Genomic DNA, 55867 nt, shown 5'->3' with positions numbered 1-55867 from the left:
TACCGGTCGAGAACGCGGTGATCGAGGTGCCGAGCTAGGCGCTGGGCGGCGGGCAGCCCCGATTTCCGGCCGCTGCGGCCGGTTCGGCTTGCGCTGGGCGGCTGAAAGCTTAAATTGGGGGCTCAAATCACCCCTGACCGCAAGATTTCCCGATGAGCTACGTCGACGCCGCCGATACCTCCCAGCGCAAGACCGGGCAGATCAAGCTGCACGGCCCCGGCGCCTTTGCCGGCATGCGCAAGGCCGGAGCGCTGACATCGCTGTGCCTCGACGAACTGACCGATCTGGTCAAACCGGGCGTCCTGACGTCGACGATCGACGATTTCGTCCGCAATTTCGGCTTCGCCCACGGCGCCTTCCCGGCCACCCTGATGTATCGCGGCTATCGCTATGCGAGCTGCATCTCGATCAACCACGTGGTCTGCCACGGCATGCCCGGCGACCGCGCGCTGAAGGAAGGCGATATCGTCAACATCGACGTCACTTTGATCGTCGATGGCTGGTACGGCGACTCCAGCCGGATGTACGCCGTCGGACCGCTCGCGCGGAAGGCCGAGCGTCTGATCGACGTCACCTATGAATCCCTGATGCGCGGCATTGCGGTGGTGAAGCCCGGCAACACCACCGGCGACATCGGCCACGCCATCCAGAGCTTCGTCGAGCCGCAACAAATGAGTGTGGTCCGCGATTTCTGCGGCCACGGCGTTGGCCGGCTGTTCCACGACGAGCCGAACATCATCCATGTCGGCCGCCCCGGCGAGGGCGTGCCGCTGCGGCCCGGCATGATCTTCACCATCGAACCAATGATCAACCTCGGCAAGCCGCACGTGAAAGTGCTGTCCGACGGCTGGACCGCCGTGACCCGCGACCGCTCGCTGTCGGCGCAGTTCGAGCACACCGTCGGCGTCACAGCCACCGGCGTCGAGATCTTCACGCTGTCGAAGCTGCACAACGAAAAGCCGCCGACCGCGGCCTGATCGCTCTTCCTCATCCCGAGGAGCGCGCCCTTGCGCGCGTCTCGAGGGATAAGCGACACATCTCATGGTTCGAGACGGCACCAAGAGCCGCCTCCTCACCATGAGAGAGAACGGCAAGTCCCGGCAATTGGTAGTTGCAAAACCGGCCGGGCACGGCATGCTGATGGACATCGTTCACGGTCCTGATGCATCCATGCCCGCAGATGCCAAGCAGCCCATCGATCCCCCGTCCGGCCTTGAAGAGGCGCCGCATTATCACGGCCATCGCGAACGGCTGCGCGATCGCTTCCGCAGCGCCGGCGCCGATGCGCTGAGCGACTACGAACTGCTCGAAATGGTGCTGTTCCGCGCGCTGCCGCGCCGCGACGTCAAGCCGCTGGCAAAGACGCTGATCGGCAAGTTCGGCTCCTTCGCCGAAACGGTGAACGCGCCGGATGCGCGGTTGCGCGAAGTCGGCGGCCTCGGCGAGGCCGCGATCACCGAGATCAGACTGATCGCCGCCACAGCCTCCCGCATCAGCAAGGGGCAATTGAAGCAGCGCACCGTGCTGTCGTCCTGGGCCACCGTGATCGACTATTGCCGCACCGCGATGGCCTTCGCCGACAAGGAGCAGTTCCGCATCCTTTTCCTCAACAAGCGCAACCAGTTGATCTCCGACGAGGTGCAGCAGGTCGGCACCGTCGACCACACACCTGTCTATCCACGCGAAGTGGTGAAGCGCGCGCTCGAACTATCCGCCACCGCCATCATCATGGTGCACAACCATCCATCCGGCGATCCCACGCCATCTCAAGCCGACGTGCAGATGACCAAGGCGGTCATCGATATCGCCAAGCCACTCGGGATTTCGGTGCACGACCACATCATCGTCGGCAAGAACGGCCACGCGAGCCTGAAAGGGCTGAAGCTGATTTGAGGAGCCACGCTCCAAAAGTTCAGTCGTCATTGCGAGGTCAAGGAAAGGACGGAGCAGTGCGTAGGGTAGGCAAAGGCGCCTGCGCCGTACCCACTATTCACATGGGGAAGCGTGGTGGGTACGCTTCGCATTGCCCACCTACATTCGCTCAGTTATTACGCACCAATATCAGCGGGTCCGCGCTGTCCGGCATGCGCCGCCATTGCGCGTTGTCGTCGGCTTCGAAGTGCCAGATCTCGCCGCGGTCGGAGGTCAGCAGCAATTCGCCGCGCTCCAGCCGCCAGACGGTCGGATTGAAATTAGCCACCAAGGGATCGCAGCGCGGCTTGAGGAACACCGCGAAATTATCCGGTGTGGCTTCGGTGTTGGTCAGCGTCAGCCCGCAGATGTTCCGGCCGTTGCCGCGCATCATCGACCAGTCGCCTATCATCTGGTCCATCGACTTTGCCAGGGAACGCGCCGCCGCGAGATTCTGCAGGATGTAGACGCCCTCGCCGCTGCGCAGGCCCTCGAATATGCCGCTCTCGACTTCGGTGAAGTCTATCACCGACTGCCCGCTGCCGTCCTGCAGCCGGACGATATCGAAACCTCTCACCGACCAGCCGGCAATGTCCTTGGTGAACGGCAGCGCCTTCGGGCAGGCGGGTTCGAGTTCAAGCTTTAGTCCCTGCGCCGTGCCGTCGCCCTTCAGCGTCACGACGCAGGTCTTGCTGCGCTCGGTGGTCGACAGCTCCCACTGCCCGATCATCGATTTCTTCAGTCCCGCCGCATCCTGCGCCATCGCCCCGCTTATCGTGCCGGCGAAAGCCAGCGCGATCCACAGCGAGCGCAGTAACGGCCGGCACATGTCAGCGGCCCTTCACCGGGGTTTCCGCAATCGGCGTCATCGGCGCCTTGCCGGCGAACCAGACCTTGAGATTGTCCACCACGAGCTGGTCCATCGCGTTGCGCGTCACCACCGAGGCCGAGCCGATATGCGGCAGCAGCACGACGTTCTGCATCGCGCGGAGCTCATCCGGCACCTTCGGCTCCTGCGCGAACACGTCGAGACCGGCGGCGAGAATGGTGCCCGACTTCAGCGCTGCGATCAAAGCGGGCTCATCGATCACCGAACCGCGAGCAACGTTGACGATGATGCCGCGCGGGCCGAGCGCGTTCATCACCTCGGCATTGATCATGCCAGCGGTCGACGGACCGCCCGGCGTGATCACGATCAGGGTGTCCACCGCCTTCGCCATCTCGATCAGGTTCGGATAGTGCTGATGCGTGACGCCCGCGGCTGGATTTCGCGAGTGATACACCACCGGCACAAGCGAGGCATCGAGGCGGCGCGCGATCGCCTGGCCGATCCGGCCCATGCCGACCATGCCGACCTTGCGGTCGCGCAGCGAGCCTACGCTGAGCGGATAAGGCTGCGTCTGCCACAGGCCGGAGCGGACATATTTGTCGGCCTTGATGAATTCGCGCGCGGTGGCGATGAACAGGCCGAGCGCGGTATCGGCGACTTCCTCGGTCAGCACGTCCGGCGTGTTGGTGACAATGATGTTGTGCTCGGCGGCATATTTGGCGTCGATATGGTCGTAGCCGACGCCGAAGCTGGAGATGATCTCGAGCTTGGGAAAGCGCGACAGCACCGACGCATTGGTCGGCACCAGCCCGGTGACGGCGATGCCGCGAATGCGGCCGGCGGCATCGGCGGACAACCGCTCCAGATCGGCCAGCGTCTCGAACCTGTGCTGTTCGTACTGATCGGTGAAGCCTCGCTCGATCAGCGGCTTGGTCGGCCCATAGATGAGAAGGTCGATCTTGTCCGATAAAATGGCCGAGGACATCAGTTTTCCTTTCGCAGTGCACTATCGTGCCAGCGCCGCAACATCAGATGCGACAGCAGCGCGAGCAGCATATAGATGACAACCCCCGCGGCCGAGAGCAACAGCAACGCCGCGAACATCCGGGGAATGTTGAGGCGGTAGCTGGATTCCGAAATGCGGTAGGCGATCCCGGAGCCGGCGCCGGCCGAGCCCGCGGCGATCTCCGCAGCCACCGCGCCGATCAGCGACAATCCGCCGGCGATGCGCAACCCGCCGAGGATCTCCGGCAGCGCCGCGGGCAGCTTCAGGTACAGCAGCGTCTGCCTGCGCGATGCGCCGTAAAGCTGGAACAGGCCGGCCAGATTGCGGTCCACGGAATTCAGCCCAAGCGTGGTGTTGGCGAGCACCGGGAAGAACGCCACGATCCAGGCACACACCACCACCGCGGTCTGCTGCGGCAGGTAGATCAGCATCAACGGCGCGATCGCGATCACCGGCGTCACCTGCAGGATCACCGCATAGGGCAGCAGCGAATATTCCAGCCAGCGCGACCGGTTGAACAGCAGCGCCAGTGCGATGCCGCCGATGGCGGCCGCGACAAAACCTTCCAGCGCGGTCAGCAGCGTGACGCCGAGCGACTCCGATAGCACCGTCCAGTCGGTGATCAAGGTGCGCAGGATGAGAAACGGGCCAGGCAACAGATAAGGCGGGATGTCGCCGAAGCGGACGACGGCCTCCCACACGAGGATGCCGACTGCGAACACGGCGACCGGCAACAGCGTGCGCAGCCAGCGCGTATTGCTGCGCGGTTCGCGGGTCGATATCGGCAAGGGTTCGAGTCCGTTCATGCTTCGCTGGCCTGCATCAGCGCGCGCGAGACATCACGGCAATGTTCGGCATAGGCGACCGAGGTGCGGAATTCGTCACTGCGCGGTTCATCTGAAGTGATCAGGTGCTCCGCGCTGATACGACCGGGACGCTGCGTCATCACGATCACGCGCTGCGACAGGTACACCGACTCAAACACCGAATGGGTGACAAAGACCACGGTCTTGCGCAGCCGCCGCCACAGCGCCAGCAGGTCGTTGTTGAGCTTGAAGCGGGTGATTTCGTCGAGCGCCGCAAAAGGCTCGTCCATCAGGAGAATATCCGGATCGGTGACCAGCGCACGCGCCAGCGACACCCGCATCTTCATGCCGCCAGACAATTCGCGCGGATAGGAATTGGCGAATTCGGCGAGGCCTACCTGCGCCAGAGCCTCGGTGACGCGCGCATCCGACTCCGAGGTCGCGACATGCGCCAGCTTGAGCGGCAGCCGCACGTTTTCACGCACGCTGCACCACGGCATCAGGGTCGGTTCCTGAAACACGTAGCCGATGGTGTGGCCGCTGCGCGTGGCAATATCGCTGGTGCCCGCGGTCGGCTTGACCAGCCCGGCGATAATCCGCAGCGCGGTGGACTTGCCGCAACCGGAAGACCCCAGCAGCGACACGAACTCGCCATGCGCGATGGTGAGGTCGAGCGGCCCCAGCGCCACCGTGCCGTTGTCATAGACCTTGGTGACGCCGCGCAACTCGATTGCGGCCTCCATGTCGCCTGCCGACATCGCGGGTACGGCCATCGGCGGTTACTTCTTGGGCCGGAGATCGACGCCGACGCCCTTGTTGACGAATTGCAGCGTGTAGGCGCGGCGGAAATCGATATCCGGCTTGACCACGCCGGCGCGCGACATCTTGCCGAAGAACGAGGCGACGCGCGCCTCGGTCATCGCGCCGATGCCGTCCTTCAGCGTATCGCCGGAATCGACGATGCCGTATTCCTTCATCTTGTCGATGGAATAGGCCAGCAACTCGTCAGTCATTTCCGGGTTGAGCTTCTTGATCACGACGTTGGCGGCCTTGTTGTCACCATACAGATAATTGTACCAGCCGATCATCGAGGCATCGACGAAGCGTTGCACCAGGTCGGGCTTCTTGTCGACCATGTCGCGGCGCGCCTCGATCAAGGTCGAGTAGCCGTCGAAACCATAGTCGGCGAGCAGCATCACGGTCGGCTTGAAGCCGGCCTGCTTCTCCACCACGAAGGGCTCTGAGGTGACATAGCCCTGCATCGCACTGTTCTTGTCGACGATGAAAGGCTGCGCATTATAGGTGTAGGGCTTCACCCGGGACTCGCTGAATCCGTATTCGTTCCTCATCCATTGGAAGTAGCCGGCGACGCCTTCCTTGGAGATCAGGATGGTCATCGGCTTGAGGTCTTCGAGTTTCTTCACCTTGGAATCGGGGTGCGTCAGGAATACCTGCGGATCCTTCTGGAACACCGCGGCGACGGCCACCACCGGCACGTTATTCGCCACCGCGTCGAAGGATTGCAGCGTATTGGCGCTCATGAAGAAATCGAGCTTGCCGGAAATCAGCAGGATGCGGTTGTTCACATTGGGGCCGCCCGGCACGATGGTGACGTCGAGGCCGTATTTCTTGTAGGTGCCGTCGGCGACCGCCTGGAAGAATCCGCCATGCTCGGCCTCGGCGACCCAGTTGGTGCCGAACGAGACCTTGTCGAGCCTCGTCTGGGCACGAGCGGGTGACAGCGCGGTCGCGGTCACTGCGGCTCCCAGGATTAACGCTCGCAGCAGGCAAACCGGGCTCATGTTGGACTCCGTCGGAGGTTTTGACCATGATGGAAACGCGAGAGGGGTGGTACAGGCGTTCGGCCTGACTGGCCACCCGTCGCCGGGGCTGGCGACAAACTACCCTGCAAATTCCGACAAAGAAACGTTGCTGCTATGACTTCTATGATGCCTCCCCGTGACTGGACCGCGATCCATTGGCCCGATATCGCCCGCAATGACGCCTCCGACTGGATCGCCGTGTTGCCGCTGGCTGCCACCGAACAGCACGGCCCGCATCTGCCCCTCGGCACCGACATCATGATCGCCGAGGCCTATCTGGCCGAGGTGCAGAACAATCTCCCGGCCGAAATCCCGGTGACCTTCCTGCCGCTGCAACCGGTAGGCATCTCGACCGAGCACCTGAACTTCCCGGGAACGCTGACACTGCCGACCGACGTCGCCTTGCAGAACTGGATGGCGATCGGCGAGAGCGTGTCGCGCGCCGGCATCCAGAAGCTGGTGATGGTCACCAGCCACGGCGGCAACAGCGCGGCGATGACGCTGGCGGCGCAGGACCTGCGCGCCGAATACGGCATGCTGGTCGTCGCCACCTCGTGGGCGAGGTTCGGCGCGCCGGACGGCCTGTTCACCCCCGACGAACTGCGTCACGGCATTCACGGCGGCGCGGTCGAGACCTCGATCATGCAGGCGCGTTACCCGCAGCACGTGCGCGACAAGGAGATCGCGAATTTCGCCTCCACCGCGCGCGCGATGGACGGCGACTATCGCTGGCTGTCGGCGTCGCGACCGGCGCCGTTCGCCTGGCAGGCCGAAGACCTGCACCGCTCCGGCGCGATCGGCGACGCCACGCAGGCCTCGGCCGCAAAGGGCGAAGCCCTGCTGGCACATGGCGCGCAGGCATTCTGTGAGTTGCTGGAAGACGTTTATCGCTTCGACATGGAAGCGCTCAGCCACGGTCCAAAGAGCGGCTAGCGCGCAGGCCTGTCCTTCGTCGCAACGGCTCCTCGCAAGGACGTGGAGAGGCCGTGAAACCATCCGGAAACCAAATAGCCGGCCATCGCCTCGAACCCCGTCCTTCGACGCCGCGACTACTGGGCATGCGGGCCACAACGGCCGCACATCAAACGGATGGAGTTTCCCATGTCGATCAAGACCAGGATTGCCGCCTTCGCTCTCGTTGCGCTGACCGCCACCAGCACCATCGCTTCCTCGACCCAGCAGGCCCAGGCCAAGGGTCCGGGCATCGGTCTCGGCATCGCCGCCGGTGTGGTCGGCGCCGCCGTGGTCGGCAGCGCGATCGCCGCCAACGAAGGCTATGGTTACGGCTATCGCCGCTGCGGCGTGGTGCGCCAGTACGACGCCTGGGGCAACTATGTCGGCAAGGTCCGGACCTGCAATTACTGATCTCTGACCGCCGCACTGTGGAACCGCGTCCGGCACGGGCGCCTCATCCACTCCCGTGTCGCCCCGACCCGCCCGGCTGTCCCCCGGGCGGGTCACTCGTTATCCGAGCGTCACAATCCGCTGCCACATAGAGCCGGCATGGCCGCGGCCCGCGATTGCGCTTAAATGGCGCCGTTACCGCCGAATCGGCTGATTTTGGATTATCAAGCCATTGACGGCAGGCGTCGGCGAAGGGCCGCAGGGGATAACGACCGAATGAACTGCCCGGCCTCCATGCGAAAACTGCCATGAAGCGCACTTTGGCCGGCCTCGCGCTGGGCGCGCTGACGTGGAACGGCGCTGCGGTCGCAGCGGATCTCCGGCTGAAGGCGCCGCGCGCCCAGCCGGCCTATGACTGGAGCGGTTTCTATCTCGGCGGCCATTTCGGCTATGGCGGCGGCACCTTTGGCCCCGGCACCAACGCGCTGCCGGCGCAAGGCGTGGTGTTGCCGCCGACGCCGACCGGCCTGATCGGCGGCTACCAGATCGGCTATAACTGGCAGCTTGCCAACCGCCTCGTGCTCGGCGTCGAGGCCGACGCCAGCTTCATCAGCCCGGTCGACCAGGCGAAACTGACACCCGCGGCGTTCGACACTACGCTCAATTATTTCGCCACCGCACGCGGCCGCATCGGCTACGCCTTCGGCGCGCTGATGCCCTATGCCACGGGCGGCATGGCGTGGGGACGCAGCAAACTCACGCTCAACGATGCCGACGGCGCTGCGATCTCGTCGGCATCGCGCGATCATCTCGGCTGGACCGCCGGCGCCGGCGTCGAATTCGCCGTCGGCGGCAACTGGACCGCCAAGGTCGAATACGCCTATCTCGATCTGATGCGGCAGGGCTATGACCTCGCCGGCAGCGGCCTGCCGAATGTCGCGGTCGATCCGACGATCCACACGCTCAAGGTCGGGCTGAACTACCGACTTGGCGGCACGCCGCCATGGCTGCCGTCGCAGCCGATCGCGAGGGCGTCGCTGCCGCAATCAACCGACTGGAACATCCACGCCCAGACCACCGCGATCGCCACCGGCTATCCCGGCTTTCGCTCACCGTATCAGGGCACGAACAGCCTGACCGGCGGCGCGCAGGCGCGCGAGACCTTCACGACCACGGCGTTTCTCGGCTTCCGGCTGTGGCAGGGCGGCGAGTTCTATTTCAACCCCGAACTGGCGCAGGGCTTCGGCTTCGACGGCACGCTCGGCCTCGCCGGCTTCCCGAATGGCGAAGCGCAGAAGGCCGGCGGCACCTATCCGAAAATTCGCCCGCAGCGTTATTTCTTCCGCCAGACGCTCGGCTTCGGCGGCGAGCAGGAAGACGTGGCGGACGCCGCCAACCAGCTCGCCGGCAAACGCGACATCGACCGCATCACCCTGACGGTCGGCCGTTTTGCGGTCGGCGATTTCTTCGACAACAATTCCTACGCCAAGGACCCGCGCGCGGATTTCATGAACTGGGCGATGTGGTCATCGGGCGCCTATGATTTCCCGGCCGACCTGCCCGGCTTCACGCGCGGCGCGGTGGTCGAACTGAACCGCAAGGACTGGGCGTTGCGCGCCGGCCTGTTCCAGGTGCCGTCAGCGCCCAACAGCGACATCCTCACCTTCAACACCGGCGGCACCGTGGTCGAGTTCGAGGAGCGGCATCAGATCTTCGACCAGCCCGGCAAGCTACGCCTCGGTCTCTTCGCCAACCGCGGCAATACCGCCAACTATCGCAGCGCGCTGGCGACACTCGCCGCCGATCCCACGCTGGATATCAACCAGATCGTCCCCGGCATCCGCAGCGACAATCTGAAGTACGGTTTCTATCTGAACGGCGAACAGCAGATCGCCACCGATATCGGCCTATTCGGCCGCTATAGCTGGAACGACGGCCAGAACGAGATTTTGTCGTTCACCGACATCGACCGCAGCGTTTCCGCCGGCGTCTCGATCAAGGGCAGCCGATGGGGCCGCACCAACGACACGATCGGCCTTGGCGGCGCGATCAACGGCCTCTCCGCCGCGCATCGCGACTTCCTCGCCGCCGGCGGCAACGGACTTCTGATCGGCGATGGTCGTCTCACTTACGGCACCGAACGGATACTCGAGAGCTATTACGCCTACGCCATCGACAAGAACTTTACGCTGACCGGCGACTACCAACTGATCGTGAACCCCGCTTACAACCGGGACCGCGGACCGGTGTCGGTGTTTTCCGGAAGGTTGCACGGCGAGTTCTAGGCTCACGCAACCATGCCGTCGTCAGCGTCGTAACCGGGGCGCGTCAACAAGGCTCCATAAGGCCGATGCCAACGCGCTGGAATCGCTACATCTCGACAAAGACAACAGCTTCTTCGACGACGACCGGAAAAGTCTCCGCCATCAAATCCCCCTCGACGCGTTCGCCGCAGGCGTCGACGCTTGTCTTGTATGATCTCGTGAACAGCCGGCGGGGATCACAGACTGATTTGCCCGTTTTCAGATCGAATTCCCATCCATGCCAGGGACAACGCAGAACCTCACCGGGCCGCGAAAGTTCGTAGCATCCCGGCGCGCTCGATTCCGGCAGGCCAGTCAGGATACCGCGGCTCAAATTTGCACCTTCGTGCGGGCATCGGTTCGACAGGGCATAGAACTCGCCGCGCACATTGAAGACAGCGACCTCTCGTCCTCGAACGATCACGATTTTATTTGTCCCCGGAGGGATTTCCCCGACCAGGCCAACTCTTTCTCGATGCATATCAGAACCTGTAAAATTGTTCCGCGTTCTCGCGACAAATCTGGCGGCGCTCGTCGGCCGTAAGCGGCATCTTGAATGCGTATAAAGGATCGTCCTGATCCCAATGCGGATAGTCGGTCGAGAACAGCAGCCGGTCCCATCCCACCAGATCGAATGTCAGCCGAAGCTGTTTCGACTGCGGCGGTTCTTCCATCGGCTGGGTCGTGTACCAGAAGTTTCGCTTGATATATTCCGACGGTGGGCGCGTGAGATGCGGCACTTCGCGCTTCATCGTTGACCACAGCCGATCAAGTCGCCACGCGAAGCTCGGGACCCAGGCAAAGCCGATTTCGACGAGCACCACCCTGAGCGCAGGAAATCTTTCGAGTACGCCTTCCATCACCAGACTGCTCATCACAGCCGGACCACCCATCGTCGTGGCGTAGTGCTCTTCCATGTAGAACGAGGGCCACCCTCCTCCCGTCGAGGCATGACCACCGATGCCATAGGAGTGTATGCCGAGCGGCAGATTGAAAGCCTGCGCGGCTTCATAGATCGGCCAGTATCGTTCTCTGCCAAGCGGCTCGCTGCTTCGTGGGGCCAGCATGATCTGAACAAAGCGACCATCCTTCGCGCAGCGCTCTATCTCCTTGACGGCTGACGCGGGATCGTCCTGAGCCACGACAAGCGTCGCGCGCAATCTCGCGTCACGGTCGCACCATTCCGCAATCTGCCAGTCGTTTTGGGCCCGGGCAAGCGCGCGCGCGTAGTCCAGATTTCGTTCACTGGAAACGTTCCCGAACAGCGGGATCAGAATCCCTTTCAGAACCTTAAAAGGATCGAGATGCTGCTCCTGCATGAATTCGAGATCGGACCCTGGAGGACCCCCTCCCGGGGGCCACGCATCTCTGCGGCAGATGAGAGGCGCCGAACGGGGATACTGCGTCGAATTAATGAACGGCTGCCTGAGATGCCCTCCAAACTCCTCGCTGTGTTCCTGCCAGCGCTTCGAAAGAAATGGATTGAGGCTCTTGGCGTTCTTCGGCAGGGGGTGGATGTCGCAATCGATAATGCCGGCATCACTCCTTGCCGGAACACTCTTTTGCCCGCTCTCAATGACACTCATGTCAAACCTCCCGCAATCGAGCGTAGGTGTTCATCGGGTTCTCCGTTCGGAGCCTGTTCATGAGATCCGCACCGAAGCCTTCCGGAGCAAAGTTGGCGCCGTCGAAATGCCAATGGGGATAGTCAGTCGAGAAGAGCAGCATATCTTCGCCGATCTGATCGATCATGTCGCGAACGATCTGCGGATCGTTCGGACCGTCGAAAGGCTGCATCGTCAACCGAACCCGTTGCCTTACGGTCTCGCTCGGCGCGCATTTCAACCAAGGCACCTCCATCCGCAGTCCCCGCCACAACTTGTCAATGCGCCAGAGAAACGAAGGAAGCCACGTCACGCCCGACTCAAGAAGAACGACGTTCAAATTTGGAAATTTCTCAAACACGCCTTCCGAAATCAGACTGAGAAGCTGCGTCTGAAATCCGACGCTTTGTGCGACCTGATCCTCAATGTGGTATGATGGCCAGCCGTTGGTCCAGGGCGCGGAGCGATAGATCGTGCCCGCGTGAATTCCAATGGGAAGACCGTGTTTTTCCGCAGCAGCGTAGATCGGCCACATCTGTCGCTTGCCGAGCGGCATCTCGCCGAGAGCCATCATCAGCACCTGAACGAAGCGCCGATCCGGCGCACGCCGCTCGATTTCCTCCGCCGCAAGTTCGGGGGACTGCCACGGAATCACGATCGATGCGCGGAAGCGATCGTCTTTGTTCAGCCACTCTGCAATCAGCCAGTCATTGGTGGCGCGACAGAGCGCGGCGGCAAGATCCTGGTTGTAGACCGCCTGACTGCCATAAAGACAATTGCAGATGGCGATATCCGTGCCCATCTCATCAAGCGCCTTCGTCTGCACCTGCTCAAGATCGATGGCGCCCCGCCAGTCGGGCCGAACAGCGGCCGGGATGTTCGACAGATCGCTCGTCAATTCAAGCCGGTCGATGCCCCGGGTTGTCACTTGCTCGTGCCAATAACTGTCGAGAAACGGCAGCAGTTTCTGCGTTGTCGGCAAGGTGATATGCAGATCGCAGTCTATCTTCGGCGACTGGCTCAATGGTTGCAGCAACGGGACCGCTCCTTTTCGTTAACGCGATACACAGTCAGTCGACGCTGATTCCAGCAGCACGGATGGTCTTGCCCCACTTGTCGGTCTCGCTGCGTATGAACGCCGCAAATTCCTCGGGGGTTGAACCGATGGGTTCGGCGGCCTGTTTTGCAAATGCCTCCTGCATGTCCGGCGATTTGATCGCCTTCACGATCGAGGCGTTCAGCTTCGCGATGACAGCAGGCGGCGTACCGGCGGGCACGACAATGCCGGTCCAGCCCGTCGCCTCGTATTCAGGCAATCCGCTTTCGGCGAGAGTCGGAATGTTGGGAAGCAGGGGCGACCTCTTTTTGCCTGTTACGGCCAGGGCCCGAACCTTTCCTCCCTCGACCAGCGGCATCGTCGTGATCATCGAATCGAACATCAGCTGTACATGGCCGCCCATGAGGTCGTTCAATGCCGGCGCGCTGCCCTTGTAGGGAATATGCGGCGCATCGATATTGGCCTGCTTGACGAACAGCTCACCCGACAGATGCATCGACGTTCCGTTCCCGCCCGATGCACGGTTCAACTTGCCGGGATTTTTCCTGGCATATTCAATCAGTTCCTTCACGGAATGCACCGGAAGATCCGGATTGACGACAAGCATCAAGGGATACTGAACCACCAGCGAAACCGGCGCGAAATCCTTGATCGGGTCAAAGGGCAGCTTCTTGAAAAGCGTCTGGTTGATCGCATGCGTGCCGGTTGTCGCAAGCAGCAAGGTGTATCCGTCTGGCTCGCTCTTCGCCACATACTCGGCGCCGAGGTTATTGCCTGCGCCCGGACGCGGCTCGACGACCACCGGCTGCCCCAGCGACACCTGCATTTTCTCGGCCAGCAGTTGCGCCGTGATGTGCGTGGGACCTCCCGCCGCAGCGGGAACCACGATCTTGACCTGCCGAGTCGGGAAGTCCTGCGCGAGCGCCACTTCGGCAGCACCGCAAAAAACAGCAGCCATCAGTCCAAAAAATTGGCGCGGTCGCATGGCATTTCCCCCTTGTTCGATTGTCGAACTTATTGTCTATTATCGAACACGCTATCACGGCCGTTTTTAGATTGGCAACCCCATGCTCACGCTCGACGAACAATGGACTGACATAACGCGCTGGCCTTCCGGCAGCGACGAATTCGTCGAATCCTTTGCCAAGGGCCTTCTGGTCATCGCGACATTCAGCCAGGAGCGCACGCTGACGCTCACCGGCGTTTCAAAACGTGCGAACCTGTCTCGCGCAGGCGCCAGGCGGTTGCTTCACACGCTTGTTGAGCTCGGCATGGCCCGACGGGATGGCGACGCCTTCTCGCTCTCGCCGCGCGTGCTTCAGCTCGGCTTTGCCTATCTTTCGTCGCTGTCGTTGAGAGAAGCCGCGCAGCCAATCATCGAGATCCTGTCGCGCGAGGCAAATGAGGTCGTGGCCATTTCCGTGCTCGACGGAATAAATGTGACCTACATCACCCGCGCGGAAGTCACGAGCGTGCTGCGCCACAGCCTGACGATTGGAAGCCGCATTCCTGCTTTCTGCACATCCATGGGCCGGGCCTTGCTGGCAGGACTCCCCCCCGAGGAATGCACGGCCACTTTGGCCGCGTCCGATCGACGCGCATGGACACGTTTGACGGTTACGGACATTTCGGAACTTGAACGCGAAATCGCAACTGTTCGCGAGCAGGGCTGGAGTCTCGTAACCGAAGAGCTCGAGATAGGTGCGTTTGGTATCGCCGCCCCGATCCGCGACGCAGCTGGCAAGACCGTTGCAGCCATCAACCTATCGACAAACCTCGCCCGCCATACGCCGGCTGAACTTGTACAGAGTTTTCTGCCGCAGCTCATCAAGGCTTCCGAGCAGATAGGAAGCCATCTGGTTTGATAGGCCCGTTTCAGAAAGGCCGGACGAGCCTTCGGAGTCGCTAGCTGCTTGACCGCCCTTCGGACCGAAGTGACGGAAGCTACGGAAAAGCTCAAACGTCTATTACGCCACCGCCGGCGCGAACGTATCCGCCCTTGCCATGTCCCAGGGCCCGCGGAAGCGCAGGTCGGAGGTGCCGCTCAACAATTCGCCGGGACGCAGCGACGGATAGAGGTGTGTGAAGGACAGCACCTCGGCACCAGAGACGCGATGCGAGAAGTGGATCGGCCGGATCTGCTGCGGATGGTCGAGACCGGCGGCGGCGATCAACTCGGCCAATGCGTGCAGCGTGGCCTTATGATAATTCGTGACCCGCTCGGCCTTCAACGGCACCACCAACGCGCGGCTGCGGATCGGGTCCTGCGTGGTGACGCCGGTCGGGCAGCGGTCGGTGTGACAGCTCAGCGACTGGATGCAGCCCAGCGAGAACATGAAGCCGCGCGCCGAATTGCACCAGTCCGCGCCCAGCGCCATCGCCCGCGCGATATCGAAGGCGGTCGCGATCTTGCCGGCGGCGCCGATCTTGATGCGGTCGCGAGCGCCGATGCCGACCAGCGCGTTGTGCACGAAGTTGACGCCCTCCCGCATCGGCATGCCCAGATGGTCCATGAACTCCAAGGGGGCAGCACCTGTGCCGCCTTCGTTGCCGTCAACGACGATGAAGTCCGGATAGATCCCGGTCTGCAGCATCGCCTTGCAGATCGCGAGGAATTCCCAGGGGTGGCCGATGCACAGCTTGAACCCGGCCGGCTTGCCGCCGGACAGCCGCCGCATCTCGCCGATGAATTCCATCATCTCGAGTGGTGTCGAGAACGCCTTGTGATAGGCCGGCGAAATGCAGTCCTCGCCCATGCCGACACCGCGAATCCGCGAGATTTCCTCAGACACTTTCGCCGCCGGCAGCACGCCGCCGTGGCCGGGCTTGGCGCCCTGGCTGATCTTCAGCTCGACCATCTTGACCTGGTCGTCGGTAGCGCGGGCTGCGAAATGCTGCGGGTTGAAACTGCCGTCATGGTTGCGGCAGCCGAAATAGCCGGAGCCGATTTCCCAGATCAGGTCGCCGCCATTCTCCTGGTGATAGGGGCTGATGCCGCCTTCGCCGGTGTCATGGGCAAAGCCGCCCTTCTTCGCGCCGATATTGAGCGCGCGCACCGCGTTGGGGCTGAGCGCGCCAAAACTCATTGCGGAGATGTTGAACACCGAGGCTGAATACGGCTTGGTGCAATCCGGCCCACCAATGGTGATGCGGAAGTGCTCTTCGGCCTGCGGCTTCGGCGCCACCGAATGGTGCATCCATTCGTAGCCCTCTTCATAGACATTCTTCTGGGTGCCGAACGGGCGCTTGTCGAGCACCATCTTGGCGCGCTGATAGACCAGCGCGCGGGTGTCGCGGCTGAACGGCATGCCGTCCTTTTCGCTCTCGAAAAAATACTGCCGCATCTCGGGCCGGATCTCTTCCAGCAGGAAACGCATATGCGCCGAGATCGGATAGTTACGCAGCACCGCATGATCTTTTTGCAGGAGATCGTGGATGCCGAGCACGCTGAGCCCACCGAACACCAGGATCGGGATCACCACCACGTTGATCACCCGGTGGTCGGTGATGGCAATGCCGAGCAGCAGCAGCGTGGCGACGCAGCAGATCGTCAGCACGATGAAACGCGGCGAAATGGGCAGCAATAGCGTTTCCATGGGTCCCTGCTCTGAAATGGCTTCAGCGGTAGTTTACACCATTTCCAATAACAGGGGCATCACAACGCGCCGCGCCGGAACGACAAAACCCGCGCCGAAGCGCGGGTTTTGCGATGCGAAACGATCGGGGTGCCGGCGCTTAGCGCTCGACGAAGGCCTTCTCGATGACGAAATGGCCGGGGGTGCTGGTGCTGCCTTCGGTAAACCCCCGGGCTTCGAACAGCACCTTGAGGTCTTCCAGCATATGCGGGCTGCCGCACATCATGATGCGGTCGCCCTCGATGTTCAGCGGCGGCAGGCCGATGTCGTTGAACAGCTGCTCGGATGTGATCAGGTCGGTGATGCGGCCACGGTTGCGGAACGGCTCGCGCGTCACGGTCGGGTAATAGATGAACTTGTCCTTCATCAGTTCGCCGAACAGCTCATCCTTGGTCAGCGTATCGACCAGTTGCTCGCCATAGGCCAGCTCGGACACCTGACGGCAACCATGCACCAGCACGACGTGGTCGTACTTGTCGTAAATCTCGGGATCCTTGATCAGGCTGGCGAACGGCGCGAGGCCGGTGCCGGTCGACAGCAGCAGCAGGCGCTTGCCGGGGATCAGGTTGTCGTTGATCAGCGTGCCGACCGCCTTGCGGCCGACCAGGATAATATCGCCTTCCTTGATCTTCTGCAGGCGCGAGGTCAGCGGACCGTTGGGGACCTTGATACTGAAGAATTCCAGCCCTTCCTCATGGTTGGCGCTAGCCATGCTGTAGGCGCGCAGCAGCGGCTTGCCATCAACCTCGAGCCCGATCATCGCAAACTGGCCGTTCTGAAAACGGAAGCTGGCATCGCGGGTCGCGGTGAAGCTGAAAAGCGTGTCCGTCCAATGCTTGACGGTAAGAACTGTCTCTCGATGGAAGGCGCTCATGAGATCTGATTTTTCCAGTGCGGGCTTCTGTAGAACAATTGCATCGTTCAACGGCATCGCGACGTCGGGAAACCCCTGCATACGTTAGCTATTTCGGATTTCTCGCATCTGCGAGTTGACAAATAATCAAAGAACCCTTGCAGCGCAATTGCGGACTCAGAGAGGCGCCCGATTAATTTCAGAAGCAGGTTACCCATGCGCGGCCCTGCTTACGCCACGGGACATAAAATAACTCTTACGGCAACAAAAATGACCATTCATTGCCCGCCGATGCGATAAACGCCTGGTAGATCGCCCTCGATTGATCCGCTACCCTGCCACGCGCTTACCTGAAGCCGCGGCGAAGCGCCGCCCGTCCATTCGCGCAGATCATAACTCATGCCGACCCTCACCGATTTCCGGGCTGCCCGGCTCCCGTTTTATCCCGACCAGACGATCTATGCGGAATATGCCTGCCACGCGTTCGGGCTGGATTTCACGGAAATGGACGGCGGCACCGGGCTGGCTTTCACGGTCGGCTCGCGCAGCAGAACGGTCGCCTTCGGCGCCGGCCGGGGCTCGTTCTTCCCGCAGAACAACGCCACCGCGGCGACGCTGGCAAACGACAAGTATCTGGCCGATGTGGTGATGATCAAAGCCGGCATCGCGACGCTGGGCGGGCAGTATTTCTTCCTGCACGAGCGCTACCGCGCGCATCGTCCGCCCGGCCATGAGCGCGCCGACGCGCTGGCCTGTTTCCACGAACTGGGAGGCATGGCGTTCGTCAAACCGTTGGCCGGATCGCGCGGCGACTTCGCGCAGACGATCTCCAGCGAGCCTGCGCTCGCGGCCTATCTCGACGAGGTCGCCCGCTACTACGACGCCGTGCTGATGCAGCCGGTGTTCGCGGGAAAGGAATACCGCGTCTTCCTGCTCGACGGCGAGGTCGTATTCTCCGCACGGAAATGGCAACCGGCGCTGCTCGGCGACGGCGTCCGCACCATCCGCGAACTGTACGGTGCCGATGCAAAAGCGCTGGAACTGCGCGGCATCTCATCGGTTCCTTCCGCGATCGGCGGCGATGATCTGCTCGACCACGTGTTGCCGGACGGCGTGCGGTGGACCATATCCGGCCGCATGAATCGGAGCGCCGGTGGCAGCATGCAGTTCGCCGAACCAGACCATGCGCAGGCCGCCTTCACGCTGGCGCAGCGCGCCGCGAGCGCCCTCGGGCTGCGCGCCGCCGCCGTCGACCTGTTTGCGGATATCGCAGACGATCCGAATGATGTGCGCGTGATCGAAGTCAACGCCAATCCCTCAATCCGCTTTCTGGAGGACAGTGGCCGCGACGATTTGATCCTCAAGATATGGCGCCACACGTTGTATTCGATCGGACTGCTCGATGTTTAATCTGCCGAAATACGGCGAAGGCGTTTGCCTGACGCGGCTCGCGGCCCTGCTCGACGCGCTGTCGATCGACCGCGCGCGACTGCAGCGCAACTCGGTCGTCGTCACCGGCTCCAACGGCAAGGGCTCGACCGCGGCCTTCGCCGCCTCGATCGGCCACGCCGCGGGGCTGCGCACCGGACTGTTCACGTCGCCGCATCTGTACCGCTTCAACGAGCGCTTCCGGATCGACGGGGAGGAGATTGGCGACGACGCGCTGGCCGACCTGGTGCTTCGCGTCGCAACCGCCATCGCCGATCTCGCCATGCATGGCGTGACGGAGATCTTCGGCGCGTTCGAAGCGCAGTTCGCGCTGGCCTGCCTGCATTTCCAGGAATCGGACTGCGACTTCGCGGTGTTCGAGGCCGGCATCGGCGGCCGCTACGATCCGGTGCGACTGGTCGGCGCGAAAGTGACCTGTGTCACCTCGGTAGATTACGAGCACGTCCACCTGCTCGGCAACACGCTGGAGCTGATCGCCTCCGACAAGAGCGACGCCTGCGCGGCCGGCGGCACCATCATCTACGGCGAGAACTGCCGGCCGCTGCAGCAGCACCTCGCCGAATACAACCGGCCGCGCCACGTCTCCGGCACTTATGTCCGCGACGACATCGTGATCGACAACGAGGCGATGGATACGACCCGGCAGCAATTCGATCTGCGGATTTCCGATCAGGCATTCAGCGGATTGGCCATGAGCCTGCTCGGCGATTTTCAATTCAACAATGCGGCGATCGCAGCGGGGCTGTTCGTGCAGTGGTCGGAACATGCGCGTCCCGATATCGCCCTCGACGCCGCGATCCGCGACGGCCTGCGCCAGACTCGTTGGCCGGGGCGCCTCGAAATCGTGCAGGGCGAACCGCTGATCGTGATCGATGTCGGCCATACGCCGGATGGCGTGTCGCAGGCGCTGCAAAGCCTGCGTGCGATTCATGGCGAAGGCGGCTGGTTGCTGGTGCTCGGTGTCTCCGGCGACAAGAGTGTCGAGGAGATAGCCAAACACCTCGCGCCTTCGTTCGACAGCATCATCTGCACATCAGCGCATCACAAGGGTGCTGATGCACGCGTCGTCGGCGCTGCTGCGCGCAAGGCCAACAGCAGCGCCAGAATCCACCTCGCCAACACCATCGAGGATGCGGTGCGTGTCAGCCAGCAACTGGCGCGCACGTCGGGGCAAAAGATCTACGTCGCCGGCGGCCTGTTCGTCGCGATCGAATACGCCACCGTGCTGCGCGGCGGAAACGCGAGCGAATTGCAGTTTTTTTGAAACTGTCATTCCGGATGCATTTCAGTCGGTGAAGCCGGTGGGAATGCAGACCCGGAATCCCGAAATGTTCGACCAGGCCATCTCGTGGTTCCGGGTTCGCGCGCGGCTGGCGCCGCGCCCGCCCCGGAATGGCAGCGGTAAATCAGTTCGTACCGCCCGCGGAATCGTCCAGCACCTTGAAGCTCTCCTCGAGCTGCGGCGAAATCGAAACGCCCATCCGTTCGCCGGTCGGCAGCCGGGCGACGAACCACTTGTTGTACAGCGGGATCAGATCGCGGTTGGAGCCGAGGCGACGGAAGGAGCGTTCGACGACGGCCGCAAGTTGCGGCTCGTCCTTGCGGAACATGATGCCGTAGGGATCGTAGGACAGATAGTCACCGACCACGCGGAATCTGTCCTGGGACTTGTGCCGCGCGATCAGGCCGGACAGCAGGATGTCATCGGTCGCAAACGCATCCGCCTTGCCGTCGACCAGCATCTGGTAGGACTGCTCGTGATCCGGCGAGACCACGATGTTGAGGCCGAGTTTGAACTTGTCATCGACCGTATGGATCGCCTGCTCGTTGGTGGTGCCCTTGGTGACCACGATGGTCTTGCCCTTGAAGTCGGTCGGCGCCACCGCCGTCGTCGTCTTCGTCACCATCAGCTTGGTGCCGGCGACGAACATCAGCGGCGAAAACGCCACCTGCTTGCGGCGCTCGGCATTCGCGGTGGTCGAGCCGCATTCGAGATCGATCTGGTTGTCGAGGATCGCCGGGATGCGACTTTCCGAGGTCACCTTGACGTATGTGATCTTGAGATCGGGATCATCGACCTCGACGCCGATGTCCTCAACGATCGCCTCGCACAGTTCAAGGCTGTAGCCGATCGGCCGGTTGGCGTGGTCGAGGAACGAGAACGGCGGCGAACTTTCGCGGTAGCCGAGCCGCACGGTGTGCGACTTCTTGATCGCCGCAAGCGTGGGGCTGAGCCCCTCGGCAACGGTCTGCGCGAAGGCCGCCGTGGTCAGCAGCAGGGCCGCCAGCGCGCCTGCCCCGATCGATCTCGTCACGATGCTGCGCATCTGCGATCATCCATGCCCGAGGGCGGGGATCTCACCGGGGATCATGTCGCCCGGAACCATATCGCCTCGTCCCAGCTCATGCTCCGGCGCCAGTTCGCCTTCCCATTTCGCCACCACGGCGGTCGCCAGCGAATTGCCGATCACATTGGTGGCGCTACGGCCCATATCAAGGAAAGTGTCGATGCCCATGATCATCAACAATCCCGCTTCCGGAATGTTGAACTGGCTGAGCGTCGAGGCGATCACCACGAGGGAGGCGCGCGGCACACCGGCGACGCCCTTCGAGGTGATCATCAGGGTCGCCAGCATCGCCAGCTGGGTGCCGAGCGACATCTCGATATGATAGGTCTGCGCAATGAAGATGCTGGCGAAAGTACAGTACATCATCGTGCCGTCGAGATTGAAGGAATAGCCCAGCGGCAGCACAAAGCTGGAGATCCGCGACGAGGCCCCGAACTTGTTCAGCCCCTCCAGCGTCTTGGGATAGGCGGCCTCCGAACTCGCCGTGGAGAAGGCGATCATCAGGGGCTCGCGGATCAGCCGCAACAGATGGCTGTAACGCGGCCCGATGACGATGAAACCGACCATCACGAGGATGCCCCACAGGATCATCAGCGAGAGATAGAACCCGCCCATGAACACGATCAGCTTCCACAGCACGCCGAGGCCGTTCTTGGCGACCGTCGCCATGATCGCGGCCCACACCGCCAGGGGCGCGAACAGCATTACATAGCCAGTGACCTTCAGCATGATGTGGCCGAGGTCGTCGATCAGCGCCAGCATCGGCTTGGAGCGTTCCGGCATCGCACCCATGGCGACGGCGAAGAACACCGCGAAGATCACGATCTGCAGGATCTCGTTCTGCGCCATCGCATCCGCGATCGAGGTCGGGATCAGGTGCGTCAGGAACTTCTCGATCGAGAAGGCCGATACCGGCAGGCCGGTGGACTGCCCCGCCGCCGGCAAGGTGCCGGGGAAATTCGCGCCGGGCTGCAACAGGTTGACCATTACCAGGCCAAGCAGCAGCGAGATGAACGACGCGCTGACGAACCAGCCCATCGTCTTGGCGAAAATGCGACCGAGCTTGGAACCGGACCCCATATGCGCGATGCCGCCGACCAGGGTGGCGAACACCAGAGGCGCGATGATCATCTTGATCAGCCGAAGGAACAGCATCGCGATCAGGTTGACGTTGGCCGCGATCTCTCCCCGGTTGTCGGGCAAATAGTTGAAGACCATCGTGCCCATCACGATGCCCAACGCCATAGCGATCAGAATATATTGCGTGAACCTGTTCGACATGCGGTCCCCATCCATTCAGACTGCGACACTAGGTCATCCCGGCTGCGTCAGTCTGTCATATTGAGTGGGACGCGCAACCAGCTTTGTCGCAATGCCTTGGTTCGGTATCAAATAGCCGTTGTGCAACGCTGCACTGCCACATAGCGTAGAGCGAACTACAAAAACTGTGCAGGCTGGTCATTTTCTGCCCTGTAACTGCACCAAAATTGAACAAGGAAACCGGGAGGAAGCCATGACGGCCACAATCAATCGCCAGGTGTTGCTGGTGGAAAAACCCAGCGGCAAGCTCGGCCCCGAGCACTTCAAACTGTCCGAAGGCAGCATTCCGGAACCGAAGGACGGCGAGGCGCTGCTGCGCGTGCGCTATATTTCACTGGATGCCGCCAACCGCGCCTGGATGCACGGCGCGACCTATCGCGCGGCGGTCGAGGCCAACACCGTGATGGCCGGCGGCGGCATCGCCGAAGTGATTGCCTCGAAGGCACCGGGGCTACAGGCCGGGGACATCGTATTCGGAGATACCGGCTGGCAGAACTATGCGGCGGTGCCGGCCAAGCACCTCAGCAAGATGCCGAAGCTCGAGCCGATGACGCATCTGCTCAGTATCTACGGTATTGCTGGCCTCACCGCTTATTTCGGATTGTTGGATGTCGGCAAACCGAAGGCGGGAGAGACCGTCGTCGTCTCCGCCGCCGCCGGATCGGTCGGCTCGATCGTCGGACAGATCGCCAAACTGAAGGGTTGCCGCGTGGTCGGCATCGCTGGCGGCAAGGATAAGTGCGACTGGCTGACGCGCGAACTCGGTTTCGACGCAGCAGTCGACTACAAGGACGGCGGCGTGTTCAAGGCGCTGAAGGCGGCAGTGCCTGATGGCATCGACGTTTATTTCGACAATGTCGGCGGCGACATTCTGGAAGCCTGCATCGCCCAGATGAACTTGCGCGGCCGGATCGCGTGCTGCGGCGCGATCTCGCAATATGACGGCGCGCCCTCGGCGACCGGCCCGCGCGGCGTGCCCGGCCTGATCGTGGTGAAGCGCCTGATCATGCAGGGCTTCATCGTGATGGATTACATGGAGCAACGCGATGCTGCGCTGAAGGACCTGCAGGCATGGGTCGCATCGGGCCAGATCAAGGTGCAGGAGGACGTCATCGACGGGCTCGAAAACACCCCGCAAGCGCTGATCGGCCTGCTCGCCGGCGAGAACCGCGGCAAGCGGATGATCAGGGTCTGAGTTCGAAGGGTGGGCAAAGCGCGCTTGCGCCGTGCCCACCCTTCAATAGCCACTACGCCAGTTCGGCCGCGGCCCGCTGCATGTTGTTCGACATATCGGATGTCACGGTGCTCTGTTCCTCGACCGCCGCAGCGGTGGAGGTGACATATTCGTTGACGTGCTCGATCGCCTGCTTGATCGACACCAGCGCGCCGACCACATCGCCGGAGATGCCGTTCAGCGCTTCAATCTCGGTGGTGATCTTGTCTGTCGCCTGCTTGGCCTGGTTGGCGAGGTTCTTCACTTCCGCCGCAACCACCGCAAAGCCGCGGCCGGCTTCACCGGCTCGCGCGGATTCGATGGTGGCGTTCAGCGCCAGCAGGTTGATCTGGCCGGTGATGTCGCCGATCAGGCCGACGATGCCGCCCATTGAATGCGCCGCGGTGGTCAGGCGTTGCGCCTGGATGTCGGCGGTCTCGACCTGATGCACGGCGGACTCCGCGGTCTGCCGCGACTTTACCATGGTCTCGGAAATCTCGCGGATCGAGGCGTTCATCTCCTCGCTGCCGGCGGCGACGGATTCGATCAGCGAGCGCGCGCGCTCCGACTTCATCCGGTTCATCACCTGCGGCGTCATGTCAGTGGCGTACTTCACCACCTTGAACGGCTTGTTGTTGAGATCAAAAATCGGATTGTAGGAGGCTTGGATCCAGACCTCGCGACCGCCCTTGCCGATCCGCTTGTATTCCGCCGCCTGAAACGTGCCGCGGTTAAGACTGGCCCAGAATTCGCCATAGGCCGCGGAGTTTCGTTCAGCCGGTTCGACGAACAGGCTGTGGTGTTTGCCCTTCACCTCGTCCAGCGTATAGCCGACTGTATCGAGGAAATTCTGGTTGGCGGTGACGATGGTACCATCCATGTTGAATTCGATCACAGCCTGCGATTTCCGGATCGCGGCCATCTGGCCATCGCTGTCGGCAGCGCGCAGCTTTTGCGCGGTGACGTCGGTGGCGAACTTCACGACCTTGAACGGCTTGCCGTTCTCGTTGAGGATCGGATTATAGGTGGCGAGAATCCATACTTCCTTGCCGCCCTTGCCGAAGCGCTTGTATTCACCCGACTGGAAGTCGCCGTGATTGAGGCGCGCCCAGAATTCGCGATAGGCCGCGCTGTCGCGCTCGGTGGGCTCGACGAACATGCTGTGGTGACGGGCCTGGATTTCCGGCATCGCATAACCCATCGCCCCCAGGAAATTATCGTTGGCGGTGACGATGGTGCCGTCCATGTTGAATTCGATCACCGCCTGCGCACGGTCGATCGCGGCGATCTTGCCGGAAGCTTCCATGTTCTGGATCTTCTGGGTAGTGATATCGGTGGCAAACTTGATCACCTTCACCGGCTTGCCGGAGGTGTCGAGGATCGGATTATACGACGCCTGAATCCAGACCTCGCGGCCGCCCTTGGCGACACGCTTGTACTGCGCCGCCTGAAATTCACCCCTGTTAAGGTTACCCCAGAACTCCCGATAAGCCTGGCTGTCGCGCTGGGCGGGATCCACAAACATGCTGTGATGCTTGCCCTTGATCTCGTCGAGAGTATAGCCCAGCACGTTGAGAAAATTCTGGTTGGCGGTGATGATGGTGCCGTCGAGGTTGAACTCGATCATCGCCTGCGATTTGTTGATGGCAGCGGCCTGCGCCAGCGCGTCCTGCAGGCTCGCTTTATTCTGTCGGTTAAACATCTATCGCTCCCTGGCCTAAAATTTGAAAATAAAAAGGACATGACCTGTCGTCGCGCGATATCGCGCGGCGACGACGCATCAGGACTGCCGTGAGATTGACGCAGATCTACTCGGTGATCTGCGGCTGCTTGGTATCGAGCCGACTCCAGTAAGCCGCCACCTTCTCGGCGAGTTGGCCGCTACGGTCCGGATACAGCGAACCATGGCTCGTCATCGCATCCGCCCCGGAGCGGACCGACATGCTGCGCGCCGCGATCTGCTGGAAATATTCGAGTACGGCGATGCGCAGGTTCGACGACAGATTCGGCGTCTCGCGCTTGCGTTCGACCTTTTCGATGTAATGCTCGATAGTGGTCTGCTCCATCCGCACGATCGCCTGCAGGCTGACCCAGAAGCTGTCCTCGAGACTGACGCTGGTGCGCTTCTTGGAAACCACTACGCTGCGCTTGCGATTGACATTGGGCCGACTCATCGTCGTTTCGTAGCTCATCTCGTTCTCCTGTTGTAATCGTTAAAGTTTACGCGTTTACTAATTCAGTTCACCAACACCGCGCCGCCGCAGCGGATGCCGGATACCCAAACGTCGGCTTGCCCGATACCAACACCGAGCCCCGACAGCACCATGCTGAGCAGTTGGTCGATCGAGCTGGTGGCGCCGCCGATGATGCCGACGACCAGCGGGCCTAAACCGGGAATCGGGATGCCGAGGCCAATCACATTGACGTTGACGACCAGGTCGTTGAGCAGGCTTGAGGTCAGCGACGAGGTAAAATTCGTGCTGGTCACGGTCTTCTTGGTCTGCGCGGTGATGTCGGCATAGCTGAACGTCACCGGGGTCGGCGTTGTGTTGCCCATCCCGGCATGGGCTCGCGCATTCACCGAGACCAGGCCGAGATCTACGATCTTCAGCGCGGGCGGATTCGGCTTGGTGGAGAAGTTGCTCATGTCGGCGTTCGAGACGTCGCCGATCCACGCATCGATGATGCCCGGCGTCACGCCGAGGGTGACGGTCGATGTGTTCATCGTCGGATAGCCGCAGGTGATGTTGTTCAGCGTTGCTGTGCCGGAGGCGACTTCCACATAGGCCTTCAACGACACCACTGACGCCGGCGCGGTGCCGAGCAGGTTGATCGTCGCGAGTATCCGGGTCTGCGCGGTATGAACGCTGGCGCCGGCGCTGCCGACGGTGATCCAGCTGGTTCCGGTCGGCTGCGCGCCGACATTGGCGATGACCGACGCGCTGGCGATGCCCGGAAGACCGAGGCTCACCCCCGTCGCGATCTGGCTGTTGCCGTTGGCGACCCCCGCCGTGGCCTTCAGCAGATCGAGCAGAGAGAGGCTAATGCCGATCTTGGCTTGGCCAACCTGCGAGCTGTTATAAGGACCGAGATCGAGCAGCGAGCCCGGCAGAATCTTCGTCGTCAGCGAGGACGCCGCCGAGACTACGGATTGCAGCGCCGTGGTCGCCGCGCCCGCGCCGTTGGTCGCCTGCTGGGTCGTCAGCGCCGCGGCGAGGATGTCGCCGACCTTGATGTTGGAGTTCAGCAGCGTGTCGTAGGACACCCCGGTCAGGTTGACGCGCGTCGCCAGCGCCGAGAGAAAGGTGAGCGCATCGATGCGCGCGCTGAGCAGCGAGTTGTAATCCATCACCGACAGCGACAGCGTGGTGCCGAGCATGCCGCCGAGCAGGCTGTTGAGAAACCCGTTGTTCACCGACGCCAGCCGCGAACCTATCGCGAACGACGCCATCGACGACGTCGTCGCGATCGCCGAGGTCTTGATCTGGAAGTTGTTCTGGCCGGTGAAGAAGTGGCTGAAATACAGCGGCGTCTGGGTCAGCAGCTTGACGCGCGCGGCATTGGCCGCGCCGACCGGCGGCGTCACGAAGCGCGCCGCCGGCGCCAGCGCCGCATTCGCCGTGTAGGTACCGAGTTCGACGCTGACCAGCGAGTTGGCGGGATAGTTGTTCTGGGTCACCACCGCGGTCGCGGCGTTGGTTGCGTTGGTGAGATTGCTGGCCGCGACGATGGCGCCGAGATCCGTGGTGCTCTGGGTCTTGCGGCGATCGGCCGAAATGGTTCCGATATCAACGCCAAGCGCTGCACAGCAAACCGCGAGCAACATGCCGCCTGCGGCCATGATCGCGATGTTGCCGCGCTGGTCGGACCGGAAACGTCGCAACAGGCTGGGCATCGATGCGATTCCTCAGAATCCGCCGTAGGGAATGACAGCCGTGCGAATGATGTGGGTCGGCGGCAGCGGCACGAACGGCAGCGCGTAGATGAACATGCTGGAAGCGTCGTAATTCACGGTGACGACGAACACGTTGGTATTTGTCGGCGAAGTGGCGGCGTTGACGGTGAGGCGCGTCGCATCGATCATCGGATAGGTTCCGGCATTGGCGGTGACGAACGATGTCGCGATCGATCCGCGCTCGCTCTCGCTCATTCCGGCTACCGACGAGCGCGCAGCTTCCGCAGCAAGCTGTTGCACGCCATGAATCACGGCGAGATAGGAGCCGAACACAACAATGCCAAAAACGATCGTCAGAAAGATTGGCAACACCATAGCGAACTCGACCGCGCTCGAACCGCGGCGGCATCGCAATAGCTTGAACATGGCGACCTCGGGTTTCGACATTCGCCAAGTCTTGCAAGGTTGCATGAAAACTACCTATACAACTTCTGTTACCTCACGTTAGTTGCGATAGGTGCGGATGTAGGGATCGCGTTCGATAACGGCATCGAAACTGATAGGGCCATCAGTTTCGATAGAGTTGCTATGCTATGCTCGAATTGAGGTCGCTGTCGCGCTATTGATGAGGAATGACCATCGCGCGCCCCTATGAAATAAGGGGATTCCGTTCCTTGTGACGCCGCGCGGGCGTGCTCAAATTTTCAGGACGATGGAAAGCAAGGGACATCGGTATACACACGGCTGATATGCCGGGGCATATCGAGCGGCCGGTCAAAGCCGATTGTATAGGGGGGCGCCCATCGCCGTAGAGCGTTGATTGTCGTTGGCGAGGGACAGGCTCGCACTAGATGGCGAGAACCTTTTCACGAAGCTGCTCGACAAACGCCCGGTTCTTTTCGCGAAAGCCGGCGCGGGTGCAAAGAAAGATTTTCGGCGTTCCCGGCAGCGGAAGATAGTATTCATTGGCGAAAATCAGCGGCTCGGGGACCAGCCGCTTCGGCAGAATCGTCAGGCCCATACCGGCCTTGGCGGCCTCGATACGGGCGTTATATTCGGGGCTTGAGAAGGCGATGCGGTACACCATGCCCTTGCGCTCCAGCGCCTGGATCATCAGGTCATGCGTAATCTGGCCGGGCCAGGTCAGCAGCGGCACCGGCGCGCCGGGGCTCAAGGTGAAGTCCGTCGATCGCACCCACGTTACTTCATCGTCGCGCTGCGCGATCACATCGATCGATGCGTCCGGCGGCAAATCGACGAGGCTGAGGAAAATACCGACATCAATGAAGCCATCGAGAAGGCATTTGGCGATCTCGGCGGAATTGTCGGCATAGATGCAGACATCGGCCATCTGGGCCTTGGTCATGGTCGCCAGCATTCGCTGTGAATAGACGTTGCTCATGCCGAGCCGGATCGAACTGTCGTCCGACGTCGTGCCGCGCAGCAGCAGCAGCTGGTCATTGGCTTCAAGAATCTTGCGCGCCTGCGTCAGCACCAGCTTGCCGAGTTCCGTGGTGGCGGAACCGTTGGCGGATTTCTGGAATATGCTACCACCGACCGCGTGTTCGATGCGCTTGATCTGCGAACTGATCGCCGGCTGGCTCAAACCTAGCAGTTTCGCCGCTTTCGTGATGCTGCCTGCTTCGGAAATGCCGACGACGGAGCGCATGATCTCGGTCGGTATGCTCAAATGCTGGTAGCGACGCTGCATATTTCATGGTCCTTTGAGATCGACATCCCCTCCGCGCGGAACCGCAGCTTCGAAGACATCACCAAAGTCACGAGCCACCTGAAGAATCGAAGGCCGAACGTTTCTTGTTTGTGGTTGCATGCCAAGCCATACTCCCACTCATCAAGTAGTATCGGCGTCGTTTTATACATAGCAACACAATCGTTCGTATTAGTTGCATGTCGGGCATTTATATCGCGTTCGGTGGTACATTGATCGCTAACATTGGTACCAAGCTACCTTGCGGGCACGCGTCAGCGGAACCGCGTTCAAACTCAAGCCATGAACTTGAAGCAACCGCGACGATTTTTTCGCGTGACGAAAGTGATTCGTTCGCAGAAACGGATCGACCGATCTCTATCTATTTATCGTGTGCTAACATAGAGATGCAAACCGTCGCTGTTAATCCTGACGAACAGAGCGGGTCGATGCGAACGCGGCGTAGGCGCGATTGCAGATTGAGGCAACACCGACTCCGACCACGCCACCGGCGAATTTGACCAGTGCATCGGACAGATGGCCGTGGCGATCGGGCGTCAGATGCTGCAGGGCTTCGAGAACGAAGGCCGTTGCCACGATCAGAGACAGCACCATCCATAAGCGTTTTGGATAGGCCAATCCAAACAGGAGACCGGCGAAGGCAAACGCGCCGAAGCGCTCGATGCTGACATCCTCGACATGCGGACGCAGGCCGATCGGCGACAGCGTCGCAAAGACGATGAAAGCCAGAATCGCCCAGGCGACGACGGTGAAGAATCTGTGCATGTCCGTATGGATACCCGATTCCCATCCCGGAAACCGGAATCCTGCCCCGAAAGGTTAATCGCCACCGAACGAAGCCGCGGCGGTTCAGGTGATCCTGAACAGCCGGCTGGCATTGCCGAACAAGATGCGTTCCTTGTCCGCTTCCGACAGCTTGGTCGCCCGGACGGTTCCAACCGGATCGGTATCGCCCATGTCGAACGGATAATCCGAGCCCATCATCACCCGATCCGCGCCGGCGACGCCGACCAGAATCTCGATCAGATCCGGCGAGAACACGCAGGTGTCGAACCACATCCGCTTCAGATAGGTCGAGGGCGCATCCGCCGTCAGCCGCCGCACTTCAGGGCGCACTTTCCAAACGTGGTCCATGCGGCCGGCATAAAACGGCAGGAAGCCGCCGCCGTGCGCGATCACCACATCGAGCTCGGGGTGCCGGTCGAGTACGCCGCCCATGATGAAGTGCGAGATCGCGATGGCTTCCTCAATCGGCTGGCCGAGGCTGTTGACCATGAAGAAATCGCCGAGACGCTGGCCCTGCGAGAAACCGAGCGGATGCACGAACAGCGGCGCCTTGAGCTGCGCGAGGCGAGCATAGAGCGGATCGAAGGCGGGGTCGGACAGTTCGACGTCCTCGACGCGGGTGTCGATCTGGAAGCCACGCAGGCCCAGCGTCTCCACCGCATACACCGCCTCTTCAATCGCGCGCACCGGGAAACGCATCGGCAAGGTGCCCATGCCGGCGAAATGCGAAGGGTCCTGCGCCACCAAGGCGGCGATGTCCTCGTTCTGAACGCGCGACAGCGCGACCAGCAATTCCTCGTCGGCCCAATAGTGCTGCTGCGCCGGCGCCGGGATGATGACCTGGATATCGACACCCATGCCCTGCATCGTCGCGCGGCGGGCATTGAGGTCGAGCATCTTGCCCGGCAGCAATTTGTTCTGCTCGGCGTCGGTGACCCGGCTCTGCATCGACATGTCGCGGCGATACGGATTGCTCATCGGATCGTAACGACCGGCCACGAGCGGCTCGACGCGCGTGCTGAGCGCGTGGGTATGCATATCGATGATGGGCATATTTAATCTGCTCGGTTCAGTTCAGTTCGGCGGCGTCAGGCACGCGCTGATGCCAGTCGGTGACGCCTTGATAGGCATGGATGGCGCGCAGGATGGTGGCCTCCGCATAGGGACGGCCAACCAGCTGAAACGCGACCGGCAGGCCGGCGGCATCGAAGCCACACGGCGCCGACGCGGCCGGCAGGCCGAGATAGTTGATGCCGCGGGTGCAATGCGTGACCTGACCGATCACGCGCGCGACGTCCGCTGGATCGCCTTGGGTGGTCGCTTCGATCGTCGGCACCGGAATCGAGATCGCCGGCAGCAGCGCCAGATCGGCGGCTCCGATGCACGATGCGATCCAGCCTTGCGTGATCTGCGCACGCAGCGACAGCGCCTCGACATAGCGCGTCGCCGGATAAAAGAGGCCAGGCTCGATCCGCGAGCGAACCTGATCGGCGTAATCCTGCGGCCGCTCGATCAGCCAGCGCCGGTGAATCGCGGCGGCCTCGACACTCATCAATAGATGCATCAGCGCGTTGATCACCGCCATGTCGGGCGGCGCGGTCTCGATGGTGGTGACGCCAAGCCCGCGCAACGCGACGACGGCCTGCTCAAGCCGGGCGGCAATCAGCGGATGCAGCAGTTCGCGGTAGTAACCACCGGGGATCGCGATAGTCATGCCCTTGATGCCGTCGCCAAGCCCGGACTCATAATCGCCTGACGTGATCACCGACAGCAGCCGCGCGGAATCCCGCGCCGTGCGCGTCAACGGTCCGGTGCAATCCAGCGAGGCCGACAGCGGCATCACGCCGTCGGTCGGCACCAGGCCCCAGGTCGGCTTCAACCCGACGAGACCGCACATCGCGCCGGGATGGCGCAGCGAGCCGCCGGTGTCGGTGCCGAGCGAGCCCGCGACCAGACGCGCGGCGACCGCGACGCCGGAGCCCGACGACGAGCCGCCCGGCACATGCGCCGGATTCCACGGATTGAGCGCGTGGCCGTTATGTTCGTTGTAGCCGGTCGGGCTCAGCGCGAATTCGGCAAGTTGCAACCGGCCGAGATCGAGCGCGCCGGCGGCATCGAGCCGATGCATGACGGTGGCCGTGGTATCGGCCCGGAAATCGGAACGAATTTTCGAACCACCGGCGGAGAGATCGCCGGCGCGGTAGAACAGATCCTTGTGGGCGAGCGGCACGCCATGCAGCGGCGGCAGTGCGGCGCCACCGGCGCGCAGCCGGTCGGCGGCATCGGCCGCCTGCAGCGCGCGCGCGCCGTCAAGGCGGACCACCGCATTGAGCTTGCGGCCGACGGTTTCGAGCCGGTCGAGCGTCACCTGTGTGGCAGCGACGGAGGTGATATCGCCGGCCGCGATGGCATCGGCGAGCGTGCAGAGGTCGAGCGAAGCAATAGATTGAGTCATTATGCCTTGTCCGCCGCGTCCAGCCAGTTCGGAAAACCGTAGGGCGTGGAATCGAACTGCAGCGAGCGCACGGCTTCCAACGCGATGCGGTCGTTGGTGTCCTCGATCTGCGCTTTCGCCCGCGCCACGCGCGAGGCGGCGTCCGGCGCGTCATTCAGCTCGCCGGCAACGCCGCGCAACAGGTCTTCATTCATGATCTTGCTCATTGCACACCAAGCCGCTGGAACAGCAGATCGGTTTGCTGACTCAGTTCTTTCGCGTCGCCCTGATGTACGACCTGTCCGGTCTCAAGGATATAGACGCGATCGGCCACCGCCAATGCGCTGTACAGATTCTGCTCAACCAACAAGATCGACAATCCCTCTTTCTTGAGATCGAGGATGATCTCCTCGAGATGCTGCACCATCACCGGCGCCAGGCCTTCGGACGGCTCGTCCATCAGGATCAGTTGCGGATCGATCATCAGCGCGCGGCCGACCGCGAGCATACCGCGTTCGCCGCCGGACAATTGGCCGCCGCGGTGATGGCGACGTTCCGCAAGACGCGGGAAGATGCTGAATACGCGATCGACGGTCCAGCCGTCCTTGGCGCGCGTGCTCTTCAGCATCGTCAGATGCTCGGTCACCGTCAACGACGGAAACAGCCGGCGGCCCTGCGGTACGATCGCGATCTTGCGCGCCGCGATGTCATGCGGCTTCATGCCGACCAGATTTTCGCCACGCCAGCTGATGCTCCCGGAGCGGATCTGCGGCGGCACCAGCCCCATGATGGAGCGAATGAACGTGGTCTTGCCCATGCCGTTGCGGCCGAGCAGCGCGACGATTTCGCCGGCGCCGACGTCCAGCGAGACGCCGCGCACCACGACCGCATCACCGTAACCGCTGTGAAGATCCCTGACCTCAAGCATGACGTGGCTTCCCGAGATAGACTTCCTGAACCTGCGTGTTGCGGCGAATGCCTTCCGGTGGTTCCTCGACGAGGACGCGCCCTTCGAACATGCAGGTGACGTAATCGACCAGGCCGAGCGCCAGGTCCATGTCGTGCTCGATCAGCACCACGGTGATGTCGCGGCTGAGCGAGCGGATCACTTCCGCGATCATCGATCGCTCGGACGGCGAAAGACCCGCGGCCGGCTCGTCGAGCAGCAGCATGGTCGGCGTCGTCACCAGCGAGATCGCGATCTCGAGCTGGCGCTGCTCGCCATAGGACATTTCCTTGACGATGACATCAGCGCGCTCGCCGATCCGCGCGGCGGTGAGCGCCGCCGCAATGCGTGCCGCTTCCGTCTCGTCGGTATCCGGCGCGCCGAACAGCGAGAATTTTCGCGGCGACAGGCCGCGCAGCGCGAGAACCATGTTGTCGCGCACGGTCAACGTCGGAAACAGGTTGGTGATCTGGAAGGTGCGCGAAATGCCGAGCTGCGCACGACGGTGCGGCGGCATCTTCGTCACATCATGACCATTGAACATGATCTTGCCGGAGGTCGGCGGCACCGCGCCGGCGATGGCGTTGAACAAGGTGGTCTTGCCGGCCCCGTTCGGGCCGATGATCGCGCGGCGCTGGCCGCGCGGCACGGTCAGGCTGACGCCATCGACCGCCCGCAAGGCGTCGAAGGCCACCACCACATCAGTCAGGGTCAGGATCGGTTCGGACACAGAATTTTCCCGGTAAGAAGGACGCGGCCACCGGGCCGCGTCCTGTCATATGGCTGGATCAGGCTTTCTTGATGCCCTGGAAGGTGCGCGAATAGGCCGGCTGCTTCATGTAGGTCTCCGGATCGTACTTCCAGAACTGACCGACTTCCGGATAGGTCTGGATCGGAGCATTCCAGAACTTGCCGTCGGCGCGCTTGACTACCTTGCGTATATAGACGTCATAGACCGGGTTGCCGTAGGCGTCGAACTTGACGGTCTTGCCGAGCGGCGAGCCATCGAGGTCGGTCTTCAGCACGGTATCAATGAAGGCCTCGCGGTCCTCGACTTTGCCGCCCATCTTCTTCAGCGCCGCATCGATCCACATCATGCCGGAGAACATCGAGAAGCCGTACAGCGACGGCGTCTTGCTGTACTTGGCCTCGTAGTCCTTGACGAACTTCGCGGTAATCGCATTGTCCGAGCCTTCGGCGAAATGCGCCGGCGAGATGATGCCTTCAGCTTCTTCGCCGAGGGTACGGATCACCGACTGGTCGGTGCCGTTCATCGCCATCAGCAGCGGCGTCTGCGCCTTCAGGCCGAACGAGGCATACTGCTGGATGAAGCGGGTAGAGTCCGCGCCGGTCTCCATCGCGAAGATCGCATCGACCTTCAGTTCGGCAAGCTGGCCGAGATAGGGGCTGAAATCCGCGGTGTTGAGCGGGTGCCAGAACTGCTGCACGATCGTGCCGCCGCCTTCGGTGAACACCTGGGCGAGACCGCCGCACTGTTCATGACCGAAAGTGTAGTCCTGGCTGATCGTGGCGATGCGCTTGTAACCCTGCTTCAGCGCCCAGTCGCCGAACGGATGGGTAAATTCGCTGGCGGTGTAGCCGGCGACGCGGATCACGTTCTTGATGCGGGCGCGCTGCGTCAGATCGTCGGCGGCGATGATCGGAATGAAGTACGGTGTGCCGGTGGCCTTGACGTAGTTGGCGACGGCGAGGCCCGTGTTGGCCAGCAGGTTGCCGATCAGCATGTGGCAATTGCCCTGCTCGACCAGGCGGCGGGCCTTCTGCAATGCGGTGTCGGGGTTCGAAGCGTCGTCCTCGATGACCAGCTCGACCTTGCGGCCGCCCATCTCGTTCTTGACCTGCTCGAGGTAGAACTGCACGCCTTCGACCATTTCCTTGCCGCCCGAGGCCACGACGCCGGTCAGCGGTGCCAGCAGGCCAATCTTGATCGGGGCGCTCTGCGCGTGTGCGGCACGCCAGGGGGTGACACCGACGCCGGCGGCTGCGACAGCCGCCGTCGAGGTCTTCAGAAATTGCCTACGGTCCATCTCGATATCCTTTCGGTGAAGCACTCGATTAACGCACCTTGCGCGACAGAACGGCGCGCAGCTTGCCTACGATGCCCTCAGGGGCAAAGATCATGATCAGTACGAAGGTGAGGCCGAGCACCATCTGCCAGCGCTCGGTATGCGCGCTGACAAGGTTCTCCAGCGCGATGATCGCAGCGGCGCCGACGAAGGAGCCGAACAGCGTACCGACCCCGCCGGCGATGGCCATCAGGACACCTTCGACCGATTGCGCCAGCGCCACCGTGGAGGGGCTGACGAAGTTGTTGAACATCGCATACAGCCCACCCGCCACCCCGGCGAACACGCCGGACACCGTGAATCCGATGAACAGATGCAGCGGCACGTTATAGCCGAGGCTGCGCATCCGGCTTTCGCTGTCGCGGATACCGCGCAACGTCAGGCCGAACGGCGAGCGCACGAAGCGCCACATCAGGAACGAGACCACCGCTGCTCCCGCCAGCACCGCCCAGTAGAACGCGCTGTGGCTGAGCAGCATCGCAGGCCGCACGTCGGCGCGCATGCCGTTCTCGCCACCGGTCACCTGGGTCCAGCGCAGGCAGACGCCCCAGACGATCATGCCGAGCGCCAGCGTCAGCAGCAGGAAGTAGACGCCGGAGGTACGCACCGCGAGCAGCGCGAACACCGCAGCCACGCAGGTTGCTGCCAATACACCGAGCGCGAAGGCCGCGGCCGGCGACATCCCCATCTGCGCGGTACAGTAGACGACGACGTAAGTGGAGACGCCGAAGATCGCGCCGTGGCCGAGCGAGGTGCGCCCGGCGAAGCCGGCGAGGATGTCGATCGACATCGCCAGCACCCCGAAGATGAGCACCTCGGTGGCGAGGCCCACCTGATAGTTCGACAACACCAGCGGCAGGCCAGCCGCGACCGCCAGCACGGCCGCGACAATCAAGGCGGCGCGACCCGTCATGCCCGCAAGGCGAGAAGTATTGGGTGTCAGTTGCTTGATCATGTGGCACGTCCGAACAGGCCGAGCGGACGGAATGCCAGCAGCACCGCCATCGGGCCGAAGATCACGAAATAGGCCAGCTCCGGGAACATCACCTGACCCAGCGTATTGAGCAGGCCGACCAGCAGGCTGCCGACGCCGACGCCGACCAGGCTGCCTCGGCCGCCGATGATCACCACCGCGAGACTGAAGGTGAGGATTTCCGCATCCGCCGACGGATACAGCGACAGGAACGCGCCGCCCATCAACCCGCCGAGGCCGGCCAGCGCCGAGCCGAACAGGAAGGTAAAGAGAAACACGCGCTGGATGTTAACGCCGGAAGCTTCCACCATCTCGGCATCATCGACGCCGGCGCGGATCAGGGCACCGAGTCGCGTGCGGTTCAGCAACAGCCACAAACCCGCGAAGACGAAGATGCCGGCGCCGAGCACGAACAACCGGTAGATCGGATAGAAGGTGCCGAACACCTTGGTGCCGCCGCGCAACATCTGCGGGATCGGCACCGTGAAGCTGTCGCCGCCCCAGATCACCAGCGCGAGATCGTTGAGGAAGAAGGCGACGCCGAGCGTCAGCAGCACCTGGCGCAGTTCGTTGCCTCTAACGAAGCGCAACAGTCCCTGGTCCAGTACGAAGCCGATCGCTGCGATCGCGGCCATCGCGCCGACACCGCCGAGCACGAAGCTGCCGGTCTTCACGGCGACGCTGTAGCCGACATAGCCGCCGAACAGATACAGCGCGCCGTGCGCGAGATTGACGATCCGCAGCAGGCCGAAAATCAACGTGAAGCCGCTCGCCACCACGAACAGCAGGGCAGCGAAGGTCAGTCCGTTGAGTATCTGGAAGAAGCTCATGCGTGTTTACCTACGGTGCCTTCGGCCCGACCGAAAGGTACCAATCGAGAATCTGTTCGCCGGTCATAAATGCCACGTCGGATTTCTGCTGGATGGTTTCGAAGATGCGACGGAAATGCTTGAGGCGATGCGGCGCGCCCATGATGTAGGGATGCACAACGAGTGCCATGATCCTGGCCGAGTCGGCGGAATCTTCATAAATCTGCTCGAACTGGTCGATAGCCCGGTCGTAGTACTCGGATGCCTTGTGATGCTGGATCAGCATCATCGCGACGTCATTGCATTCCTGCGTGTAGGGCACGTTGACGATCGGCGTGGTCGTTGTCTTCAGCCACACCGGCTGGTCGTCGAGCACCCAGTCGCAGACATATTCGTAGCCTTCCTGCTTCAGCAGGTCCGGGGTGTTCCAGCTCTCGGTGAGGCCGGGGCCGAGCCAGCCGCGCGGACGCTTGCCGGTCGCGGCCTCGATCACGTCCGCGGTCTTGCGGATATCCTCGCGCTCGTTCTCGACCTTCTGCATGTTGCGCTGGGTGAAGCCGTGACCCATGAACTCCCAGTTGCGCGCCTTGGCGGCTTCGACGATCGGCGGATAGGCCGCCAGCGCCGAACCGTTGATCGCCAGCGCCGCGGGGATCTTGTAGTCGTCGAACACTTTCAACATGCGCCAGAAGCCGACGCGGTTGCCGTATTCGTGCCAGGCCCAGTTCGGAATGTCGGGCATCGGCGAGCCACCGGCCGGCGGCGTCAGCACGGTGCGCGGCATCGTCTGGTTGATGTCCCACTCCTCGACATTGACGATCACCCACACCGCCATCCGCTTGCCGTTCGGCAGCTTGAGCGGCGCGCGAGTAGAAATGGGCGAATAGGAAATGCGTTCTGTGGGCAACATGATCAGGCCTCCGGGGGCGTGATGGTGATGGTGAGGGACGGCAGGCCTTCGATATGGGCATCGATCAGATCCCCGGGGACTACCGCGCCAACGCCGGCCGGGGTGCCGGTGTAGATCAGGTCGCCGGGCTCCAGCGTCATCTGTTTCGACAGTTCGGTGACGATCTCGGGCACGCTCCAGATCATCTGGCCGATATCGCCGCGCTGCTTCTCGACGCCGTTGACCGACAAGGTAATGGCGCAGCCCTTAAAGTGGCGCGCATCACGCGCCGGCGCAATCGCGCCGCAGGGCGCGGAGGCATCAAAACTCTTGCCGGCCTCCCACGGCAGCTTCATGTCGCGGGCATCGCGCTGGCGATCACGGCGGGTCAGATCGATGCCGACGGCGTAACCCCAGATGTGATCGAGAGCTTCGGCCACCGGGATGTTCTTGCCGGCGCGGCCGATCGCGATCACCAGCTCGACCTCGAACTGGAAGTCGTCGGTGAACGGCGGATAGGCCACCTGGGCGCCGTCCTGCACGATCGAATCGCGCGGCTTCTGGAAGAAGAACGGCGGATCGCGCTCGTCGGCTTCGCCCATCTCGCGGATGTGGTCGAGATAGTTACGGCCGACGCAATAGACGCGACGGACCGGGAAGGCGCCGCCGCCGAGCACCGGAATCTCGGTCACGGCAACGGCGGGCAGCATGTTGGGGAAAAATTCGTTCACGTCTTGGATTCCATCTCGGCCTTTTGGCCATTGTACCAGTCGAGGATCTGCTCACCATTCCAGTGCACGACGCCTTCATGCTTGTTGAAATAGTCGTAGAGCTGCTCAAGATATTTGATCCGGAACGGTTGTCCGGAAATGTAGGGGTGGATCGCCAGCGACACGATTTTCGGGCGGTCTGCGCTTTCCTGATACAGCCGGTCGAACTGGTCGATCGCCCGCTTCATGAAGTGGTCGCTCTCGTGGTGCTGCACCATCATCATCGGGATGTCGTTGAGTTCGACGGTGTATGGCAGCGTCACCAGCGGACCCTTGTCGGTGTTGATGGTGGTCGGCTCGTCGTCATAGACCCAGTCGCCGATATATTTGACGCCGGCTTCAGCGAGATGTTCCGGGGTATCGAGCGTCTGCGTCAGGCCGGGTCCGAGCCAGCCCACCGGGCGCTTGCCCGTGAAATTCTCGATCACGTCCATCGAGCGGTTGATCATCGCCTTCTGGTCGGGCTCCTTGTGGATCGGCCCCTGCTCATAGGCGTGGCCCATAAATTCCCAGCCGGCATCTTTGGCCTGCTGCGCCACGCGCGGATAATCCTCGCAGACGCGCGCGTTGATCGACAGCGTCGGCTTGATGCCGTGCTTCTTGTAGAGATCGAAGAAGCGCCAGACGCCGACCCGCATGCCGTATTCGTGCCAGCCCCAGTTCGCCACGTCGGGCAGCAAGGCTGCACCGGTCGGCGCCGGGATCACCTGGCGGGCCATCGGCTTCGCGATGTCCCAGACTTCGAGATTGACGATGGTCCAGACGATGATCCGCGCCCCGTTGGGCAGCTTCATCGCCGGACGGTCGACGATGGCGGAAAAGTCGGTGCGCTCACGCGGCTGCATGGATCCGGTCATGGCTGGATGCCCTTGGGGGTATGGGTGTGAATGATCATGCGGCGAGCTCGCCGAGCTTCATCACGGCGTCGGTATCCATCACGAAACCAAACGCAGTGCGGATACAGGCGAGGCCTGCTTCGTGCATCGCCGGCCCGTCCATGCTGTCGACGCAGTCCTCGACGACGATCACCGAGTAATCGCGGACGTTGGCGGCGGTGGTGGTGGCGAGCACGCAGGAATTGGTGTTCACGCCGGTGATCAGCAGCGTGTTGATGCCGTGCGACTTGAGCACGAAATCGAGGTCGGTACCGAGGAAGCAGTCGTAGCGCTTCTTGGTGTTGACGATGAAGTCGCTGTCATCGAGCAGCTCCGGCATCACGTTGCAGCCGGGGCCGCCCATGATGTTGTGACGCATCACGTTCTTGCGGGTGTTGTTCGGGTCTTCTGCACGCGTCCGCCAGAACGGATTGGCGCGGATTTCCGCCTCGTCGCGATAGGACGTCATCTGATGGATCACGGGGATTCCGTTGGCGCGGCACCAGTCGAATAGCCGCTTGTTGGCAGCAATAATCCGCGTCGCCACGTCCGGCCTGGTCGGCATCGTCGCGACGGACATGTCGAGATGGCCGCGATGCAGATCGATCGCGATGACGGCAGCCTTGATGTGATCTACGCCGAGATTCATAACCATTATACCAACGGGCTCCAAGAGGTCTTCAGCAGCGCCACCTGGTCGATGCCGAACTTGTCAGCCAGCCAGTCGGCCAGCACTTCCTGGCCAATCGTCGGGTTGTCGTGCTGGCAGTGCTCGGCGCCGGTCTCGTCCGGCTCCAGCACGCGCATCGTCGCATCGACGCCGTTGGCGATCGCATGGTCATAGGTCGAGCGCGCCGCGGTGACGGTGAGCACGTCGTGGCCGCCATGCAGCACGAGATAGGGGCACTTCATGTGTTCGAGATGGCCCTTCAGCGTGAACGGCTTCATCAGTTCGTGCGCTTCCTTCATGGTCCTGGCGCCGAATACCCAGCGGATATGCATCGCCAGACCGAAATCGTCGCCCTTCTGGCCCCACATATCGTGCACCGACCACACCGCGCCATGCGAGATCACCGCCGCCAGACGATGCTCGTAGCAGCCGGCGCGCGCGGCGTAGTAGCCGCCCATGCTGGAGCCGCACACCGCGATGCGCGAAGCGTCAACATCGGCGCGCTTTTCCAGCCAGTCGATGCACTTGCCGACCGGCACTTCGGAATCGGCGCGGGTGGCGAGACCGTGGCGACGGAGCGTGCCGCCCTGGCCGGGCAGATCGACCATCAGCACCGAGATGCCGCGCTGCAGGCAGCCATGCGCCTGCATGAACCACATCTCGTCCTTGATGGAATCCAGACCGCCCATGCAGATCAGCACCGGCATCTTGTCGCCGGGGAACGGGGCGCGGATGAAATAACCGCAGATCGGCTTGCCGTCTTCGTAGGGAATTTCGACCACTTCGCCGGGCGGATTCAGATACGAAATGAACTTGTGCGAGCAGGCTTCCATCTTCTCGAAGGTCGGCAGCCGGCGGACATCGTCGGGCTCGAGATGAAATTCCGCTTGGCGGTAGTAATCCGCGGCGCGCAGGAAGCAGTTCATCGCGGTGCGGATGTGGCCGAGCTTTTCCTCGGCGAGGCCGCGCTGCCAATTATTGTCGGCGATAACCATCCATTCAGCGTGCCAGCTTTCGAGATCGCCGGGGATCATGCGCGATCCCGCCAGCATGATCTCGCTGACGCTGCCGCCACCTTCCTGGGTTTCGCCGAGGCCGCGACGGAACTGGTAGGCCAGCCACGGATGCTCCGGCCAGTGATGCCAGCCGAACGGCTCGTAATGCGGTCCACGGTCCGCGGTGATTTCCTCGATGGCATTTTCGCTGATGGGTTTCGTTGTCGCCACGAGCACGCACCTCACCTTCATTTGATTAGCTGCATCTTTTCCATCGCCCCGCCCGAGTCAATGAAAATTACATACACTTTTTTCGTTGCTCATCATTTCCGCCGTATGCCTGTTTATTATGCGCACCGTTTGTGCAGGAAAATATGGATTTTTGACATCAAGCGTGATCGAATGTCGCAGGTGACTTGAAAAGTGTATTCAATTTTGGATTTTCCCGATGGCTCAACAAGCCGATTTTTCCCCGGTCGAGCCGGCCGTGCTACGCGCCGGCAACCGTTCGCTGTCGGTGATGGACCAGATCCGCGAAGCCATCCTTGATGGCTCGGTCAGTGCCGGCGAACGCATCAACGAGGTACGCTTCAGCAAGACACTGGACGTATCGCGGACGCCCGTACGCGCCGCGCTGCAAGCGCTGGCCGGCGAGGGCCTGCTCGACTACGCCCCGAACCGCGGCTTCACGGTGCGCGAATTCCCGCTCGATGCCATCGTCGACGCCTATGAAATCCGCGCCTCGCTGGAGGGCGTCGCCGCACGCTTTGCGGCCGAGCGCGGGCTGAGCAGCGAGGAGCGGGCTATCATCGAGCAAAGCCTGCTCGCCGGCGACCGGCTGCTGGCGGCGGGTCACTTCGAGGCGGGTGATATCGCCGTGTATCGCGGCATCAACGGCGATTTTCACGAGACCCTGCTGTCGGCAGCGCGCAACCGCATGCTCGCCGAGATGATCCGGATCTGCCACCACGTGCCGATGTCGTCGAGCCGCAACATCGTCGCCTTCGAGCATCGCGACGTGCGCCGCCGCCACGACGATCACCACCGCATCTACGAGGCAGTACTGGCGCGCGAACCGCACCGCGCGGAAATCCTGATGCGCGAGCATGTCTCGGGCGTAAAGGCGTCACTGGTGAAGGCCCTGACCGAGCGCGGCGAAGCAGCCTTGCCCGGCGCGGCGAAGACCGGTTAAACGAAGCCGCAGCACTTTGCGCCCGCGGCCAGCACGTTGGCCATGGTGCGACATCATCTATCGGCAGGAAAGCAGTTGAACCATAACAGTGCGCCTCACGGCGATGACAACCTCGACACCACGGCTTCTGCATCCCACTCAAGCCGCCGCGACGAAATCGAAGCCCTGATCAGCAGCTATGGCGGCAGGCAGATGCCGAACCTGCATCTGGAGACCTTCCGGAATCTCGGTGCCACCTTCGCGACGCGCACGATCCGCGCCGGCGCACCGGTCCGACCGCTGCAACATGCCACTCGCACGCTGCCGGATTTTTCAATTCCCTCGGGCGGCAAAACCTACGACATCTACGACTATGTTGCGCGCAACCGCGTCGCCGGCCTGATGGTGATGCAGAACGACCAGGTGCTTCTGGAGCATTACGACCTCGGACTCACCGCCGCGACCCGCTGGCTGTCGATGTCGATGGCCAAATCGATCTCGACCACGCTGGTCGGCGCCGCCGTGCAGGACGGGCTGATCGACAGCATCGACGATCCCCTGACCAAGTATCTGCCGGAGCTCGCCGGCAGCGCCTATGAGGTGGTGTCGATCAAGACGCTGATGCAGATGACATCCGGCGTGCAGTGGGACGATAACCAAACCAATCCCGCCTCCGAGCGCCGCCACATGCTGCAGCTGCAGATCGACCAGCAGCCCGGCGCGATCATCGACTACATGGCGGGCCGGCCGCGCGTCGGGCCGCCGGGCACGGTCTGGCAATACAGCACCGGCGACACGCATCTTGTCGGCGCGCTGGTTCGCGCCGCCACGGGCAAATGGCTGTCGGACTATCTGTCGGAAAAGATCTGGTCGAAGCTCGGCATGGAAGCCGACGCCGCGTGGTGGCTTGAGGCGAAGGACGGACTCGAGGTCGCCGGCAGCGGCCTGTTCGCCACCATGAGGGACTATGCCCGCTTCGGTCGCTTTGCGCTCGGCGACGGCGTGATCGACGGCGAACGGGTGCTGCCGGAAGGCTGGATGCGCGACGCCGGCTCATCCCGGCAGATCGGCGGCGCGCGGGTGAATTACGGCTATATGTGGTGGCCGGTACCCGCGCCCGACGGCTCGCTTGACGACGGCGCCTACAGCGCGCGCGGCATCTTCGGCCAGTTCATCTATATCAATCCGAAGCACAATATCATCAGCGTCGTGCTGAGCGCGCGGCCGAAACCGAGGGACGGGGAAACCGTCCTCGACAACGACTTCTGGAACGCCGCAGTGGCCGCGCTGACGAAGTGAGCCGGCTCGGCTGAGCGCGGCATCAGTGCCGCGTTCAGCTGCGCGGCAGAAAAACTGGCGATCCCGGCATGACTCGAACATGCGACCTACGGTTTAGGAAACCGTCGCTCTATCCGGCTGAGCTACGGGACCGCAAGACCCGCAGCTGATGCGGGGCTTGACGATTCCATACCAGAGCCCGGCTGACATCGCTACCCCGGCCGGCGGTGCGGGCGGGAGACATGGTCGCCGGCGTTGCGCACCAGTTTCAGGCTGTCGATCACGCTGAGCAACGCCACCAGCGCCACCACCACGAAGGCCAGCCGGAACGAGGCCGCAGGCAATTGCGCGAGACCGAGATGCGGCGCCGCCCATTCGCCGAACCGGATCGCCACGGCGCCGAGCGCAATGCCCAGCCCCATCGCCAGTTGAAACACGGTGCTGAACAGGGTGTTGGCGGCATTCATCTGCGGCTGCGGAATGTCGGCAAACGCGACGGTATTGAGCGCGGTGAACTGCATCGAGCGCGTCATGCCGCCGGCGAACAGCAACATGGCGATCACCCAGACCGGGGTGGCCGGCGACAGCAGCGCCAGCGACGCCAGCAGCACGGCATTGAGCAGGCCATTGCCGATCAGCACAGGACGGAAGCCGAACTGCCGCAGCACCGGCGTCGTCAAAGGCTTCATCAGCAAATTGCCGGCAAACACCGCCAACACCAGCATTCCCGCATGAAACGCATCGAGGCCGAAGCCGACCTGGAATAGCAGCGGCAGCAGGAACGGCACCGCGCCGGTCGACAGCCGGAACAGCGAGCCGCCCCAGAAGGTGACCGCAAAGGTCGGCACCCGCAGCGCCGCCAGCGACAGCATCGGATTGGCGGCACGGCCAAGATGTATTACGCCGGCGGCCAGCAGCAGCACGCCCGGCACCAGCGGCACCGCCACTTCCGCCCAGCGCATGTCGGGCCGGCTCACCACTTCCACCGCCCACAGCACACCGAACAGCCCGCCGCTGGTGAGGGCGAAGCCTGGCCAGTCGAACGGCCGCGGCTCGCGCGCGCGCTCGTTGGGAATGAGCCAGAGTGCTGCGGCCAGCGCCAGCACGCCGAGCGGCAGATTGAGATAGAAGATCCATCGCCACGACGCGAAGGTCGTGATGAAGCCGCCAAGCGGCGGCCCGAGCACCGGTGCTACCAGCGCCGGCCAGGTCAGGATCGCGATCGCGTTGATCATCCGTTCCTTCGGCGTGCTGCGCAGCACTACCAACCGCCCGACCGGCACCATCATGGCGCCGCCGATGCCCTGCAGCACCCGCATGGCAACGAACGCCGCCAGCGAATCCACCATGGCGCACAGCAGCGACGCCACGGTGAAGACGGCAATTGCCGATGCAAACACGGTGCGTGCGCCGAGCCGGTCGGCCATCCAGCCGCTGATCGGGATCAGCACGGCCAGCGTCAGCAGATAGGCGCTGACGCCCAGATTGAGATCCACCGGAGCGACGCCGAAGTCGTGCGCCATCGCTGGCACCGCGGTGGCGATGATGGTGCCGTCGAGGTTCTCCATGAAGAACGCCGCCGCCACCAGCAACGCGATCCATACTTCGCGCGCCGGCCTGGGCGCGGGCACGTCGTTCACGGCAAGGGAGTCGTCTGTCACAGCGGCCAAGGTCGTGTCCATGATGAGTGCGACCGCTGTTGCGGCAAGATCGTGTATGCCGCAGCGGGTGACGGCAAGGCAATACCGACCCGGCCGGTACAGCGGCATGACGGCCCATGCCGAAGCAGATTTGCGGGAAAACGGCCGGTAACCCGGTTGAAAAATGTCGCCAGAGTGGCAAATATCGGCGTGTATCAAGGGATAGATAGAGCGGTTTGATGGTACTTCCAGGCCAATACGCAGTGCTGACAAGCCTGACGCTCGGCATGTCCATGCTGGGGCTGTCCTGCGCGCAGGCGCAATGGTGGACCGCGAAGCCGGCAGATTATGAAGAATGCGCCGAGCGCGCCCACCGATCCGCCTCGAAAGATAGCAGCGCGCTGCTGGCGGCGTGCGACGGCCAGTTCGCCGGCCGGCGCAGGCCCGGCGGCGGCTACACTTATTACGACTTCATGCAGAACCGCAGCTTCGATATCGCCGGTCCCAATCCGACGGTGCAGGAGCAGCGCGCGATCGACGAGCACTACACGTCCTATCTCGACCAGCACCGCCGCAGCATCATCGCCGCGGCGTTTGCCGAAAAACAGCGCGAGCAGCAGCAGGCCGCGCTGCAGGCTGAGACAGCGGTCGCTGCGCCTTCCGTGCCGAAGGACATCAAGCCCATCGTTGCCGCGAAGCCGAAGCCGCACCTCAAGCGGCCAGAATGCGCCGACCCGCTCGCCTGCAGTTGGTCGAAACTGTCGAACGGATTAAGCGATATCAAGAAGGCGCTGTTCGGCCCCGCCCCCGCAAAGGCCCGACGCACGCGCGAGGGGTAGCCGTCATCGCGAGGTCAGGGAAAGCTGACCTGCCAGCTTTCCCCTTTGCGAAGCGACTCGGCAATCCAGAGAGCCACAAAAGAAGAAAGGCTGGATTGCTTCATCGCAAGGACTCCTCGCAATGAGGGAGGACAGCTTCAGTCCGTAATCACCATCGCCCAGAACATCCGGTACGGCGATTTCGGATTCGACACGAAGGCGACGCCGACTTTTCTGGCGCCGGGCATCAGCAAATTCTCACGGTGCCCCGCGCTGTCTTCCCACTGCTTCAGCGTTTCGGAAAACGTGAGGAAGCCGGCCGCAATATTCTCCGCCGCTTTCTCCTTGCGCAATTTCGCGACGCGCACGGGAAACAGCCCACCGACCTCGTGGCTGACCTTGCCGCTCGCCGACATCGCTCTTGCCTGATACAGCGCGACCGCATTGAGTTTGCCGTCCAGCGTCACGGCGGAAAGGCCGTGCGCGCGGCGATAGGCGCTGATCTCGCGTGCGTAATCCGCGGCCTGCGCTGGCAGCACATGGATCAAAGCAAGAACAGCGATAACGATCGCCATCCGCATACTACGCATTGTCATATTAATGCACTTCATCGGCGATGGGGACGCGGCGTGAAGGCGGCTCATGGAGCCCGAGCGATTGACGGCAGCGGCGCCGCAAATCCCGATATCACCTGCAACTTAAAGATCGCCTGAAGCGCCGGTGCGCTCCAGGCGATCATGTTCAGTAGTTCAAACTTACTTCTTGGCTTTTTTCGCCTTGGCGGTCTTCACCGTCTTGGCCTTGGCAACCTTCGCCGTCTTCGCGACCTTGGCGGTCTTCGCTACCTTCGCGGTCTTCGCACCCTTCGTAACCTTGGCGACCTTCGCCTTGCGACGACGATGACCGAGCGGGATGCCGAGCTTGATAGCCTTCTGGCGCAGCGAACCACCGGTGCGCTTCATCGCCTTGGAGATCTTCTCAAGCGGCGTCTGCGCCTTCGAGTGTTCCTTCAGCGTTTTCACGTCTTCCTTGGTGTATTCGCGACGCACGAGCTTCTTTTTTGCAGCTTTGGCCATTGTAGCTCCGATTCTTAAGTTGAAGTATTCGATCAACACACGTAGTGCGGATGATATGAGGGATATAGCGGCCTATCAGATGCGCAATGACACCGACGACCACCAAATCACGCGACTATCTATACTAAAGAAGTTCCGAATGACATAGCCCCTGATGTCACATCAGCGACACCTCGAATTGCTCTCGTTTTGTTCCTCACAATTCCCGTCCACAGATATCGATTGCTAGTTGAGCGGAGGATGCGGCCAGCATCTTCATTTACCGCTTGTTTACTTCAAGGTGAGGACGCCGATTGCGTAGTTGATTTCGAAAGAGCTTCCGCTAGCTGATTAAATGATATTTAGGCGGACGATGGTACCTATCTGATAGTCATCAGCATAGGCGCATCACATGTTGGTCAACCCGCTTCGTCGAATGCGTAGTTTCCGACAGGCCAAAAGCGGCAATGTCGCGACTATCTTTGCGGTCGTGCTGGTACCTCTGATCGCGGCCCTGGGCTGCGCTGTAGACTACAGTCGCGCCGTTAAAATTCGCAGCAAAATACAATCAGCGATCGATTCGGCCAGCGTCGGCGCCGTAACCCGGACCTCACCGGCATTTATAGCGGCGGGCGCCATGGTGACGGACGGGCCAATTCCCGTCGGTATCACGGATGCGACGAACATCTTTAACGGCAACATGTCTGGCCATGGCGGCTTCACGCTCAAGCATTTCACCGCCGACGTCAGGAAATCAGCCGGCAAGGTCGTATCGACCGTGGAGTATTCCGCGCACGTGCCAACCTCCTTCACCTCGATCATCGGCTGGAAAAAGCTGACGATCACCGGGACCGCATCATCGGCCGCGTCGATGCCGACCTATATAGATTTCTATTTGTTGCTGGATAACTCTCCCTCGATGGGCGTCGGCGCAACGCCCGCCGATGTCGCCACGATGGTCGCCAACACGCCGGATAAGTGCGCGTTTGCCTGCCACGACACGCTGGACAGCAATAGCTACTACAAGCTCGCCAAGACGCTGGGCGTCACCACCCGTATCGACCTGCTGCGGAGCGCGACCCAGAAACTGATGGACACCGCCACGCAGACCGCGACCTATCCCAACCAATACCGGATGGCGATCTACGACTTCGGCGCCTCGGCCCAGACCGCCGGTCTGCGCGCGCTGTTCTTGTTGTCGTCGAGTCTGAGCAGCGCCAAGACTAGGGCCGGCAGCATCGATCTGATGTCCGTCAATGGCCAGAACGACAATAACGACCAGGACACGCCCTATACGACCGCAATGCCCGCGCTCAACAAGGTGATTGACGCCCCGGGCCCCGGCACCGCGGCCGCGCCGCAGAAATATGTCTTCTTTGTCTCGGACGGCGTCGCCGACGAGTACAATCCGGCCGGCTGCTCCAAACCGACCACGAGCGGGCGCTGCCAGTCGCCGATCAATCCGAGCCTGTGCCAGGCGCTGAAGGACCGCAACATCAAGGTGGCCGTGCTGTACACCACCTATCTCGAACTGCCGACCAACGGCTGGTACAATACCTGGATCAAGCCGTTCAATGACGGCCCCTACGGCCCCTCCCCGAACAGCCAGATCGCCATCAACATGCAGAGCTGCGCGTCGCCAGGCCTGTACTTCGAGGTCAGCCCGACGCAGGGCATTTCCGACGCCATGACCGCACTGTTCAATAAGGCCGTCGCCGACGCCCGCATCAGCAGCTAGCGCATTGGTCGATCGAGTTGAATTGCCTCCGTCATTGCGAAGTCAAGGAAAGCTGGCTTCCAGCTTTCCCCTTAGCGAAGCAATGCCGGAGAGGGAGTTGCGAACATCGCGTTCATCCCTGCTGCCACAGGCATCTCCAACCACGTTAGCTACCGCGGATTTCCGTCACGGTCAGTCCCGGCGAGCCGCCGCCGCTGGCTTCAGCAGTCCGGATCAGCGTCATGACGCGCTGCGTCAATGGCGTGGCAAGACCGTGTTGCGCGGCGCGCTGCACGATCACACCTTGCAGATAATCGATCTCGGTGCGGCGGCCGCGCTGCAGATCTTCCCACATCGATGAGCGCGCCAGCGGATCGATCTTCATCGTGCGGCCGAGCAGCGCCTTGAACAGCACGTCCGGCAGGCGCAACAAATGCGGCGTCAGCGCCATCGGCAGTGGCGTCGGCGACACCGGCCGGATACCAGCCGCCTTGATCACGCGGAGCCCTTCGGCCATCTGGTCCGCGAACAGTACGCGCCATTCGCGCTGCGCCAGTTGTTCGCGTAGCGGCAGGCCACTCAGAGCGTTGAGCGCATTGTTGAGATTGACCGCGAGCTTGCCCCATTGCACGCCGGCAATATCGTCGGTGGCTCGAAACGGCAGATCCGGCGCCGACAGTTGCGCCGCAGTGCCGGTATCGTCGCCGGCCACCATGATATCGCCGGACGTGGCGCGGTGGACGCGGCCCTCGCCCATCGCCACGACGTTGAACGGCACCATGCCGCCGAGCACCCGATGCCGCGGCAGCCGCGCCTGCAGCGCCTCGATATTGCCGATGCCGTTCTGCAGGCTGACGATGACGGCAGCGTCCGGCGCGTGCAGCGCAATAGATTCCGCCATTGCCGCGGTGTCAGCGCTCTTCACCGTGACGAGAACGATCGCCGCGTCACGGAAGGTCGCGGGATCGTCCGATAACAGCATATTTTCGGCGGAGACCGTGCGATCGCCCCCGTCGAAGCTGGTCAAATGCAGGCCGTGGCGGCGAATTTCACCGATCATGCGCGGCCGCGCCAGCAAGGCGACGTCACGGCCGGCCGCGGCCAGCATGCCGCCGACGAAGCAGCCGATACTTCCGGCGCCGGCGATGACTATCCGTTGTCCGATCACTTCATCCTCCGTTCATCCGCGATAGAGCATAGGCAGACGCGGAGCATGATACCGAAACACCGAGGCGCTGGCGAACGATGGAATCAGCGCGACTTGTCGGCGTCATACCGCACAGCTATGTTCCACATCAGGGCTGACATCACAGGAGATGACGATGGGTTTGCTCGATATCCTCAATGGCATGCAGAACGGTCCGCGTGGCCCCAGCGATCCCAATGAAAAGAGCGAAGGGATGTCGCCAATGACGATGGCGATCCTCGCGATGCTGGCCTACAAGGGCTACAAGCACCTTACCGGCGATCAGCCGGGACAGGTGCAGTCACAGTCGCCTGCGCCGGCTTCGATCCCGGCACCGAACACGACCCAGGCCAGCGCCGATGAAGGCGGACTTGGTGGCATGCTCAGCAGCATTCTCGGTGGTAGCAGCGGACAGGCCGGCGGCGGTCTCGGTGGACTGCTGAAAGGCCCGCTCGGCGGATTGCTCGCAGGCGGCGCGGCCGGCAGCGTGCTCACCGGCGGCCTCGGCGACCTGCTCAAGCAATTCCAGCAGAACGGTCAGGGCGAAGCCGCCAGTTCGTGGGTTGGGCCCGGTGAAAACCGGCAGATCTCGCCGAATGATCTCGGCGCGGCGCTCGGCGCCGACCAGATCGAACAGCTCACGGCACGCACCGGCATGTCGCGCGAGACCCTGCTCCACGAATTGAGCCAGGAATTGCCCGACGCCATCAACCAGTTCACCCCGCACGGCCGTGTGCCGACGGAAGACGAAGCCAAGTCGCGCTGGCTCTGATCAGCGTCCGTTCAAGGAAGGGGAAATCAATATGCTCTGGATCATCTTCATCGGCTTCATTGCCGGCATTATTGCCCGAATGCTGTCGCCGGGTCCGAACAATCCCAGCGGCTTCATCCTGACCACCGTGCTCGGCATCGCCGGCGCGTTTCTCGCCACCCTCATCGGCCAGCAGATCGGTCACTACGGCCCCAACCAGGGCGCCGGCTTCATCACCGCCACGATCGGCGCGCTGGTGGTGCTGTTCATCTGGAACAGGCTGGTCGCCAGACGCGTGATTTCCGATCCGGGCTCACGGCTCTAGACGATACCACGCGGTAAAAAAGCAAAGCCCCGGGGAACGCGCCCCGGGGCTTTTTTGTGTCTGGTGTATTTAGCGCGTCGATTGCAGGTGCATGCCGGCGTCCATCCGCACCAGTTCGCCGGTCATGTTGCTCGACGGCGACGTGGCCAGGAAGCAGATCAGGCCCGCGATATCCTCGGCCGTCGAGGCTACCCGCAACGGCACCTTGGCAATCACCGCCTCTCGCACCTTGGCCGCGGCTTCCGCGCCACGCCCCTTGGTGAACCACGGCGTATCGATATAGCCGGGACATATCGTGTTGACGCGGATCAGCGGCGCCAGCGCGCGCGCCAGCGACAGCGTGATCGAGTTCAGTGCCCCCTTGCTGGCGGCATAAGCGACTGATGATCCGGCCCCCGTGAGCCCGGCCATCGATGAGACGTTGACCACGGCCGACGACATGCCCGACAACTTGGCGCCGGCTTCGAGCAGCGACCGCGCCGCGCGCACCATCTGGTACGGCCCGACGGTGTTGACGGCGTAGATGCGCTGGAAGTCTTCCGCCGACAATCCGTCGAGGTCGTCATGCGGCACATGCTTGGTGGTGCCGGCATTGTTGACCAGCGCATCGAGCCGGCCCCACGGGGCTGCAGCGGCGACGATCTTCCTGCAGTCCTCGTCCTTGGCGACATCGCCCTGCACCACCACGACCTCGGCCGCTCCGAGGCTGCGGCAATGTTCGGCGGTGGCTTCGGCTTCCTTCTGGCTCGAGGAATAATTGATCACGATGCGCGCGCCGCCTTTGGCCAGGATCGCCGCCGTCGCCGCTCCCAGCCCGGACGCCGAGCCTGTAATCACCACGCACAAACCATCCTTCGACATGCATTTCCCCTTGTCGCATTCTGCTCGTTTTGCCGCGGCAGCATAGTTCCAGTTACCGCCGATGCAAATCGCGACGCGACTCCCGCTGCGCGAAATAAGGCGATAGCGTCGCCGCCGCATGCCCCCACTGCAGGCCGCCCTGCGGCCCGCTGCGCTTGTCACGGCAGGCACTTTTCCGCATCATGATTTTCAACAACAGCAGCGGCACCCATGCTGGCATTTCGCCGCATGAGAAGTGCGCCTGAATCGGGGAACGCAGTGACGGAGACGGATAACATCGTTGTCGAGACCGCGGAGCGCATCTTCGCCGATCTTGCCGACGCGCAGACCATCAACAACAGCACCGACGGCGGCTGGAAAGCGAAACTGTGGCAGGCGCTGGCCGAATCCGGCCTGCCTTTGTCCTGGGTACCGGAAGACTGCGACGGCTCGGGCGCCAGCATGGCCGAAGGCTTCGCCGTGCTCGGCGCTGCCGGCCGCTTTGGCATCGCGTTGCCGCTCGCCGAAACCATGCTGGCCGGCTGGTGGCTATCGCAGGCAAAGATCTCCTCGCCCGAAGGCATGATGACGGTCGCACCGACGCGTCCGAGGGACGTCCTCACCCTGAATGCCGACGGCACCATCAGCGGCCGCGCCCGCAGCGTGCCGTACGCGTCGGAGGCGAAGCATATTGCCGTCGCAGCAATCGGCGCCGATGGCGTCTCGATCGCACTGGTCGAAGCAAGCGCCTGCCGCATTGAGAAGGGACTGGGCCTCGCGGACGATCCGTCCGACGTCGTGACCTTCGATCACGTCAAGCCGGTGGGCATTGCGTCTGCCCCGGCCGGCATCGACGCCGGTTCTCTGCTGCTGATGGGCGCGCTGACGCGCAGCCTCCAGATCGCGGGCGCAATGGAGAGCATGCTCAACATCAGCGTGAACTACGCCGGTGAGCGCGTCGCCTTTGAGAAGACGATCTCGAAATTCCAGGCGGTGCAGCACAACCTCGCCCGCCTCGCCGGCGAAACCTCCGCCGCGCTGGCCGCGGCATCTTCCGCCGCCGACGCGCTGTCGCATGACGCCGCCTTCGACGAAGCGATCTTCCTGGAAGCCGCCTCCGCCAAAATCCGCTGCGGCGAAGCGGCCGAAAAGGGCGCGGCGATCGCGCACCAGGTGTTCGGCGCGATCGGCTTCACGCAGGAGCATATCCTGCACCGCTATACGCTGCGGGCGCTGGCCTGGCGCGACGACTTCGGCAGCGAGAGCTATTGGGCCGTCGAGCTGGGCCGGCTGATCGCCTCGCGCGGCGCCGATGAATTGTGGCCGCTGGTCGCATCGCGCTGACACCTGCTGAACAAGACTTCTGAAGAAGCGAGTAACCCATGACCGCAGCCCTTCGTTTCGATCCGATCCGCCTGCCGCCGGAATGCGAGGTGCTGCGACAGGAAGTTCGCGCCTTCCTCGCCGAAGAGATCGCCGCCGGCACCTTCGATCCGCACAAGCCTCTGCGCGAGGACGCCGACGCGCCGGAATTTTCCCGCCGCGTCGGCGCGCGCGGCTGGCTCGGCATGACCTGGCCGAAGCAATATGGCGGCCACGAACGCACGTTCCTGGAACGCTACGTCGTGACCGAGGAAATGCGCGTGGCGAATGCGCCGGTGCGCCGCTTCTTCGTGGCCGATCGGCAAAGCGGTCCGGTGCTGCTGAAATACGCGCCCGAGCACATCAAGATGGATATCCTGCCGCGGATCTGCCGCGGCGAGGTGTGCTTCGCCATCGGCATGAGCGAACCGAATTCCGGCTCCGATCTGTTTGCCGCCAAAACAAAAGCGACCAAGACCGACGGCGGCTGGCTGATCAACGGCAGCAAGGTCTGGACGACCTCGGCGCATATGGCCGACTACATGATCGCGATTTTCCGCACCTCGCCCTCCACCAAAGAGAACCGCCGTCACGGCTTGACGCAGTTTCTCGTCGACATGAAGAAGCCCGGCATCACCGTGAATCCGATCGGGCAGATCACCGGGCAACGCGAGTTCAATGAAGTCGTGTTCACCGATCACTTCCTGCCCGACGACCACATGCTCGGCGAGCTCGACAGCGCATGGAAGCAGGCGACCAGCGAACTCGCGTTCGAGCGCTCCGGCCCGGAGCGTTTTCTGGAGACCTATTACGTGCTGACCGAGTTGGTTCGCACGGTCGGAAAAAGTCCCGACACCCGCAGCGCCGAAGGCATCGGTCGTCTCGTCGCGCAACTGCACACGATGCGGCGCATGTCGGTTTCGGTCGCCGGCATGTTGCAGGCCGGCCGCGAACCGGTGGTGGAAGCCTCGATCGTCAAGGACATCGGCACCATCTGGGAGCAGCAATTGCCGCACCGCGTGCGCGAACTCGCAGCTTTTGTCGAAGCCGACGATTCCAACCACACCACGCTCGACGAGATGCTCGCTTTTGCGACCCGAACCGCGCCGAAGCTGACGATCCAGGGCGGCACGACAGAAGTGCTGCGCGGCATTATCGCGCGCGGGCTTGGGTTACGCTGAATGTCGTTCCGGGCGCGAGCAGCACAAGCCGCGAGCGCCCCGGAATGACAGCGCTTTATGAAATTCAAAAACCAACACCATCGAGGAACGCCATGACCACCTACCAGGATATCGCCGTCGAGACCCGCGGCCATATCGCGATCATCGAGATCCGCAAGCCGCCGTTCAATTTCTTCGACATTATGCTGATCCAGCAGATCGCCAACGCGCTCGACGAGATCGATGCCAACCCAGAAATTCGCGCCACGGTTCTGTGCGCGCAGGGCAAGGCGTTCTGCGCCGGCGCCGATTTCAGCGATCCGAACCGCAAGGAAACCGAGGCCGCCGCAAAAAGCGGCGATCCCGCCGACAATCTCGGCTCGATCGGGCATCTCTACATGGAAGCCGTGCGGATTTTTCGCGCGAAGAAGCCGATCGTCGCCGCGGTACAGGGCGCCGCGATCGGCGGCGGCCTCGGCCTTGCCGTCTCCGCGGACTTCCGTGTCGCCTGCCCCGAAGCGCGCTTCGCCGCCAACTTCACCAAGCTCGGCTTTCATCCCGGCTTCGGCCTGACTGTCGCACTGCCGGAGATCGTCGGAAAGAACAACGCCGAGCTGATGTTCTACACCAGCCGCCGCGTCGGCGGCGAGGAAGCGCTGAAGATGGGGCTCGCCAACATCCTGGTCCCGCAGGCCGAAGTCCGCGACGCCGCGATCAAGCTGGCCGAAGAAATCGCCGAATGCTCGCCGCTCGGCCTGTTGTCGACGCGTGCGACGATGAAGGGCAACCTCGCCGATCGCGTGGCGAAGGCGACCGAGCACGAGCTCGCCGAACAGACGCGGCTGCGCGCGACGGAAGATTTCAAGGAAGGCGTCAAGGCGACCGAAGAACGCCGCTCCGCGAATTTCACGGGACGATAGCGTTCAGCGCCGGCGTCTAGCGGTCGCGATCGCCGTCACGGCGGCGCGTATTTGCGACGGAGAAACCCAGACGTTGTATGGACGTTCTGGATTTCTTCGTGCGCGCGCAAAGACCGATCCGAACGCCAAAGTACCGACCAAGAAAAACGCCGCTCCCTGGTGCGTTAGCACTTAGGAGCGGCGTTTTTGATGATCTGACATCGTAAGTTCGAGATCTTTGTCCTTTGCAGGCCTGGCAGCGACCTACTCTCCCAGGGCTTAAGCCATAGTACCATTGGCGCTGAG

At 62.5% G+C, this 55867-nt stretch carries 56 protein-coding genes and 1 tRNA gene (1 of these 57 cut by a window edge); 19 read left to right on the top strand and 38 right to left on the bottom strand.

Annotated features, from left to right (window positions below; all coding sequences use genetic code 11):
- The 3 genes from JWQ24_RS19995 to radC form a co-directional block, all read left to right on the top strand.
- Positions 1-38 carry the 3' end of a mechanosensitive ion channel domain-containing protein gene (locus JWQ24_RS19995; protein ID WP_299811830.1) on the top strand. It extends 1279 nt beyond the left edge of the window, so only the last 38 of its 1317 coding nucleotides appear in the window; the start codon falls outside the window, past its left edge; its stop codon occupies positions 36-38.
- Positions 39-152: 114 nt separating this feature from the next.
- Positions 153-977 (top strand): type I methionyl aminopeptidase, encoded by an 825-nt coding sequence (gene map, locus JWQ24_RS19990; RefSeq protein WP_299811828.1) that lies wholly within the window; start codon positions 153-155, stop codon positions 975-977.
- 193 nt (positions 978-1170) lie between these two features.
- A complete protein-coding gene (radC, locus tag JWQ24_RS19985; RefSeq protein ID WP_299811826.1) occupies positions 1171-1893 on the top strand; it encodes a DNA repair protein RadC in 723 nt (240 codons plus the stop codon).
- A gap of 148 nt (positions 1894-2041) precedes the next feature.
- Here radC and JWQ24_RS19980 read toward each other — a convergent pair whose 3' ends face one another.
- From JWQ24_RS19980 to JWQ24_RS19960, 5 genes are all read right to left on the bottom strand, one after another.
- Positions 2042-2674, bottom strand: coding sequence for an AprI/Inh family metalloprotease inhibitor (locus JWQ24_RS19980; RefSeq protein ID WP_299811850.1), 633 nt, complete (start codon positions 2672-2674; stop codon positions 2042-2044).
- Positions 2675-2741: 67 nt separating this feature from the next.
- Positions 2742-3725, bottom strand: a complete 984-nt coding sequence (locus tag JWQ24_RS19975) for a 2-hydroxyacid dehydrogenase (protein WP_299811824.1) — start codon at positions 3723-3725, stop codon at positions 2742-2744.
- Entirely contained in the window at positions 3725-4552 is an 828-nt protein-coding gene (locus tag JWQ24_RS19970; protein WP_299811822.1) for an ABC transporter permease subunit, read from the bottom strand. Before JWQ24_RS19970 ends, JWQ24_RS19975 begins: the two co-directional genes overlap by 1 nt.
- Complete coding sequence (locus JWQ24_RS19965; protein ID WP_299811820.1) at positions 4549-5325, bottom strand: ABC transporter ATP-binding protein; 777 nt, start codon at positions 5323-5325, stop codon at positions 4549-4551. The genes JWQ24_RS19970 and JWQ24_RS19965 overlap by 4 nt, the downstream gene beginning before the upstream one ends.
- A gap of 6 nt (positions 5326-5331) precedes the next feature.
- The gene (locus tag JWQ24_RS19960; protein ID WP_299811818.1) at positions 5332-6354 is read right to left on the bottom strand and encodes an ABC transporter substrate-binding protein; all 1023 of its coding nucleotides are present in this window, start codon (positions 6352-6354) and stop codon (positions 5332-5334) included.
- Positions 6355-6489: 135 nt separating this feature from the next.
- Between JWQ24_RS19960 and JWQ24_RS19955 the strand changes: the two genes are divergently transcribed.
- From JWQ24_RS19955 to JWQ24_RS19945, 3 genes are all read left to right on the top strand, one after another.
- Positions 6490-7308, top strand: coding sequence for a creatininase family protein (locus JWQ24_RS19955; RefSeq protein WP_299811816.1), 819 nt, complete (start codon positions 6490-6492; stop codon positions 7306-7308).
- Positions 7309-7476: 168 nt separating this feature from the next.
- Positions 7477-7740, top strand: a complete 264-nt coding sequence (locus JWQ24_RS19950; RefSeq protein WP_299811814.1) for a hypothetical protein — start codon at positions 7477-7479, stop codon at positions 7738-7740.
- Between the two features lie 287 nt (positions 7741-8027).
- Complete coding sequence (locus JWQ24_RS19945; protein WP_299811812.1) at positions 8028-10004, top strand: carbohydrate porin; 1977 nt, start codon at positions 8028-8030, stop codon at positions 10002-10004.
- An 85-nt stretch (positions 10005-10089) separates the two neighbouring features.
- Here the strand turns inward: JWQ24_RS19945 and JWQ24_RS19940 are convergent, their stop codons facing one another.
- The 4 genes from JWQ24_RS19940 to JWQ24_RS19925 are packed head-to-tail and all read right to left on the bottom strand — an operon-like array spanning position 10090 to position 13668.
- Positions 10090-10503 (bottom strand): Rieske (2Fe-2S) protein, encoded by a 414-nt coding sequence (locus tag JWQ24_RS19940; protein ID WP_299811811.1) that lies wholly within the window; start codon positions 10501-10503, stop codon positions 10090-10092.
- A gap of 1 nt (position 10504) precedes the next feature.
- Positions 10505-11608 carry an amidohydrolase family protein gene (locus tag JWQ24_RS19935; protein WP_299811809.1) on the bottom strand — a complete coding sequence of 368 codons (1104 nt, stop codon included), beginning with the start codon at positions 11606-11608 and terminating at the stop codon, positions 10505-10507.
- 1 nt (position 11609) lies between these two features.
- Positions 11610-12662 (bottom strand): amidohydrolase family protein, encoded by a 1053-nt coding sequence (locus JWQ24_RS19930; protein WP_299811807.1) that lies wholly within the window; start codon positions 12660-12662, stop codon positions 11610-11612.
- Positions 12663-12696: 34 nt separating this feature from the next.
- Positions 12697-13668, bottom strand: coding sequence for a tripartite tricarboxylate transporter substrate binding protein (locus JWQ24_RS19925; RefSeq protein WP_299811805.1), 972 nt, complete (start codon positions 13666-13668; stop codon positions 12697-12699).
- Between the two features lie 82 nt (positions 13669-13750).
- Between JWQ24_RS19925 and JWQ24_RS19920 the strand changes: the two genes are divergently transcribed.
- A complete protein-coding gene (locus JWQ24_RS19920) occupies positions 13751-14548 on the top strand; it encodes an IclR family transcriptional regulator C-terminal domain-containing protein (RefSeq protein WP_299811803.1) in 798 nt (265 codons plus the stop codon).
- Between the two features lie 102 nt (positions 14549-14650).
- Here the strand turns inward: JWQ24_RS19920 and JWQ24_RS19915 are convergent, their stop codons facing one another.
- Together JWQ24_RS19915 and JWQ24_RS19910 are read right to left on the bottom strand one after the other, a co-directional pair.
- Complete coding sequence (locus JWQ24_RS19915) at positions 14651-16279, bottom strand: FMN-binding glutamate synthase family protein (protein WP_299811801.1); 1629 nt, start codon at positions 16277-16279, stop codon at positions 14651-14653.
- Positions 16280-16418: 139 nt separating this feature from the next.
- Positions 16419-17192: a ferredoxin--NADP reductase gene (locus tag JWQ24_RS19910; RefSeq protein WP_299811799.1), complete on the bottom strand. Its 774-nt coding sequence runs from the start codon at positions 17190-17192 to the stop codon at positions 16419-16421.
- A 378-nt stretch (positions 17193-17570) separates the two neighbouring features.
- Between JWQ24_RS19910 and JWQ24_RS19905 the strand changes: the two genes are divergently transcribed.
- Positions 17571-18581: a hypothetical protein gene (locus JWQ24_RS19905; RefSeq protein WP_299811796.1), complete on the top strand. Its 1011-nt coding sequence runs from the start codon at positions 17571-17573 to the stop codon at positions 18579-18581.
- Positions 18574-19884, top strand: coding sequence for a cyanophycin synthetase (locus JWQ24_RS19900; RefSeq protein ID WP_299811794.1), 1311 nt, complete (start codon positions 18574-18576; stop codon positions 19882-19884). Before JWQ24_RS19905 ends, JWQ24_RS19900 begins: the two co-directional genes overlap by 8 nt.
- Before the next feature lie 142 nt (positions 19885-20026).
- Here JWQ24_RS19900 and JWQ24_RS19895 read toward each other — a convergent pair whose 3' ends face one another.
- A complete protein-coding gene (locus JWQ24_RS19895; RefSeq protein ID WP_299811792.1) occupies positions 20027-20947 on the bottom strand; it encodes an amino acid ABC transporter substrate-binding protein in 921 nt (306 codons plus the stop codon).
- 6 nt (positions 20948-20953) lie between these two features.
- Entirely contained in the window at positions 20954-22249 is a 1296-nt protein-coding gene (locus JWQ24_RS19890; protein ID WP_299811790.1) for a dicarboxylate/amino acid:cation symporter, read from the bottom strand.
- Positions 22250-22481: 232 nt separating this feature from the next.
- Between JWQ24_RS19890 and JWQ24_RS19885 the strand changes: the two genes are divergently transcribed.
- On the top strand, positions 22482-23483 hold the full coding sequence (locus JWQ24_RS19885; RefSeq protein WP_299811788.1) for an NADP-dependent oxidoreductase: 1002 nt from the start codon (positions 22482-22484) through the stop codon (positions 23481-23483).
- Between the two features lie 52 nt (positions 23484-23535).
- Here JWQ24_RS19885 and JWQ24_RS19880 read toward each other — a convergent pair whose 3' ends face one another.
- The 19 genes from JWQ24_RS19880 to JWQ24_RS19790 form a co-directional block, all read right to left on the bottom strand.
- The gene (locus tag JWQ24_RS19880) at positions 23536-25203 is read right to left on the bottom strand and encodes a PAS domain-containing methyl-accepting chemotaxis protein (protein WP_299811786.1); all 1668 of its coding nucleotides are present in this window, start codon (positions 25201-25203) and stop codon (positions 23536-23538) included.
- Positions 25204-25309: 106 nt separating this feature from the next.
- A complete protein-coding gene (locus JWQ24_RS19875; protein ID WP_299811784.1) occupies positions 25310-25693 on the bottom strand; it encodes a ribbon-helix-helix domain-containing protein in 384 nt (127 codons plus the stop codon).
- Between the two features lie 44 nt (positions 25694-25737).
- A complete protein-coding gene (locus JWQ24_RS19870) occupies positions 25738-27396 on the bottom strand; it encodes a pilus assembly protein TadG-related protein (RefSeq protein ID WP_299811782.1) in 1659 nt (552 codons plus the stop codon).
- 12 nt (positions 27397-27408) lie between these two features.
- Positions 27409-27843, bottom strand: a complete 435-nt coding sequence (locus JWQ24_RS19865) for a TadE/TadG family type IV pilus assembly protein (RefSeq protein ID WP_299811780.1) — start codon at positions 27841-27843, stop codon at positions 27409-27411.
- Between the two features lie 400 nt (positions 27844-28243).
- Positions 28244-29107 (bottom strand): LysR family transcriptional regulator, encoded by an 864-nt coding sequence (locus JWQ24_RS19860; protein ID WP_299811777.1) that lies wholly within the window; start codon positions 29105-29107, stop codon positions 28244-28246.
- Positions 29108-29527: 420 nt separating this feature from the next.
- Positions 29528-29890 carry a VanZ family protein gene (locus JWQ24_RS19855; RefSeq protein ID WP_299811775.1) on the bottom strand — a complete coding sequence of 121 codons (363 nt, stop codon included), beginning with the start codon at positions 29888-29890 and terminating at the stop codon, positions 29528-29530.
- Between the two features lie 84 nt (positions 29891-29974).
- The gene (locus JWQ24_RS19850; RefSeq protein ID WP_299811773.1) at positions 29975-30964 is read right to left on the bottom strand and encodes an amidohydrolase family protein; all 990 of its coding nucleotides are present in this window, start codon (positions 30962-30964) and stop codon (positions 29975-29977) included.
- A 16-nt stretch (positions 30965-30980) separates the two neighbouring features.
- The gene (locus JWQ24_RS19845; RefSeq protein WP_299811771.1) at positions 30981-32366 is read right to left on the bottom strand and encodes an amidase; all 1386 of its coding nucleotides are present in this window, start codon (positions 32364-32366) and stop codon (positions 30981-30983) included.
- Positions 32366-32572, bottom strand: a complete 207-nt coding sequence (locus JWQ24_RS19840) for a hypothetical protein (protein ID WP_299811769.1) — start codon at positions 32570-32572, stop codon at positions 32366-32368. Before JWQ24_RS19840 ends, JWQ24_RS19845 begins: the two co-directional genes overlap by 1 nt.
- A complete protein-coding gene (locus JWQ24_RS19835) occupies positions 32569-33273 on the bottom strand; it encodes an ABC transporter ATP-binding protein (RefSeq protein WP_299811767.1) in 705 nt (234 codons plus the stop codon). Before JWQ24_RS19835 ends, JWQ24_RS19840 begins: the two co-directional genes overlap by 4 nt.
- Positions 33266-34021: an ABC transporter ATP-binding protein gene (locus JWQ24_RS19830; RefSeq protein WP_299811766.1), complete on the bottom strand. Its 756-nt coding sequence runs from the start codon at positions 34019-34021 to the stop codon at positions 33266-33268. The genes JWQ24_RS19835 and JWQ24_RS19830 overlap by 8 nt, the downstream gene beginning before the upstream one ends.
- A 58-nt stretch (positions 34022-34079) precedes the next feature.
- Entirely contained in the window at positions 34080-35339 is a 1260-nt protein-coding gene (locus JWQ24_RS19825; protein WP_299811765.1) for an ABC transporter substrate-binding protein, read from the bottom strand.
- 28 nt (positions 35340-35367) lie between these two features.
- Complete coding sequence (locus JWQ24_RS19820) at positions 35368-36333, bottom strand: branched-chain amino acid ABC transporter permease (RefSeq protein ID WP_299811764.1); 966 nt, start codon at positions 36331-36333, stop codon at positions 35368-35370.
- A complete protein-coding gene (locus tag JWQ24_RS19815) occupies positions 36330-37181 on the bottom strand; it encodes a branched-chain amino acid ABC transporter permease (RefSeq protein ID WP_299811762.1) in 852 nt (283 codons plus the stop codon). The genes JWQ24_RS19820 and JWQ24_RS19815 overlap by 4 nt, the downstream gene beginning before the upstream one ends.
- Before the next feature lie 10 nt (positions 37182-37191).
- Positions 37192-38070, bottom strand: coding sequence for a polysaccharide deacetylase family protein (locus JWQ24_RS19810; protein ID WP_299811760.1), 879 nt, complete (start codon positions 38068-38070; stop codon positions 37192-37194).
- Between the two features lie 2 nt (positions 38071-38072).
- Positions 38073-38780, bottom strand: a complete 708-nt coding sequence (locus tag JWQ24_RS19805) for a fumarylacetoacetate hydrolase family protein (RefSeq protein ID WP_366521456.1) — start codon at positions 38778-38780, stop codon at positions 38073-38075.
- On the bottom strand, positions 38777-39676 hold the full coding sequence (locus JWQ24_RS19800; protein WP_299811758.1) for a polysaccharide deacetylase family protein: 900 nt from the start codon (positions 39674-39676) through the stop codon (positions 38777-38779). Before JWQ24_RS19800 ends, JWQ24_RS19805 begins: the two co-directional genes overlap by 4 nt.
- 34 nt (positions 39677-39710) lie before the next feature.
- Entirely contained in the window at positions 39711-40349 is a 639-nt protein-coding gene (locus tag JWQ24_RS19795) for a cysteine hydrolase (protein WP_299811756.1), read from the bottom strand.
- A complete protein-coding gene (locus tag JWQ24_RS19790; protein ID WP_299811754.1) occupies positions 40349-41590 on the bottom strand; it encodes an alpha/beta fold hydrolase in 1242 nt (413 codons plus the stop codon). Before JWQ24_RS19790 ends, JWQ24_RS19795 begins: the two co-directional genes overlap by 1 nt.
- 217 nt (positions 41591-41807) lie before the next feature.
- Between JWQ24_RS19790 and JWQ24_RS19785 the strand changes: the two genes are divergently transcribed.
- Positions 41808-42551, top strand: coding sequence for a GntR family transcriptional regulator (locus JWQ24_RS19785; protein WP_299811752.1), 744 nt, complete (start codon positions 41808-41810; stop codon positions 42549-42551).
- A gap of 75 nt (positions 42552-42626) precedes the next feature.
- Entirely contained in the window at positions 42627-43829 is a 1203-nt protein-coding gene (locus JWQ24_RS19780) for a serine hydrolase (protein WP_299811750.1), read from the top strand.
- A gap of 55 nt (positions 43830-43884) precedes the next feature.
- Here JWQ24_RS19780 and JWQ24_RS19775 read toward each other — a convergent pair.
- Positions 43885-43961: transfer RNA gene (locus JWQ24_RS19775), tRNA-Arg, on the bottom strand.
- A 59-nt stretch (positions 43962-44020) separates the two neighbouring features.
- Positions 44021-45469, bottom strand: a complete 1449-nt coding sequence (locus JWQ24_RS19770; RefSeq protein WP_299811846.1) for an MFS transporter — start codon at positions 45467-45469, stop codon at positions 44021-44023.
- Positions 45470-45687: 218 nt separating this feature from the next.
- Between JWQ24_RS19770 and JWQ24_RS19765 the strand changes: the two genes are divergently transcribed.
- Positions 45688-46287, top strand: a complete 600-nt coding sequence (locus JWQ24_RS19765) for a hypothetical protein (RefSeq protein WP_299811749.1) — start codon at positions 45688-45690, stop codon at positions 46285-46287.
- Between the two features lie 137 nt (positions 46288-46424).
- Here JWQ24_RS19765 and JWQ24_RS19760 read toward each other — a convergent pair whose 3' ends face one another.
- Positions 46425-46862 carry a CAP domain-containing protein gene (locus tag JWQ24_RS19760; protein WP_299811747.1) on the bottom strand — a complete coding sequence of 146 codons (438 nt, stop codon included), beginning with the start codon at positions 46860-46862 and terminating at the stop codon, positions 46425-46427.
- A 159-nt stretch (positions 46863-47021) separates the two neighbouring features.
- Positions 47022-47342 carry a hypothetical protein gene (locus JWQ24_RS19755; RefSeq protein ID WP_299811745.1) on the bottom strand — a complete coding sequence of 107 codons (321 nt, stop codon included), beginning with the start codon at positions 47340-47342 and terminating at the stop codon, positions 47022-47024.
- Between the two features lie 391 nt (positions 47343-47733).
- On the opposite strand from JWQ24_RS19755, the gene JWQ24_RS19750 reads away from it, so the two are divergent.
- Positions 47734-49059, top strand: coding sequence for a Tad domain-containing protein (locus JWQ24_RS19750; RefSeq protein WP_299811743.1), 1326 nt, complete (start codon positions 47734-47736; stop codon positions 49057-49059).
- A 145-nt stretch (positions 49060-49204) separates the two neighbouring features.
- On the opposite strand, the gene JWQ24_RS19745 is transcribed toward JWQ24_RS19750, so the two are convergent.
- Entirely contained in the window at positions 49205-50206 is a 1002-nt protein-coding gene (locus JWQ24_RS19745; RefSeq protein ID WP_299811741.1) for a 2-dehydropantoate 2-reductase, read from the bottom strand.
- A gap of 154 nt (positions 50207-50360) precedes the next feature.
- Here JWQ24_RS19745 and JWQ24_RS19740 point away from each other — a divergent pair, with 154 nt between their 5' ends.
- Together JWQ24_RS19740 and JWQ24_RS19735 are read left to right on the top strand one after the other, a co-directional pair.
- Positions 50361-50996: a YidB family protein gene (locus JWQ24_RS19740; protein ID WP_299811739.1), complete on the top strand. Its 636-nt coding sequence runs from the start codon at positions 50361-50363 to the stop codon at positions 50994-50996.
- 31 nt (positions 50997-51027) lie between these two features.
- Positions 51028-51300 carry a GlsB/YeaQ/YmgE family stress response membrane protein gene (locus tag JWQ24_RS19735; RefSeq protein ID WP_299811738.1) on the top strand — a complete coding sequence of 91 codons (273 nt, stop codon included), beginning with the start codon at positions 51028-51030 and terminating at the stop codon, positions 51298-51300.
- A 69-nt stretch (positions 51301-51369) separates the two neighbouring features.
- On the opposite strand, the gene JWQ24_RS19730 is transcribed toward JWQ24_RS19735, so the two are convergent.
- Positions 51370-52161 carry an SDR family oxidoreductase gene (locus JWQ24_RS19730; protein ID WP_299811737.1) on the bottom strand — a complete coding sequence of 264 codons (792 nt, stop codon included), beginning with the start codon at positions 52159-52161 and terminating at the stop codon, positions 51370-51372.
- 258 nt (positions 52162-52419) lie between these two features.
- Here JWQ24_RS19730 and JWQ24_RS19725 point away from each other — a divergent pair, with 258 nt between their 5' ends.
- The 3 genes from JWQ24_RS19725 (at position 52420) to JWQ24_RS19715 (ending at position 55582) form a co-directional block, all read left to right on the top strand.
- Complete coding sequence (locus JWQ24_RS19725) at positions 52420-53484, top strand: acyl-CoA dehydrogenase family protein (RefSeq protein ID WP_299811736.1); 1065 nt, start codon at positions 52420-52422, stop codon at positions 53482-53484.
- 38 nt (positions 53485-53522) lie between these two features.
- On the top strand, positions 53523-54683 hold the full coding sequence (locus JWQ24_RS19720) for an acyl-CoA dehydrogenase family protein (protein ID WP_299811735.1): 1161 nt from the start codon (positions 53523-53525) through the stop codon (positions 54681-54683).
- A 92-nt stretch (positions 54684-54775) separates the two neighbouring features.
- Positions 54776-55582, top strand: coding sequence for an enoyl-CoA hydratase/isomerase family protein (locus JWQ24_RS19715; protein WP_299811733.1), 807 nt, complete (start codon positions 54776-54778; stop codon positions 55580-55582).
- Positions 55583-55867 lie beyond the last annotated feature (285 nt).

This window comes from Tardiphaga sp. (assembly GCF_028290495.1).
GTDB lineage: Bacteria > Pseudomonadota > Alphaproteobacteria > Rhizobiales > Xanthobacteraceae > Tardiphaga.
The sequence above is the reverse complement of the archived record's forward strand: the minus strand, read 5'-3'. Positions and strand labels throughout refer to the sequence as shown.

What these genes read in the sequence shown, in the direction of transcription:
- JWQ24_RS19765 (WP_299811749.1), top strand. Translation starts at nt 45,688, where the DNA reads ATGGTACTTCCAGGCCAATACGCAGTGCTGACAAGCCTGACGCTCGGC.
- JWQ24_RS19955 (WP_299811816.1), top strand. Translation starts at nt 6,490, where the DNA reads ATGACTTCTATGATGCCTCCCCGTGACTGGACCGCGATCCATTGGCCC.
- JWQ24_RS19865 (WP_299811780.1), bottom strand. Translation starts at nt 27,843, where the DNA reads ATGTCGAAACCCGAGGTCGCCATGTTCAAGCTATTGCGATGCCGCCGC.
- JWQ24_RS19860 (WP_299811777.1), bottom strand. Translation starts at nt 29,107, where the DNA reads ATGCAGCGTCGCTACCAGCATTTGAGCATACCGACCGAGATCATGCGC.
- JWQ24_RS19945 (WP_299811812.1), top strand. Translation starts at nt 8,028, where the DNA reads ATGAAGCGCACTTTGGCCGGCCTCGCGCTGGGCGCGCTGACGTGGAAC.
- JWQ24_RS19920 (WP_299811803.1), top strand. Translation starts at nt 13,751, where the DNA reads ATGCTCACGCTCGACGAACAATGGACTGACATAACGCGCTGGCCTTCC.
- JWQ24_RS19870 (WP_299811782.1), bottom strand. Translation starts at nt 27,396, where the DNA reads ATGCCCAGCCTGTTGCGACGTTTCCGGTCCGACCAGCGCGGCAACATC.
- JWQ24_RS19795 (WP_299811756.1), bottom strand. Translation starts at nt 40,349, where the DNA reads ATGGTTATGAATCTCGGCGTAGATCACATCAAGGCTGCCGTCATCGCG.
- JWQ24_RS19810 (WP_299811760.1), bottom strand. Translation starts at nt 38,070, where the DNA reads ATGTTGCCCACAGAACGCATTTCCTATTCGCCCATTTCTACTCGCGCG.
- JWQ24_RS19915 (WP_299811801.1), bottom strand. Translation starts at nt 16,279, where the DNA reads ATGGAAACGCTATTGCTGCCCATTTCGCCGCGTTTCATCGTGCTGACG.
- JWQ24_RS19755 (WP_299811745.1), bottom strand. Translation starts at nt 47,342, where the DNA reads ATGGCCAAAGCTGCAAAAAAGAAGCTCGTGCGTCGCGAATACACCAAG.
- JWQ24_RS19895 (WP_299811792.1), bottom strand. Translation starts at nt 20,947, where the DNA reads ATGCGCAGCATCGTGACGAGATCGATCGGGGCAGGCGCGCTGGCGGCC.
- JWQ24_RS19715 (WP_299811733.1), top strand. Translation starts at nt 54,776, where the DNA reads ATGACCACCTACCAGGATATCGCCGTCGAGACCCGCGGCCATATCGCG.
- JWQ24_RS19935 (WP_299811809.1), bottom strand. Translation starts at nt 11,608, where the DNA reads ATGAGTGTCATTGAGAGCGGGCAAAAGAGTGTTCCGGCAAGGAGTGAT.
- JWQ24_RS19950 (WP_299811814.1), top strand. Translation starts at nt 7,477, where the DNA reads ATGTCGATCAAGACCAGGATTGCCGCCTTCGCTCTCGTTGCGCTGACC.
- JWQ24_RS19740 (WP_299811739.1), top strand. Translation starts at nt 50,361, where the DNA reads ATGGGTTTGCTCGATATCCTCAATGGCATGCAGAACGGTCCGCGTGGC.
- JWQ24_RS19760 (WP_299811747.1), bottom strand. Translation starts at nt 46,862, where the DNA reads ATGACAATGCGTAGTATGCGGATGGCGATCGTTATCGCTGTTCTTGCT.
- JWQ24_RS19800 (WP_299811758.1), bottom strand. Translation starts at nt 39,676, where the DNA reads ATGACCGGATCCATGCAGCCGCGTGAGCGCACCGACTTTTCCGCCATC.
- JWQ24_RS19730 (WP_299811737.1), bottom strand. Translation starts at nt 52,161, where the DNA reads ATGTCGAAGGATGGTTTGTGCGTGGTGATTACAGGCTCGGCGTCCGGG.
- JWQ24_RS19825 (WP_299811765.1), bottom strand. Translation starts at nt 35,339, where the DNA reads ATGGACCGTAGGCAATTTCTGAAGACCTCGACGGCGGCTGTCGCAGCC.
- JWQ24_RS19840 (WP_299811769.1), bottom strand. Translation starts at nt 32,572, where the DNA reads ATGAGCAAGATCATGAATGAAGACCTGTTGCGCGGCGTTGCCGGCGAG.
- JWQ24_RS19965 (WP_299811820.1), bottom strand. Translation starts at nt 5,325, where the DNA reads ATGGCCGTACCCGCGATGTCGGCAGGCGACATGGAGGCCGCAATCGAG.
- JWQ24_RS19880 (WP_299811786.1), bottom strand. Translation starts at nt 25,203, where the DNA reads ATGTTTAACCGACAGAATAAAGCGAGCCTGCAGGACGCGCTGGCGCAG.
- JWQ24_RS19785 (WP_299811752.1), top strand. Translation starts at nt 41,808, where the DNA reads ATGGCTCAACAAGCCGATTTTTCCCCGGTCGAGCCGGCCGTGCTACGC.
- JWQ24_RS19855 (WP_299811775.1), bottom strand. Translation starts at nt 29,890, where the DNA reads ATGCACAGATTCTTCACCGTCGTCGCCTGGGCGATTCTGGCTTTCATC.
- JWQ24_RS19850 (WP_299811773.1), bottom strand. Translation starts at nt 30,964, where the DNA reads ATGCCCATCATCGATATGCATACCCACGCGCTCAGCACGCGCGTCGAG.
- JWQ24_RS19925 (WP_299811805.1), bottom strand. Translation starts at nt 13,668, where the DNA reads ATGCGACCGCGCCAATTTTTTGGACTGATGGCTGCTGTTTTTTGCGGT.
- map (WP_299811828.1), top strand. Translation starts at nt 153, where the DNA reads ATGAGCTACGTCGACGCCGCCGATACCTCCCAGCGCAAGACCGGGCAG.
- JWQ24_RS19820 (WP_299811764.1), bottom strand. Translation starts at nt 36,333, where the DNA reads ATGATCAAGCAACTGACACCCAATACTTCTCGCCTTGCGGGCATGACG.
- JWQ24_RS19875 (WP_299811784.1), bottom strand. Translation starts at nt 25,693, where the DNA reads ATGAGCTACGAAACGACGATGAGTCGGCCCAATGTCAATCGCAAGCGC.
- JWQ24_RS19980 (WP_299811850.1), bottom strand. Translation starts at nt 2,674, where the DNA reads ATGGCGCAGGATGCGGCGGGACTGAAGAAATCGATGATCGGGCAGTGG.
- JWQ24_RS19890 (WP_299811790.1), bottom strand. Translation starts at nt 22,249, where the DNA reads ATGTCGAACAGGTTCACGCAATATATTCTGATCGCTATGGCGTTGGGC.
- JWQ24_RS19970 (WP_299811822.1), bottom strand. Translation starts at nt 4,552, where the DNA reads ATGAACGGACTCGAACCCTTGCCGATATCGACCCGCGAACCGCGCAGC.
- JWQ24_RS19815 (WP_299811762.1), bottom strand. Translation starts at nt 37,181, where the DNA reads ATGAGCTTCTTCCAGATACTCAACGGACTGACCTTCGCTGCCCTGCTG.
- JWQ24_RS19720 (WP_299811735.1), top strand. Translation starts at nt 53,523, where the DNA reads ATGACCGCAGCCCTTCGTTTCGATCCGATCCGCCTGCCGCCGGAATGC.
- JWQ24_RS19885 (WP_299811788.1), top strand. Translation starts at nt 22,482, where the DNA reads ATGACGGCCACAATCAATCGCCAGGTGTTGCTGGTGGAAAAACCCAGC.
- JWQ24_RS19900 (WP_299811794.1), top strand. Translation starts at nt 18,574, where the DNA reads ATGTTTAATCTGCCGAAATACGGCGAAGGCGTTTGCCTGACGCGGCTC.
- JWQ24_RS19750 (WP_299811743.1), top strand. Translation starts at nt 47,734, where the DNA reads ATGTTGGTCAACCCGCTTCGTCGAATGCGTAGTTTCCGACAGGCCAAA.
- JWQ24_RS19905 (WP_299811796.1), top strand. Translation starts at nt 17,571, where the DNA reads ATGCCGACCCTCACCGATTTCCGGGCTGCCCGGCTCCCGTTTTATCCC.
- JWQ24_RS19910 (WP_299811799.1), bottom strand. Translation starts at nt 17,192, where the DNA reads ATGAGCGCCTTCCATCGAGAGACAGTTCTTACCGTCAAGCATTGGACG.
- JWQ24_RS19975 (WP_299811824.1), bottom strand. Translation starts at nt 3,725, where the DNA reads ATGTCCTCGGCCATTTTATCGGACAAGATCGACCTTCTCATCTATGGG.
- JWQ24_RS19940 (WP_299811811.1), bottom strand. Translation starts at nt 10,503, where the DNA reads ATGCATCGAGAAAGAGTTGGCCTGGTCGGGGAAATCCCTCCGGGGACA.
- JWQ24_RS19735 (WP_299811738.1), top strand. Translation starts at nt 51,028, where the DNA reads ATGCTCTGGATCATCTTCATCGGCTTCATTGCCGGCATTATTGCCCGA.
- JWQ24_RS19835 (WP_299811767.1), bottom strand. Translation starts at nt 33,273, where the DNA reads ATGCTTGAGGTCAGGGATCTTCACAGCGGTTACGGTGATGCGGTCGTG.
- JWQ24_RS19960 (WP_299811818.1), bottom strand. Translation starts at nt 6,354, where the DNA reads ATGAGCCCGGTTTGCCTGCTGCGAGCGTTAATCCTGGGAGCCGCAGTG.
- JWQ24_RS19845 (WP_299811771.1), bottom strand. Translation starts at nt 32,366, where the DNA reads ATGACTCAATCTATTGCTTCGCTCGACCTCTGCACGCTCGCCGATGCC.
- radC (WP_299811826.1), top strand. Translation starts at nt 1,171, where the DNA reads ATGCCCGCAGATGCCAAGCAGCCCATCGATCCCCCGTCCGGCCTTGAA.